The 57,671-nt window shown below is 61.7% G+C and carries 49 protein-coding genes (1 of these 49 running past the window's edge); 38 read left to right on the top strand and 11 right to left on the bottom strand.

What is annotated here, in order from left to right; all coding sequences use genetic code 11:
- The 10 genes in view from ftsL to murB are tightly spaced (at most 22 nt apart) and all read left to right on the top strand, a layout consistent with a single transcriptional unit that may run on beyond the window.
- A protein-coding gene (ftsL, locus tag OLZ32_RS17045) for a cell division protein FtsL (RefSeq protein WP_264399112.1) crosses the window boundary here: on the top strand, window positions 1-299 show its 3' portion. 205 nt of this gene lie to the left of the window's left edge; only the last 299 of its 504 coding nucleotides appear in the window; its start codon lies beyond the left edge, outside the window; its stop codon occupies window positions 297-299.
- Complete coding sequence (locus OLZ32_RS17040; protein WP_264399113.1) at window positions 299-2,059, top strand: peptidoglycan D,D-transpeptidase FtsI family protein; 1,761 nt, start codon at window positions 299-301, stop codon at window positions 2,057-2,059. The genes ftsL and OLZ32_RS17040 overlap by 1 nt, the downstream gene beginning before the upstream one ends.
- 6 nt (window positions 2,060-2,065) lie before the next feature.
- On the top strand, window positions 2,066-3,586 hold the full coding sequence (locus OLZ32_RS17035; RefSeq protein WP_264399114.1) for a UDP-N-acetylmuramoyl-L-alanyl-D-glutamate--2,6-diaminopimelate ligase: 1,521 nt from the start codon (window positions 2,066-2,068) through the stop codon (window positions 3,584-3,586).
- Entirely contained in the window at window positions 3,583-5,016 is a 1,434-nt protein-coding gene (locus OLZ32_RS17030) for a UDP-N-acetylmuramoylalanyl-D-glutamyl-2,6-diaminopimelate--D-alanyl-D-alanine ligase (protein ID WP_264399115.1), read from the top strand. The genes OLZ32_RS17035 and OLZ32_RS17030 overlap by 4 nt, the downstream gene beginning before the upstream one ends.
- Window positions 5,017-5,038: 22 nt before the next feature.
- On the top strand, window positions 5,039-6,139 hold the full coding sequence (gene mraY, locus OLZ32_RS17025) for a phospho-N-acetylmuramoyl-pentapeptide-transferase (RefSeq protein WP_003541415.1): 1,101 nt from the start codon (window positions 5,039-5,041) through the stop codon (window positions 6,137-6,139).
- Window positions 6,140-6,146: 7 nt separating this feature from the next.
- On the top strand, window positions 6,147-7,559 hold the full coding sequence (murD, locus tag OLZ32_RS17020; protein WP_264399116.1) for a UDP-N-acetylmuramoyl-L-alanine--D-glutamate ligase: 1,413 nt from the start codon (window positions 6,147-6,149) through the stop codon (window positions 7,557-7,559).
- A gap of 1 nt (window position 7,560) precedes the next feature.
- Complete coding sequence (gene ftsW, locus OLZ32_RS17015) at window positions 7,561-8,715, top strand: putative lipid II flippase FtsW (protein WP_017988955.1); 1,155 nt, start codon at window positions 7,561-7,563, stop codon at window positions 8,713-8,715.
- A gap of 6 nt (window positions 8,716-8,721) precedes the next feature.
- Window positions 8,722-9,846: an undecaprenyldiphospho-muramoylpentapeptide beta-N-acetylglucosaminyltransferase gene (gene murG, locus OLZ32_RS17010; RefSeq protein WP_264399117.1), complete on the top strand. Its 1,125-nt coding sequence runs from the start codon at window positions 8,722-8,724 to the stop codon at window positions 9,844-9,846.
- Complete coding sequence (gene murC, locus OLZ32_RS17005; RefSeq protein ID WP_003541409.1) at window positions 9,843-11,258, top strand: UDP-N-acetylmuramate--L-alanine ligase; 1,416 nt, start codon at window positions 9,843-9,845, stop codon at window positions 11,256-11,258. Before murG ends, murC begins: the two co-directional genes overlap by 4 nt.
- Window positions 11,255-12,229: a UDP-N-acetylmuramate dehydrogenase gene (murB, locus tag OLZ32_RS17000; protein ID WP_264399118.1), complete on the top strand. Its 975-nt coding sequence runs from the start codon at window positions 11,255-11,257 to the stop codon at window positions 12,227-12,229. Before murC ends, murB begins: the two co-directional genes overlap by 4 nt.
- 4 nt (window positions 12,230-12,233) lie before the next feature.
- Here the strand turns inward: murB and OLZ32_RS16995 are convergent, their stop codons facing one another.
- Entirely contained in the window at window positions 12,234-13,163 is a 930-nt protein-coding gene (locus OLZ32_RS16995; protein ID WP_264399119.1) for a UDP-glucose 4-epimerase family protein, read from the bottom strand.
- Between the two features lie 113 nt (window positions 13,164-13,276).
- The gene (locus OLZ32_RS16990) at window positions 13,277-14,590 is read right to left on the bottom strand and encodes an MFS transporter (RefSeq protein WP_264399120.1); all 1,314 of its coding nucleotides are present in this window, start codon (window positions 14,588-14,590) and stop codon (window positions 13,277-13,279) included.
- Between the two features lie 271 nt (window positions 14,591-14,861).
- Here OLZ32_RS16990 and aqpZ point away from each other — a divergent pair, with 271 nt between their 5' ends.
- The 10 genes from aqpZ to ligA all read left to right on the top strand — a co-directional run bounded on the left by aqpZ (window position 14,862) and on the right by ligA (window position 27,883).
- Entirely contained in the window at window positions 14,862-15,548 is a 687-nt protein-coding gene (gene aqpZ, locus OLZ32_RS16985; protein WP_011652793.1) for an aquaporin Z, read from the top strand.
- A gap of 272 nt (window positions 15,549-15,820) precedes the next feature.
- Entirely contained in the window at window positions 15,821-16,747 is a 927-nt protein-coding gene (locus tag OLZ32_RS16980) for a D-alanine--D-alanine ligase (RefSeq protein ID WP_017988951.1), read from the top strand.
- Window positions 16,735-17,667, top strand: a complete 933-nt coding sequence (locus OLZ32_RS16975) for a cell division protein FtsQ/DivIB (protein ID WP_017988950.1) — start codon at window positions 16,735-16,737, stop codon at window positions 17,665-17,667. The genes OLZ32_RS16980 and OLZ32_RS16975 overlap by 13 nt, the downstream gene beginning before the upstream one ends.
- Complete coding sequence (gene ftsA / locus OLZ32_RS16970; RefSeq protein WP_003561012.1) at window positions 17,664-18,995, top strand: cell division protein FtsA; 1,332 nt, start codon at window positions 17,664-17,666, stop codon at window positions 18,993-18,995. Before OLZ32_RS16975 ends, ftsA begins: the two co-directional genes overlap by 4 nt.
- A 55-nt stretch (window positions 18,996-19,050) precedes the next feature.
- Window positions 19,051-20,769: a cell division protein FtsZ gene (gene ftsZ, locus OLZ32_RS16965; protein WP_017988949.1), complete on the top strand. Its 1,719-nt coding sequence runs from the start codon at window positions 19,051-19,053 to the stop codon at window positions 20,767-20,769.
- A gap of 261 nt (window positions 20,770-21,030) precedes the next feature.
- The gene (gene lpxC / locus OLZ32_RS16960) at window positions 21,031-21,987 is read left to right on the top strand and encodes a UDP-3-O-acyl-N-acetylglucosamine deacetylase (RefSeq protein ID WP_264421862.1); all 957 of its coding nucleotides are present in this window, start codon (window positions 21,031-21,033) and stop codon (window positions 21,985-21,987) included.
- A 259-nt stretch (window positions 21,988-22,246) separates the two neighbouring features.
- Window positions 22,247-23,116 carry an outer membrane protein assembly factor BamD gene (locus OLZ32_RS16955; RefSeq protein WP_017988948.1) on the top strand — a complete coding sequence of 290 codons (870 nt, stop codon included), beginning with the start codon at window positions 22,247-22,249 and terminating at the stop codon, window positions 23,114-23,116.
- Between the two features lie 5 nt (window positions 23,117-23,121).
- Window positions 23,122-24,795, top strand: coding sequence for a DNA repair protein RecN (recN, locus tag OLZ32_RS16950; protein ID WP_168277534.1), 1,674 nt, complete (start codon window positions 23,122-23,124; stop codon window positions 24,793-24,795).
- Between the two features lie 94 nt (window positions 24,796-24,889).
- A complete protein-coding gene (locus tag OLZ32_RS16945) occupies window positions 24,890-25,417 on the top strand; it encodes a DUF6886 family protein (protein ID WP_264399122.1) in 528 nt (175 codons plus the stop codon).
- Between the two features lie 309 nt (window positions 25,418-25,726).
- On the top strand, window positions 25,727-27,883 hold the full coding sequence (ligA, locus tag OLZ32_RS16940) for an NAD-dependent DNA ligase LigA (RefSeq protein WP_264399123.1): 2,157 nt from the start codon (window positions 25,727-25,729) through the stop codon (window positions 27,881-27,883).
- Window positions 27,884-27,913: 30 nt separating this feature from the next.
- Here ligA and OLZ32_RS16935 read toward each other — a convergent pair whose 3' ends face one another.
- The gene (locus OLZ32_RS16935) at window positions 27,914-28,450 is read right to left on the bottom strand and encodes a GNAT family N-acetyltransferase (RefSeq protein ID WP_264399124.1); all 537 of its coding nucleotides are present in this window, start codon (window positions 28,448-28,450) and stop codon (window positions 27,914-27,916) included.
- A 283-nt stretch (window positions 28,451-28,733) separates the two neighbouring features.
- Here OLZ32_RS16935 and OLZ32_RS16930 point away from each other — a divergent pair, with 283 nt between their 5' ends.
- Window positions 28,734-29,324 (top strand): 3'-5' exonuclease, encoded by a 591-nt coding sequence (locus OLZ32_RS16930; RefSeq protein ID WP_264421859.1) that lies wholly within the window; start codon window positions 28,734-28,736, stop codon window positions 29,322-29,324.
- 76 nt (window positions 29,325-29,400) lie between these two features.
- Window positions 29,401-29,895: a CreA family protein gene (locus OLZ32_RS16925; RefSeq protein WP_264399126.1), complete on the top strand. Its 495-nt coding sequence runs from the start codon at window positions 29,401-29,403 to the stop codon at window positions 29,893-29,895.
- A 275-nt stretch (window positions 29,896-30,170) separates the two neighbouring features.
- Here the strand turns inward: OLZ32_RS16925 and OLZ32_RS16920 are convergent, their stop codons facing one another.
- Window positions 30,171-30,641, bottom strand: a complete 471-nt coding sequence (locus OLZ32_RS16920; protein ID WP_003541378.1) for a chemotaxis protein CheW — start codon at window positions 30,639-30,641, stop codon at window positions 30,171-30,173.
- A 319-nt stretch (window positions 30,642-30,960) separates the two neighbouring features.
- On the opposite strand from OLZ32_RS16920, the gene OLZ32_RS16915 reads away from it, so the two are divergent.
- Window positions 30,961-31,563, top strand: coding sequence for an SCO family protein (locus OLZ32_RS16915; RefSeq protein WP_264399127.1), 603 nt, complete (start codon window positions 30,961-30,963; stop codon window positions 31,561-31,563).
- Between the two features lie 68 nt (window positions 31,564-31,631).
- Window positions 31,632-32,510, top strand: coding sequence for a 50S ribosomal protein L11 methyltransferase (locus OLZ32_RS16910; protein WP_264399128.1), 879 nt, complete (start codon window positions 31,632-31,634; stop codon window positions 32,508-32,510).
- A 374-nt stretch (window positions 32,511-32,884) separates the two neighbouring features.
- Here OLZ32_RS16910 and OLZ32_RS16905 read toward each other — a convergent pair whose 3' ends face one another.
- On the bottom strand, window positions 32,885-33,058 hold the full coding sequence (locus OLZ32_RS16905; RefSeq protein WP_003541368.1) for a hypothetical protein: 174 nt from the start codon (window positions 33,056-33,058) through the stop codon (window positions 32,885-32,887).
- A gap of 279 nt (window positions 33,059-33,337) precedes the next feature.
- On the opposite strand from OLZ32_RS16905, the gene OLZ32_RS16900 reads away from it, so the two are divergent.
- Window positions 33,338-35,173 (top strand): aminopeptidase P family protein, encoded by a 1,836-nt coding sequence (locus OLZ32_RS16900; protein WP_264399129.1) that lies wholly within the window; start codon window positions 33,338-33,340, stop codon window positions 35,171-35,173.
- A 69-nt stretch (window positions 35,174-35,242) separates the two neighbouring features.
- Here the strand turns inward: OLZ32_RS16900 and OLZ32_RS16895 are convergent, their stop codons facing one another.
- Together OLZ32_RS16895 and OLZ32_RS16890 are read right to left on the bottom strand one after the other, a co-directional pair.
- Window positions 35,243-35,551 carry an AzlD family protein gene (locus tag OLZ32_RS16895; RefSeq protein ID WP_003541364.1) on the bottom strand — a complete coding sequence of 103 codons (309 nt, stop codon included), beginning with the start codon at window positions 35,549-35,551 and terminating at the stop codon, window positions 35,243-35,245.
- A 3-nt stretch (window positions 35,552-35,554) separates the two neighbouring features.
- A complete protein-coding gene (locus OLZ32_RS16890; protein WP_003541361.1) occupies window positions 35,555-36,286 on the bottom strand; it encodes an AzlC family ABC transporter permease in 732 nt (243 codons plus the stop codon).
- 132 nt (window positions 36,287-36,418) lie between these two features.
- Between OLZ32_RS16890 and OLZ32_RS16885 the strand changes: the two genes are divergently transcribed.
- On the top strand, window positions 36,419-36,673 hold the full coding sequence (locus OLZ32_RS16885; protein ID WP_264399130.1) for a DUF2164 domain-containing protein: 255 nt from the start codon (window positions 36,419-36,421) through the stop codon (window positions 36,671-36,673).
- An 84-nt stretch (window positions 36,674-36,757) separates the two neighbouring features.
- Window positions 36,758-38,350: a hypothetical protein gene (locus OLZ32_RS16880; RefSeq protein WP_264399131.1), complete on the top strand. Its 1,593-nt coding sequence runs from the start codon at window positions 36,758-36,760 to the stop codon at window positions 38,348-38,350.
- Between the two features lie 95 nt (window positions 38,351-38,445).
- Here OLZ32_RS16880 and OLZ32_RS16875 read toward each other — a convergent pair whose 3' ends face one another.
- The 3 genes from OLZ32_RS16875 to OLZ32_RS16865 form a co-directional block, all read right to left on the bottom strand.
- Entirely contained in the window at window positions 38,446-39,111 is a 666-nt protein-coding gene (locus OLZ32_RS16875) for a dihydrofolate reductase family protein (RefSeq protein WP_264421857.1), read from the bottom strand.
- Window positions 39,112-39,206: 95 nt separating this feature from the next.
- Window positions 39,207-39,833 carry a bifunctional nicotinamidase/pyrazinamidase gene (gene pncA, locus OLZ32_RS16870; RefSeq protein ID WP_264421855.1) on the bottom strand — a complete coding sequence of 209 codons (627 nt, stop codon included), beginning with the start codon at window positions 39,831-39,833 and terminating at the stop codon, window positions 39,207-39,209.
- Between the two features lie 332 nt (window positions 39,834-40,165).
- The gene (locus tag OLZ32_RS16865; RefSeq protein WP_264399134.1) at window positions 40,166-40,645 is read right to left on the bottom strand and encodes an EF-hand domain-containing protein; all 480 of its coding nucleotides are present in this window, start codon (window positions 40,643-40,645) and stop codon (window positions 40,166-40,168) included.
- 397 nt (window positions 40,646-41,042) lie between these two features.
- Between OLZ32_RS16865 and OLZ32_RS16860 the strand changes: the two genes are divergently transcribed.
- On the top strand, window positions 41,043-41,390 hold the full coding sequence (locus OLZ32_RS16860; protein WP_017988936.1) for a hypothetical protein: 348 nt from the start codon (window positions 41,043-41,045) through the stop codon (window positions 41,388-41,390).
- Between the two features lie 128 nt (window positions 41,391-41,518).
- On the opposite strand, the gene OLZ32_RS16855 is transcribed toward OLZ32_RS16860, so the two are convergent.
- Window positions 41,519-43,999, bottom strand: coding sequence for an ATP-dependent helicase (locus OLZ32_RS16855; RefSeq protein WP_264399135.1), 2,481 nt, complete (start codon window positions 43,997-43,999; stop codon window positions 41,519-41,521).
- A 248-nt stretch (window positions 44,000-44,247) separates the two neighbouring features.
- Here OLZ32_RS16855 and OLZ32_RS16850 point away from each other — a divergent pair, with 248 nt between their 5' ends.
- The 10 genes from OLZ32_RS16850 to OLZ32_RS16805 form a co-directional block, all read left to right on the top strand.
- Entirely contained in the window at window positions 44,248-44,724 is a 477-nt protein-coding gene (locus OLZ32_RS16850) for a VOC family protein (RefSeq protein WP_003541351.1), read from the top strand.
- 412 nt (window positions 44,725-45,136) lie between these two features.
- Window positions 45,137-47,080: a PrkA family serine protein kinase gene (locus tag OLZ32_RS16845; RefSeq protein WP_264399136.1), complete on the top strand. Its 1,944-nt coding sequence runs from the start codon at window positions 45,137-45,139 to the stop codon at window positions 47,078-47,080.
- A gap of 12 nt (window positions 47,081-47,092) precedes the next feature.
- On the top strand, window positions 47,093-48,367 hold the full coding sequence (locus tag OLZ32_RS16840) for a YeaH/YhbH family protein (protein ID WP_003541349.1): 1,275 nt from the start codon (window positions 47,093-47,095) through the stop codon (window positions 48,365-48,367).
- Complete coding sequence (locus OLZ32_RS16835) at window positions 48,364-49,914, top strand: SpoVR family protein (protein WP_222285953.1); 1,551 nt, start codon at window positions 48,364-48,366, stop codon at window positions 49,912-49,914. Before OLZ32_RS16840 ends, OLZ32_RS16835 begins: the two co-directional genes overlap by 4 nt.
- A gap of 88 nt (window positions 49,915-50,002) precedes the next feature.
- The gene (locus OLZ32_RS16830) at window positions 50,003-50,266 is read left to right on the top strand and encodes an antitoxin (RefSeq protein ID WP_003541345.1); all 264 of its coding nucleotides are present in this window, start codon (window positions 50,003-50,005) and stop codon (window positions 50,264-50,266) included.
- The gene (locus OLZ32_RS16825) at window positions 50,263-50,676 is read left to right on the top strand and encodes a type II toxin-antitoxin system VapC family toxin (RefSeq protein WP_003541344.1); all 414 of its coding nucleotides are present in this window, start codon (window positions 50,263-50,265) and stop codon (window positions 50,674-50,676) included. Before OLZ32_RS16830 ends, OLZ32_RS16825 begins: the two co-directional genes overlap by 4 nt.
- Window positions 50,677-50,855: 179 nt before the next feature.
- Complete coding sequence (locus OLZ32_RS16820; protein ID WP_264399137.1) at window positions 50,856-51,776, top strand: adenylate/guanylate cyclase domain-containing protein; 921 nt, start codon at window positions 50,856-50,858, stop codon at window positions 51,774-51,776.
- Window positions 51,777-52,044: 268 nt separating this feature from the next.
- A complete protein-coding gene (locus OLZ32_RS16815; RefSeq protein ID WP_003541342.1) occupies window positions 52,045-53,253 on the top strand; it encodes an efflux RND transporter periplasmic adaptor subunit in 1,209 nt (402 codons plus the stop codon).
- Window positions 53,250-56,405: an efflux RND transporter permease subunit gene (locus tag OLZ32_RS16810; RefSeq protein ID WP_264399138.1), complete on the top strand. Its 3,156-nt coding sequence runs from the start codon at window positions 53,250-53,252 to the stop codon at window positions 56,403-56,405. Before OLZ32_RS16815 ends, OLZ32_RS16810 begins: the two co-directional genes overlap by 4 nt.
- A gap of 272 nt (window positions 56,406-56,677) precedes the next feature.
- The coding region (locus tag OLZ32_RS16805) for a flagellin N-terminal helical domain-containing protein (protein ID WP_264421853.1) at window positions 56,678-57,671 on the top strand (994 nt) is incomplete at its 3' end.

Genomic DNA, 57,671 nt, shown 5'->3' with positions numbered 1-57,671 from the left:
AGGCCTATAATGAAGAATTGAAGCTGCAGCCGACGGAATCGACGGCGCTCGTGCATGCCAAGGAATTGCCGATGCTGAAATCCGAGGTTCCCGTGCCTGAGGTGACGGAGGCAAAGGTCAGCGCCAAGAGTGCGACCGTGGCCAACGCCAAGAGCGCAACTGTTGCCAGCGCCAAGGGCGCGCCAGACGCCGCCAAGGGCGCGCAAGTCACCGCCAAGGTGCAGCCCATTCCGATACCTGCGCCACGCGGCGAGGCAGAGGATGCAGACCAGATCGAAACCGGATCGGTGGAGGAATAATGTCGTTTCTTTCCCGCATCATGGTTTTGAAGAGCCAGGCGCATTTCTCCGCCGGAGTCTATAACCGGTTCGGCGGTCCTTCCCCCGCCGGCCTGGCGATCGAGGGGTCGCGCAAGAAGAGATCGGGGCAGGCAAAAAGCCGCGTCGGCCTGCTGATCCTTGGCTTCATGGGTGTCTACGCCGTCATCGGCGGCCGTCTCGTCGAATATGCGATGAAGGATCAGGAGGTCGTCTCCAGCATCCTGCCGCCCGACCGGCTGATGGCCTCGCGCCCCGACATTCTCGACCGCAACGGCGAGGTGCTGGCGACCGACATCCGCACCGTCTCGCTGTTTGCCGAACCGAACAAGATCGTCGATGCCGACGAGGCGGTCGAGAAGCTTGCAACGGTGCTGCCCGAGCTCGACGTCAGGGACACTTATAAGAAGCTCTCGGTCAAGACCTCGCATTTCGCCTGGCTGCGCCGGCAACTGACGCCGAAGCAGCAGAGCCAGATCCTGGCGCTCGGCATTCCCGGCATCGGCTTCCGGCCGGAGAAGCGCCGCTTCTATCCGGGCGGGGCGACCGCCGCGCATATCCTCGGTTACGTCAACATCGACAACCGCGGTGTCGCCGGCATGGAGAAATTTATCGACGACCAGGGGCTTGCCGATCTCGCCTCCGTCGGCATGACCAGCGACCAGCCGCTTGAGCCGGTGCGGCTATCGATCGACCTGCGCGTGCAGAACATCGTCCGGGACGCGGTCGTCAATGCCGTCACCAACTTCCAGGCCAAGGGCGCCGGTGCTGCGGTCATCGACGTGCATACCGGGGAAGTGCTGGCGATGGCATCGGCGCCGGATTTCGATCCGAACGATCCGCAGGAAGGCGCCAAGGAGGGTTGGCTCAACCGGATGACCAACGGCACCTTCGAAATGGGCTCGACGTTCAAGACCTTTTCGCTGGCCATGGCGCTCGATAGCGGCAAGGTGAAGATGACCGACAGTTTCGATGCCAGCAAATCGATCTATATCGGCGGCTTCACCATCCACGATTTTCACGGGCAGCGCCGCTGGCTGACCGTTCCCGAGATTTTCCAGTATTCTTCGAATATCGGTACGGCGCGTGTCATCGACATCGTCGGCATCGACGCGCAGAAGGACTATCTGACCAAGTTCGGCCTTTTGACGAAGATGCAGACCGAGCTGCCCGAAGTGAAGATGCCGAGCCAGCCGCGCGTCTGGAAGAAGATCAATTCGATCACGATTTCCTTCGGCCATGGCGTCTCGACGACGGCGCTGCAGACAGGGGTGGCGGCTGCCGCTCTCGTCAACGGCGGCAAGCTGATCGAGCCGACATTCCTGCCGCGCACACGCGAACAGGCCGATGAGATCGCCACGCAGGTCATCAAGAAGACCACCAGCGACGAGATCCGCTATCTCCTCGATTTCAACGGCTACAAGGGATCCGGGCGCGTCGCCCGAGTGCCGGGCTTTTCCGTCGGCAGCAAGACGGGCACGGCCGACAAGGTGGTGAATGGGCGCTATTCGGCAACCCTGAATTTCAATTCCTTCATCGCCGCATTCCCCATGAATGATCCCAGATATGCCGTGATCACTTTCTGCGACGAGCCGAAGAGCGGCGAGAAAGCCTATGGCGGAACGATCTCCGCCGGTACCGCCGGCCCGATCGCCCGCGAGATCATCAGGCGTGCGGCCCCTATTCTCGGCATCGAGCCGAAATTCGGGGAGGGCGGATCGGCCTTGCTGGTGTCTTATTGAGTGTGAATGAATATCGACGCCGATTCGCGAGGGGTGGACCGGCTTCAAGAGAGAAAAGTGCATTCGATGAAATTGCGAGACTTGGCCGGAGATCAGTTCCCGGAACTTGAAGCACAGCTCGAAGGCCCGGCAGGCCTGCTTGATATTTCAGGCCTGTCTTCGGATAGCCGCAAGGTGGCGCCGGGCAATGTCTTCGTCGCGGTCGCCGGCACCAAGGCGGACGGTGCGGGCTTCATCGTGGATGCCGCCGGCCGCGGCGCTGCCGTCGCCATCGCCGCCCAAGCCGTCGATGCTTCGATCCCCGTGCTTGCGGTCAAGGAGCCGCGCCGTTTCCTCTCCATCGCCGCCGCACGCTTCCACGGCAGGCAGCCCGATACCATGGTCGCCGTCACCGGCACGGCCGGCAAAACCTCGGTCGCTTCTTTCACCCGGCAGATCTGGGCATATGCGGGCCACGCGGCCGCGATGATCGGCACGACGGGTGTCGTCTCGCCGACACGCAACGAATATGGCTCACTGACGACGCCCGATCCGGTCTCTCTGCACGCGCTACTGGCGGAACTTGCCGGAGAGGGCGTGACGCATGCCGCCATGGAGGCCTCCAGCCACGGTCTCGACCAGTGCCGGCTTGATGGCGTCAGGCTTGCGGCCGCCGCCTTCACCAATCTCGGCCGCGACCACATGGATTATCATCCGACCGTCGAGGCCTATATGGCCGCCAAGATGCGGCTTTTCGATACGCTGTTGCCGAAGGGATCGCCGGCGGTGATCTTCGCCGACGATCCGTGGTCGGCGCAGGCGATCAAGGCCGCGACCGATGCCGGTCACGACATTCGTACCGTCGGGCGAAAGGGCGATTACCTCTCGTTGAAGCGCGTCGAGCACTTCCGCCACAAGCAGATGGCCGAGATTCATATCGGCGGCGAGATCTTCGAGGTGGACATTCCGCTGGCCGGCGATTTCCAGGTGGCCAACGCGCTGGTCGCAGCAGGGCTTGCCATGTCGACCGGCGTTGAGGCGAAGGTTGCGATGGCCGCGCTCGAAAAGCTCGTCGGCGCGTCCGGCCGTCTCGAACTCGTCGGCCATACGAAAGACGGCGCGCTCGCCTATGTCGACTACGCCCACAAGCCGGATGCGCTGGAAAACGTGCTGGGCTCGGTCAGACCCTTCACCACCGGCCGCGTCATCGTCGTTTTCGGCTGCGGCGGCGACCGTGACCGCGGCAAACGGCCGATCATGGGCGAAATCGCCTGCCGTCTTGCCGACGTCGTTATCGTCACCGACGATAATCCGCGTTCGGAGGAACCGGCCTCGATCCGCGCGGAGATCATGACGGCAGCGAGCTGCGCCGCGGAAATCGCCGATCGCGCCATGGCGATCCGCGAGGCGGTCGGCATGCTGAGATCCGGCGATACGCTGATCGTCGCCGGCAAGGGGCATGAGGAAGGGCAGACGATCGGCGGCGTCACCCTGCCGTTCTCCGATCATGCGGAGGTGCGCAAGGCCTTGGAGGAGTTGAAATCTTGAGCTGGCTCTGGACGACGGAAGACATGATCGCAGTGATGGCGGGGCGCCCTTTCGGCACGCTGCCCGAAGGCATCACCGGCATTTCCATCGACAGCCGCTCGATTACGCCAGGCGAAGCTTTCTTCGCGATCAAGGGCGACCGCGTCGACGGTCACGACTACGCCTCGATGGCGATGGCGAACGGCGCTTCCCTTCTCGTCGTCAGCGAGGCGAGGCTTCCCGCCATGGGCCGCCTGACGGTGCCGATGATCGTCGTGGAAGACGTGCTCGCGGCACTCGGCCGGCTCGGCCTTGCATCGCGCGAGCGTTCGCGGGCTCGGATCATCGCGGTGACGGGGTCTGTGGGAAAGACGACCACCAAGGAAATGCTGCGGCATGTGCTGTCGCCCTCCGGCAAGGTGCACGCCTCCGTCGCCTCCTTCAACAATCATTGGGGCGTGCCGCTGACGCTGGCGCGCATGCCTGAGGATACGGATTATGGCGTCTTCGAAGTCGGGATGAACCACCCCGGCGAGATCCGGCCGCTGGTGGCGATGATCCGTCCCGATGTCGCCATCATCACGACGATCGCGCCGGCGCATCTCGGCAATTTCAAGAACATCAAGGAAATTGCCGCCGCCAAGGCCGAGATCTTCGAGGGGCTCGAACCCGGCGGCCATGTCGTGCTCAACCGCGACAACGACCAGTTCAATTTCCTCGACCGCACGGCGCAGTCGCTCGGCATCGAGCATATTCATTCTTTCGGCCAGCATGCCAAGGCCGAATTCCGGCTCGCAGAATTCAACGGTTCCGACGAGAATTCGACGCTGTGGCTGACGATCGGCGGCGAGACGCTGGAGGTCGCGCTCGGCGCACCGGGCCGCCATATCGCCGAGAATGCGCTCGCAGCGCTCGGCGTCGTCAGGATCGTCGGCGCCGATATGCAGAAGGCGATCGAAGCGCTTGCGACGCTGAGGCCGGAAAAGGGCAGGGGCAAGCGCCACCGGTTTGTCATCGGCGGCGGCAGCTTCACGCTGATCGACGAGAGCTACAATGCCAATCCGGCCTCGATGCGCGCGGCGATCGCGCTGCTGGCAGCCTCGGAGCCGACCGGCCGCGGACGCCGTATCGCCGTGCTCGGCGACATGCTGGAGATGGGCGAGTATGCGCAAAAGGTCCATACCGACCTTGCCGTGCCGTTGCTTGCTGCCGGCATCGAGCATGTCTGGCTCGCAGGAGCGGAGATGGCTGTGCTCAAGGAATCGTTGCCGGAAAGCGTCCATGTCGAATATCGCGAGAACACGAGCGAATTGACGGATTATGTATTGAACTCGGTCGCGCCAGGCGACGTGTTGATGGTGAAATCGTCTCTGGGCATCGGTTTCGGCAAGATCGTCGCCGCGCTCCTTGACAAGTTCCCGCCAGTTGCCGACACGCAACGCGAATTTTGATCGGGTAAACAAGGGGCCCTGAATGCTGATCTGGCTTGTCGAACTGTCGGAATATTTCAAATTTCTGAACCTGTTCAGATATATTACCTTCCGCACGGGGGCTGCTCTCTTCACCTCAGCACTGATCGTCTTCCTGTTCGGGCCGACGATCATCAATTCGCTGCGCATCCGGCAGGGCAAGGGCCAGCCGATCCGCGCCGACGGGCCGCAGACGCATTTCAAGAAGGCCGGCACGCCGACCATGGGCGGGCTGATGATCCTCGCCGGCATCGTCGGCGCGTCGCTGCTCTGGGCCGATCTTTCCAACGTCTATGTGGTCGCCACGCTGCTGGTGACGTTGGGCTTCGGTGCGATCGGCTTCTACGACGACTATCTCAAGGTAACGAAGCAGAGCCACATGGGCTTTTCCGGCAAGGCGCGTCTCGGCATCGAATTCGTCATCGCCGGCATCGCCGTCTATTTCATGATGCGCACCGCCCTTGCCTCGGGGATTGCCGGCTCGACCTTCGGCTCCTCGATCGCCTTTCCCTTCTTCAAGGACTTCATGATCAATATCGGCATCATGTTCGTCGTCTTCGGCGGCTTCGTCATCGTCGGCGCCGGCAATGCCGTCAACCTGACTGACGGTCTCGACGGGCTTGCCATCGTGCCTGTGATGATCGCCGCCGCCTCCTTCGGCGTCATCGCCTATCTCGCCGGCAATGTGGTGTTTGCGAACTATCTGCAGATCAATTTCGTGCCCGGCACTGGCGAGCTCGCCGTCGTGCTTGGCGCCGTCATCGGCGCCGGCCTTGGCTTTCTCTGGTTCAACGCGCCGCCGGCCGCCATCTTCATGGGCGACACGGGGTCGCTGGCACTCGGCGGCACGATCGGCACCGTCGCCGTCGCCACCAAGCACGAGATCGTCATGGCAATCATCGGCGGCCTCTTCGTCATCGAGACGCTGTCGGTCATCATCCAGGTCGGTTTCTTCAAGATGACCGGCCGGCGTGTCTTCCTGATGGCGCCGATCCATCATCACTTCGAGAAGAAGGGCTGGACCGAGAGCCAGGTGGTGATCCGCTTCTGGATCGTCGCCGTCGGCCTTGCGATGCTTGGCCTTTCGACGCTGAAGCTCCGGTGAGGCAGCGATGATCCCGGTCACGACGCTCAAGGACAGGAAGGTCGCGCTCTTCGGGCTCGGCGGCTCCGGCTTTGCCACCGCCCGGGCGCTGGTATCAGGCGGTGCCGAGGTGACCGCCTGGGACGACAATCCGGACAGTGTCGCCAAGGCCGCTGCCGAAGGCATCAGGACGGAAGACCTGCACAACATCGACTGGAGCCAGCAGGCGCTGTTCGTGCTGTCGCCCGGCGTGCCGCTCACCCATCCGAAGCCGCATTGGACCGTCGATCTGGCGCGGGCGGCCGGCGTCGATATCGTCGGTGACGTCGAACTCTTCGTGCGCGAGCGCCGCGCCCATGCGCCGGATTGCCCTTTCATCGCCATAACCGGCACCAACGGCAAGTCGACCACGACGGCGCTGATCGCCCATATCCTGAAATCATCAGGCTACGACACGCAGCTTGGCGGCAATATAGGCACGGCGGTGCTGACGCTCGATCCGCCGAAGGCCGAGCGTTATTACGTCGTCGAATGCTCCTCCTACCAGATCGATCTGGCGCCGACGCTGGACCCATCTGCCGGCATCCTGCTCAACCTGACGCCCGATCATCTCGACCGTCACGGCACCATGCAGCATTATGCGGATATCAAGGAACGGCTGGTCGCCGGCAGCGACGTCGCGATCATCGGCGTCGACGACAGCCATTCGGCGCTGATTGCCGACCGTGTCGAGCGGGCAGGCGTCAAGGTGGTCCGTATTTCGCGCCGCAACGTGCTGGCCGACGGCATCTATGCCGAGGGCACCAAACTCATCCAGGCCGCCTGCGGCGCCATGCTGCCCTTCGCCGATCTCGACGGCATCCAGACGCTGCGCGGCAGCCATAATGCGCAGAACGCCGCCGCAGCCGTTGCCGCCTGCCTCGCGGTCGGGGTTTCCGCCGACGCCATCCGCGCCGGCCTTGCCTCGTTTCCCGGCCTCAAGCACCGCATGCAGCCGGTCGGGCAGCGTGGCCGCGTCGTTTTCGTCAACGATTCCAAAGCGACCAATGCCGACGCCGCAGCACCGGCTCTTTCGAGCTATGACCGCATCTACTGGATCGCCGGCGGCCTGCCGAAGGCTGGCGGGATCACGACGCTTGCTCCCTATTTTCCGCGCATCGCCAAGGCCTATCTGATCGGCGAGGCGGCGGCGGAATTCGCCGCGACGCTCGGCGAGGCCGTGCCTTACGAGATCTCGGGCACGCTGGAGCGCGCCGTCGCGCATGCGGCCGCCGATGCCGAACGCGACGAGAGCGCTGCTTCGGCCGTGATGTTATCCCCGGCTTGCGCAAGCTTCGACCAGTATAAGAACTTCGAAGTCAGGGGCGAAGCCTTCGTCGGCCACGTGGCGGCGCTTGACGGGATTACGATGCTGATCGGTCCGGCAACAGGAGAGAAATGACATGGTAAGCCGCGCGGAACGTGGGCCTCTGGCCGATTGGTTCTGGACCATCGACCGCTTCTTCCTGGCAATGTTCATCTTCCTGATGGGCATCGGATTCATGCTGTCGTTTGCGGCATCTCCTGCGGTCGCCGAACGCATCGGGCTCGAGCCCTTCCACTTCGTCAAGCGCCATGCGGCCTTCATGATCCCTTCGATCGGCGTCATGCTCGGGCTGTCGTTCCTGACGCCACGCCAGGTGCGGCGAACCGCGATCCTGATCCTGATCATCTCGGTCGCCATGATGGTGCTGGTGCTGTTCGTCGGGCAGGAGGTCAAGGGTGGCCGGCGCTGGATCTGGATCGCCGGCCTTTCCATCCAGCCGTCGGAATTCATGAAGCCTGCCTTCGTCGTGGTCTGCGCCTGGCTGTTTGCCGAACATGCGCGCCAGCCGGAGATTCCCGGCAATCTCTTTGCCATCATTCTGTTCGGCATCGTCGCGGCCCTTCTCGTCGCGCAGCCGGACCTCGGCCAGACCATCCTGACCACGGCCGTCTGGGGCGGGATGTTCTTCATGGCCGGCATGCCATGGATCTGGATCATGCTGCTCGGCATCGGCGGCGCCGGCGGCCTGCTCAGCGCCTACTACGTCTTCCCGCACGTCGCCGGCCGAATAGACAAGTTCATGACTGGCGAGGGTGATACGTTCCAGATCGATACCGCGCGCGAGGCGATCATCCGCGGCAGTTGGTTCGGCCAGGGACCGGGCGAAGGCATCGTCAAGCGCATCATCCCGGATGCGCATACCGACTTCATCTTCTCGGTCGCGGCCGAGGAGTTCGGCATCGTCTTCTGCATGGCGCTCGTCGCGCTGTTTACCGTGCTGGTGCTGCGCGGCCTCTCGCATGCCTATCGCGAGCGGAACGATTTCAACCGTTTCGCCGTCGCCGGCCTGGTGCTGCAGATGGGCATCCAGTCGATCATCAATATCGGCGTCAATCTCGAACTGCTGCCGGCGAAGGGCATGACGCTGCCGCTGATTTCCTATGGCGGCTCGTCTATGGTGGCGATCTGCGTCACCGCCGGCTTCATTCTGGCGCTGACGCGCCATCGACCGGAAAAACGCGCGCAGGACCGGAGCCTCTTCCGCGTCCCGCACGGCATGCCGGCGGAGTAGAAGACCATGAGCAAAGGCATCGTGCTGCTTGCCGCCGGAGGGACCGGCGGCCATGTGTTCCCGGCGGAGGCGCTGGCCTTCAAGCTGAAGGAGCGCGGCTATTCGGTGCATCTCGTCACGGACAGCCGGGCCGAGCGTTATGCCGGCAAGTTCCCGGCCGAGGAAATCCATGTCGTGCCGTCGGCGACGATCGGCTCGAAGAACCCGGTTGCGGTCGCCCGCTCGCTATGGACCCTTTGGAGCGGCATGCGGGCGGCAAAGAAGCTGATCCAGCGGCTGCAGCCTGTTATTGTCGTCGGTTTCGGCGGTTATCCCACCGTGCCGCCGCTGCTTGCCGCCACCCGGCTCGGCGTGCCCTCGATGATCCACGAGCAAAATGCGGTGATGGGGCGCGCCAACAAGGCCTTGGCAACCCGCGTGCAAGCCATCGCCGGCGGTTTCCTGCCGGAGGGAGGCGCTGCCTTCCCGGAGAAGACGGTGACGACGGGTAATCCGGTCCGCCCGGCAATCATCGCCGCAGCCGAGGTGCCTTACACGCCGTCGCATCCGGGCGAGGCCTTCAACCTCGTCGTCTTCGGCGGCAGCCAGGGCGCGCAATATTTCTCCAAGACGCTGCCGACGGCGATCAGCCTGCTCGACGACGCGCTTCGCGTGCGCCTGCGCATCACCCAGCAGGTGCGTCCCGAGGATATGGAGATGGTCAGCGGCTGCGTCGCGAGGCTGGAGATGGGAGCCGATATCGCACCCTTCTTCACCGACATGGCCGAGAGGCTGGCGAGGGCGCATCTCGTCATCTGCCGTTCGGGTGCCTCGACGGTTTCGGAAATCTCCGTCATCGGCCGGCCTGCCGTGCTCGTGCCTTACCCGCACGCTCTCGATCATGACCAGGCGGCGAATGCGGCGGCACTTGCTGCGACCGGCGGGGCGAAGGTGATCGCCCAGTCGGAGCTTTCGCCGGAGAAGATCGCGGCGATCCTGACGGCTGTGATGAACGATCCGGAAAAGCTTTCGCACATGGCGGCGGCGGCGAAACTCGCCGGGAAACCCGATGCAGCGAACTTGCTTGCCGACATGGTTGAGGCTATTGCCGCCAGACGGACAATTGCGGAATTCAAGAGGACACGCGCATGAAACTGCCGAAGACGATCGGTCTCGTCCATTTCATCGGCATCGGCGGGATCGGCATGAGCGGTATTGCCGAAGTGCTGCACAATCTCGGCCACAAGGTGCAGGGATCGGACCAGGCCGACAGTGCCAATGTCCAACGCCTGCGCGACAAGGGCATCGAGGTCTTCGTCGGTCACCGGCCTGAAAACCTGGGTGAGGCCGAAGTCGTCGTCGTCTCGACGGCAATCAAGAAGAGCAATCCGGAACTCATCGCCGCGCGCGAAAAGCTGCTGCCGGTGGTGCGCCGCGCCGAGATGCTGGCTGAGCTGATGCGCTTCCGCAATGCGATCGCCATCGGCGGCACCCATGGCAAGACGACGACCACCTCGCTGGTCGCCACATTGCTCGAAGCCGGTGGGCTCGACCCGACCGTCATCAATGGCGGTATCATCAATGCCTACGGCACCAATGCCCGCATGGGCGAGGGCGAGTGGATGGTGGTCGAGGCCGACGAATCGGACGGCACCTTCCTGAAGCTTCCGGCCGATGTCGCGGTCATCACCAATATCGACCCGGAACATCTCGACCATTACGGCAATTTCGACGCCGTGCGCGCCGCCTTCCGGCAGTTCGTCGAGAACGTGCCGTTCTACGGCTTCGGCGTCATGTGCCTTGACCATCCCGAGGTGCAGTCGCTGGTCGGCCGCATCGAGGACCGCAAGATCATCACCTATGGCGAGAACCCGCAGGCCGACGTGCGCTTCAAGAATGTGCGCATCGACGGCACGCGCTCGATCTTCGACGTCGAAATCCGCCGCCGCCGCACCGGCCAGGTGATCGAACTCAAGGGGCTGGTCATGCCGATGCCCGGACGGCATAATATCTCCAACGCGACGGCGGCGATTGCCGTTGCCAACCGGCTCGGCATATCGAGCGCCGATATCGCCAAGGGGCTCGCCTCCTTCGGCGGCGTTAAGCGCCGCTTCACGCTGACCGGAGAGTGGAACGGGGTGCAGATCTTCGACGATTACGGCCACCATCCGGTCGAGATCAAGGCGGTGCTGCGTGCCGCCCGAGAGTCCTGCAAGGGCCGCGTCATCGCCGTCCACCAGCCGCATCGCTTTAGCCGTCTTGCGAGCCTGTTCGAGGAATTCGCCGCCTGCTTCAACGATGCCGACAGCATTTTCCTGGCACCGGTCTATGCGGCGGGCGAGGATCCGATCGAGGGTATCGATTCCGTGTCGCTGGTCTCGCGCATAAAATCCGGCGGCCATCGCGACGCCCGCTTTCTAAGCTCGGCGGAGCTTCTGCCGCAGATGGTCGCGGAGGTTGCAAAGCCTGGCGATTTCGTGGTTCTGTTGGGGGCTGGGAGCATCACATCCTGGGCGGCGGCGCTGCCCAAGCAACTGGAAGGCCTATCGGGAAAGTCCGTATGAAACAGGTGAATGGGGAAAAGCTTCTCGCGTCTCTCGGAGACGGTGTAAAGGATATCCGCGGCCGTATCACGCCGGATGCTCCGATGGACCGTGTCACCTGGTTCAGGGCCGGTGGCCTGGCTGAGCTGATGTTCCAGCCGCATGACATCGACGATCTCGTCGCCTTCCTGAAGATATTGCCGGAAGAGGTGCCGCTGACGGTGGTCGGCGTCGGCTCCAACATCCTGGTGCGCGACGGCGGCATTCCCGGCGTCGTGCTGCGCCTGTCGGCCAAGGGGTTCGGCTTCGTCGAGCTTGCCGGCGAAAACCGGATTCTCGCCGGCGCCATCTGCCCTGATAAACATGTGGCGGCGATGGCGATGGACAACGGCATCGGCGGCTTCCATTTCTTCTACGGCATTCCGGGCGGCATCGGCGGCGCGGCGCGCATGAATGCCGGCGCCAACGGTGTGGAGACGCGGGAGCGGCTGATCGAGGTCCATGCGGTGGACCGTAAGGGCGACAAGCATGTGCTTTCCAATGCCGAGATGGGCTATTCCTATCGCCATTCGACCGCATCCACCGATCTGATCTTCACCTCCGTGCTATTCGAGGGCTATCCGGAAGAGCGCGCCCAGATCCGCGCCGAGATGGACGCCGTGCGCAACCATCGCGAGACGGTGCAGCCGGTACGCGAAAAGACCGGCGGCTCGACCTTCAAGAACCCGGCCGGCCATTCGGCCTGGAAACTGATCGACGAGGCAGGCTGCCGCGGCCTCGTCATCGGCGGAGCGCAAATGTCGTCGCTTCACTGCAACTTCATGATCAACATGGGTCAGGCGACCGGCTACGAGCTCGAATATCTCGGCGAACAGGTGCGTCGTGAGGTCTTCGAAAAAGACGGCATCAAGCTCGAATGGGAAATCAAACGCCTCGGCGTCTTCATGCCCGGCCGCGAAGTGCGTCCGTTCCACGGTGTGACGAGCGAATAACGGTTTACGTTACCGCAAGCTTCAGGCCTTCGCGCGGCGTGACGAGGGGCGACCAGCCAAGCACGTCGCGGGCATGGGATATATCGACCTGCAGGGAACCGCAAAGACGCTGGTAGACGGCGTCCTTTCCGGCGACTCTCGCGCCCATCTGCAGCAGCGCGGGGGGGAAGGGGAGCAGCATCGGTTTGACACCCAACCCTGCGGCAATCCCTTCGATAAGCCCGGGAGTCGAAAGATCTTCTCCATCGCCTGCGAGAAAGGTCTGGCCGGCAGCACCCGGATGCTTCATCCCGACGATGATCAGATCGACGAGATTTGGGAGCGCGACCAGTGTCCGGCGGTTCTTCAGCGACGCGAAGGGGAGCGGTATCTTCTTCCGGACAAGTCCGACCAGCAGGGCGAAGTTGCCCCGCGCACCGGGTCCATAAACGAGCGGCGGGCGAATGACCACGACTTCCATGCCTGTTCGGGCGGCGATTTCATGCAGCCCGATTTCGGTTTCCAGCTTCGAAATGCCGTAGGGATCGATCGGCATTGGCGTATCGTCGTGCCGGAAGGGCCGATCGTTCTCCTCGCCATTGGCCTTGATGCTGCTGATGAAGACGAACCTTTTTACGCCCGCGCGGGCGGCCTGTTCGGCGAGGTTCAACGTGGCGGCGGTGTTGATCCAGCGAAATTCCGCAAGCGGATCAGCTGCGCGGTCGTTCATGATGTGAACACGAGCGGCGAGATGGACGATGACATCGATACCCTCGAGAACTACCGCCCAATCGGTTTCGCTTGTTATCTCGATGGGGAAATGCCGCACAGATGTCGGGAAGCTGGCGGCTGCAGATCGCGTCGTCACCGCAAGCTCGCATATCCGCTCTCCATACAGTCTTTCGACGAGAGGCCCACCGACAAAGCCGGCTGCGCCGGTAATGAGGCTTCGCATGATCTGTTCCCGTTTTGCCGCGAGTGTTCGGGTTAACCGGAACTGCTCACGGCATCAATAAAAAAGCCGCGACGTTGGCAGTCGCGGCTTGTTGTTCATTTGCTGATCGAGGTTCAGACTTCCTCGCGGCCCGACAGCCGGATGCAGACGAGCGAGATCACGGCCGAGGCGGCGAGGTAGTAGCCGACATAGTCCAGACTATAATGGGTGGCGAGCCAGGTGGCGATATAAGGGGCGAGCGAAGCCCCGAAGATGCCGCCGAGGTTGAAGGTCATCGAGGCGCCGGTATAGCGCACCGTGGTCGGAAAGGGGGCGGCCAGGGCAGCGCCGATCGGACCATAGGTGAAGCCCATCAAGGCGAGGCCGATGATCGAGCACAGGAAAGCGCCTGTGAGACCGCTGGTCAACAGCGTCGCGTAGAAGAAGCCGAAGATGGCGATGGCAATCGTCGTCAGCGTCAGGATGATGCGGCGCGAATAGAGATCGGAGAGCCAGCCGGAGAGCGGGATCGTCAGGCCGAAGAAGACGACGCCGACAAGCTGGACGACCAGGAACTGCTCGCGGGAGTAACCGAGCCCACCCTTTTCCAGAGGTGTCGTACCCCAGGAGAGCGTGAAGACCGTCATCAGGTAGAACAGCACGAAGGTCGCGACGGCGATGAAGGTGCCGAGGATCAGGCTGCGCAGATGGTTGCGGAAGACGACCTCGATCGGCACGGCGACGCGCTCGTGCTTTTCGACGGCTTTGCGGAATTCCGGCGTCTCGGCAATCTTCAGGCGGACATAGAGGCCGACGGCGACGAGGGCGAGGCTGGCGATGAAGGGAATGCGCCATCCGTAGTCGAGGAAATCCTCGTTGCTCATCGTTTCCGCCAGGATGAGGAAGAAGCCGGAGGAGAGGATGAAGCCGATCGGCGCGCCGAGCTGCGGGAACATCGCGTACCAGCTGCGCTTGCCGGGAGGAGCGTTTTCGGTGGCAAGCAGAACGGCGCCACCCCATTCGCCACCGAGGCCAAGGCCCTGGCCGAAGCGGCAAAGTGCCAGCAACAAGGGTGCTGCGATGCCGATCGCATCATAGCCGGGCAGCATGCCGATCAGCACGGTCGATAGCCCCATCGTCATCAGCGCGGCGACGAGCGTCGCCTTGCGGCCGATTCGGTCGCCGAAATGACCGAAAATCACGGCGCCGATGGGGCGGGCGAAGAAGGCGATCGAGAAAGTGACCAGCGACTGCAGCGTTGCGGCGTTCGTATCGCTTGCCGGGAAGAAGAGGTGTGGGAAGACGAGGACGGCTGCCGTTGCGTAGACGTAGAAGTCGAAGAATTCGATGGTGGTGCCGACAAGGCTGGCGATAAGGACGCGAGCCGGAGAATTGACTTGCGTGCTGTTCGAGGCAGGAGTCGGCGATGCGGAGATCGCGTCAGTCATTTTCATTCCAATCCAGTATTTTCTAGGGAGCGCCTTGGGAGGCTGGCGGGTCTTAACGCAATTTCAGATCTGAGAAAATGTCAAAACATGCAGTGGATACAGGGGACGCGGCCCGCATGCGTGACCGGCTCGCGTCTCCGGGCGTCATTACAAATCCTTGGGTTTTCCTTCCTTGCGTGAGGCTTGCCACGGCGGCGTCCGCGCGCTTGACCGGAATCGAATTGTAACGGATTCATTGCTTACCCTCTGGTTGAGGGCGGAGGAAATATCCATGCAAAAGAGTCTTGTTGCCGAATTTCTCGGCACGTTCTGGCTGGTCTTCGGCGGATGCGGCAGTGCCGTGCTGGCCGCGGCCTATCCCGAGCTTGGGATCGGTTTTGTCGGAGTGGCCTTTGCGTTCGGTCTGACGGTGCTCACCATGGCTTATGCCGTGGGCGGCATTTCGGGCGGTCATTTCAATCCCGCGGTCTCGCTCGGCCTTACGGTCGCCGGACGGTTTCCGGCGGGGCGCCTCGTTCCCTATATCGTCGTGCAGGTTGTCGGCGCCATCGCCGCGGCGGCGCTGCTTTATCTCATCGCCAGCGGCAAGGCGGGTTTCGAACTCGGGGGCTTTGCCGCCAACGGATATGGCGATCATTCTCCCGGCGGTTATTCACTGCTTTCGGCGCTGCTGATCGAAGTGCTGCTGACCATGTTCTTCCTGATCATCATCCTGGGATCGACCAGCAGCCGGGTGCCTGCGGGCTTCGCGCCGCTTGCGATCGGCCTCGGGCTGACGCTGATCCATCTCGTTTCTATCCCTGTGACGAATACCTCGGTCAATCCGGCGCGTTCCACCGGCCAAGCGCTTTTCGTCGGCGGCTGGGCGCTGCAGCAGCTCTGGCTGTTCTGGATTGCGCCGCTTGCGGGTGGGGCGCTCGGCGGGCTCGTCTGGAAATTCCTCGACGACGCCGACTGACTGCACGATGCAGAGCTATCCCATTGAACCCGCGCGGTTTTTCCGTGCGGGTTTTTCTGTTTTCGTGGGTCGGCGGCGTCTTCGATCTGGCAATCCCGAAGAAGAGAAGGTTAAAAATCAAGGGCGCGGCAATACGAAGTTAACGAAAGTAAACACTTCATTAACCATAATGATGCTCTAATGCACCCAGGTCGGACAAAGGCCCGAAACGGCGCAGACAGCTTCGCGCAAGCGTCGATTTCGAAAATGAAAGTTATTTTTTGGGGGTGTTGATGAGTCGCAAGCATGTCGCTGTCCTGATGGGCGGATTTTCCTCGGAAAGGCCCGTCAGCCTTTCCTCGGGAAAGGCTTGCGCAGAAGCTCTCGAGGCGGAGGGCTTCGACGTGACGCGCATCGACGTGGCGCGCGACGTTTCCGAGAAACTTGCCGCGCTGAAACCCGATGTCGTCTTCAATGCGCTTCACGGCCCGTTCGGCGAGGACGGCACCATTCAGGGCATCCTCGAATATCTCGAAATCCCCTATACGCATTCGGGCGTTCTTGCCTCGGCGCTGGCGATGGACAAGGACAAGGCGAAGCTCGTTGCCGGCGCCGCCGGCATTCCGGTCGCCGAATCGCAGGTGGTCAACCGTTTCGCCTTTCCCTCGACGCATCCGATGAAGCCGCCTTATGTGGTGAAGCCCGTCCGCGAAGGGTCGAGCTTCGGCGTCGTCATCGTCACGGAAGATCAGGCGCATCCGCCGCAGATCGTCAGTTCGCCCGAGTGGCGTTACGGCGAGGAGGTGATCGTCGAGCGCTATGTTTACGGTCGCGAACTCACCTGCGGCGTCATGGGTGAAACTCCGCTCGGTGTCACGGAAGTGGTGCCGCAGGGACACAATTTCTATGATTACGACTCCAAGTATGCGGCGGGCGGTTCAAAACACGTCATCCCCGCGAAAATTTCACCGAATATTTACCAAAAAATACAAACATTGTCCCTAAGGGCGCATCAGGCAATCGGTTGTCGCGGCGTCAGTCGGTCCGACTTTCGTTACGACGATCGTTTCTCCGAAGACGGCGAAATCATCTGGCTGGAGGTCAATACCCAGCCTGGCATGACTCCAACCTCGCTCGTGCCCGAAATGGCCGGTCATGCCGGCTATTCATTTGGTCAGTTTCTCCGGTGGATGGTGGAGGACGCGTCTTGTTTGCGTTGACAGTCAAGAGGATAGGGCGCCCCAGCCATCATGCCGTGCTTCCGATCATGGAAGCCGAAGAGCGGTTCGTGCTGCCGCGTCCGCTGCGCCGGGTCACGCGCTTCCTGATCAGCCTCTGCAGCGGCCGCATCTACATTCCTGTTCATACGGGCACGGTCTCGGCGCTCGCTTTCTTGGGCGCGACGGGGCTTTACGGCATGTCGCTCGGCGGCCACACGGAAGCCGTCGCGCAGGCGACGACGACGGCCGCGGGTTTTGCGATCGAGGACGTCAAGGTCTCCGGCAATTCGGAGACCTCCGAAATCGAGATCCTGCAGTTAATCGGCCTTGATGGCACGACCTCGCTGGTCGCGCTCGACGTCGATGCCGCCCGCCGGAAGATCGCGCATCTTCCCTGGGTCGAGAATGTCGAGGTCCGCAAGATTTATCCGAAGACGATCGAGGTGAAGCTCAAGGAGCGCCAGGCCTATGCGATCTGGCAGCACGGGCAGGAGCTTTCCCTGATCGAGAAGAACGGCAGCGTCATTGCGCCGCTGCGCGACAACAAGTTTTCGGCGCTGCCGCTCGTCGTCGGCCGCGATGCCGAAACGGCGGCGGCTTCGCTCGATGAAGCCTTCTCGAAGTGGCCCAACGTGAAGGCTCGCGTGAAGGCCTATGTCTGGATATCCGGCCGTCGCTGGGACCTGCACATGGATAACGGCGTCGTCGTCAAGCTGCCGGAAGACGGTATCGACCAGGCACTGGCGACGCTTTCGAAGTTCGACAAGGAGCATCAGCTCCTGGAGCGGGACATTGCCGCAGTCGATCTCAGGCTGGCCGACAGAACCGCGATCCAGCTGACGCCGGAGGCGGCGATCCGCAGGCAGACGGCAGTGACGGAGCGTACGAAGGAATTGAAGAAGGCGGGGCAGAATATATGAGCTTGTTCGGTTCATCCCATTTCGGATTGCCGCGCCTGAAGCCGCTTTCGTCGAAGCGGTCACATGTCGTTTCCGTGCTCGACATCGGTTCGACCAAGGTCGTCTGCATGATCGGCCGGCTGACGCCGCGCGAGGAAAGCCAGATCCTGCCGGGCCGCACGCACAATATCGAGATCATCGGCATCGGCCACCAGCGTTCCCGCGGCATCAAGACCGGCGTCATCGCCGATCTCGACGCGCTGGAAGGCGTCATCCGTCTCGCCGTCGACGCGGCCGAGCGCATGGCGGGGCTGACCGTCGAAAGCCTGATCGTCAACCTGACGGCCGGCCGTCTCGGCAGCGACATCTACACGGCGACAATCGATCTCGGCGGCCAGGAAGTCGAGCTCAACGATCTGAAGAAGGTGCTGTCGGCCGCTTGTCAGCAGTCGCTGCGCCAGGACCGTTCGGTGCTGCATTCGCTGGCGACCGGCTTCTCGCTCGACGGCGAGCGCGGCATCCGCGATCCGCTGGCGATGTATGGCGATGCGCTCGGCGTCGACATGCATGTCGTCACGGCGGAGCGCTCGGCGCTGAAGAACCTCGAGCTTAGCGTCAACCGCGCGCATCTGTCGGTCGAGGGCATCGTTGCGACGCCCTATGCATCGGGCCTTGCGGCTCTCGTCGACGACGAGGTCGAGCTCGGCTGCGCGGCGATCGACATGGGCGGCGGCACGACGACGATCTCGGTGTTTGCCGAAGGCAAGCTCGTTCATACGGATGCCGTCGGCCTCGGTGGCCATCACGTCACCACCGATCTGGCGCGCGGCCTTTCGACCCGCATCGAGGATGCGGAGCGTCTGAAGGTCGTGCATGCCTCGGCGCTTTCGAATTCCTCCGACGAGCGCGAGCTGATCTCGATCCCGCCGATCGGCGAGGACGATCGCGACCAGCCGTCGCAGGTGCCGCGGGCGCTGGTTTCGCGCATCGTATCGGCCCGTATCGAGGAGACGATGGAACTGATCCGCGACCGTATCCAGCGCTCCGGCTTCAGCCCGATCGTCGGCAAGCGCGTCGTGCTGACCGGCGGGGCGAGCCAGCTGACCGGCCTTGCCGACGTAGCGCGACGCATCCTTGCCCGCAACGTCCGCATTGGCCGTCCGATGGGCGTCTCGGGGCTGCCGACGGCGGCCAAGGGCCCGGCCTTTTCGACGGCCGTCGGCCTGATGATCTATCCGCAGGTCGCGGACATGGAGACACATGCGTCACAGAGCGGTCTGCTCATGTCGCTTGGGGGAAATAACAGCCGCATAGCCCGCATGGGCCAGTGGCTGAAGGAAAGCTTCTGAAATTGCGTAATTGGCCGGCGTGGCGATGCGGCCGGAGAGAGAAGGAACAGGTACAATGACCATCAAGCTGCAAAAGCCTGACATCACAGAGCTGAAGCCGCGCATCACCGTGTTCGGCGTTGGCGGCGGTGGCGGCAATGCCGTCAACAACATGATTACCGCCGGCCTCCAGGGCGTCGACTTCGTCGTCGCCAACACGGATGCGCAGGCGCTGACGATGACGAAGGCCGAGCGCATCATCCAGCTCGGCGTCAACGTCACCGAAGGCCTCGGTGCCGGCTCGCAGCCGGAAGTCGGCCGCGCGGCCGCCGAGGAGTGCATCGACGAGATCGTCGATCACCTGAACGGCACGCATATGTGCTTCGTCACCGCCGGCATGGGCGGCGGCACCGGCACAGGTGCTGCCCCGGTTGTCGCACAGGCGGCCCGCAACAAGGGCATCCTGACGGTCGGCGTCGTCACCAAGCCGTTCCATTTCGAAGGCGGGCGCCGCATGCGCCTGGCCGAGATGGGCATCCAGGAACTGCAGAAGTCTGTCGATACGCTGATCGTCATTCCGAACCAGAACCTCTTCCGCATTGCCAACGACAAGACGACCTTCGCCGATGCCTTCGCCATGGCTGACCAGGTTCTCTATTCGGGCGTTGCCTGCATTACCGACTTGATGGTCAAGGAAGGCCTCATCAACCTCGACTTCGCCGACGTCCGCTCGGTGATGCGCGAGATGGGCCGCGCGATGATGGGCACCGGCGAAGCTTCCGGCTCCGGCCGCGCGCTGCAGGCTGCAGAGGCTGCGATCGCCAACCCGCTGCTCGACGAAACCTCGATGAAGGGCGCCCAGGGCCTGCTGATCTCCATCACCGGCGGTCGCGACCTCACCCTCTTCGAAGTCGACGAAGCCGCGACCCGCATCCGCGAGGAAGTCGATCCTGACGCCAACATCATCCTCGGCGCCACCTTCGACGAATCGCTCGAAGGCATCATTCGCGTCTCGGTCGTCGCAACCGGCATCGACCGGGCGATGAACGAAGCCGCCGAACGGAACCTCCAGCCGGCAGCAAGGCCGGTTATCCGTCCCTCCGCGGCTGTTGCTCCGGCAGCGGCCGCAGTTCAGCCTGCCCCCGTGATGCAGGCACCGAAGGCCATGGATCCGATCGCGCAGACCATCCGCGAAGCCGAGATGGAACGCGAGCTCGAAATTCCGGCCCCGCGTGCTGCCGCACCGTTGCAGCAGCAGGCGCCACAGCAGGAAACCTTCCGTCCGCAGAGCAAGATCTTCGCGCCTGCACCGGAAGCTCCGGCAATGCGTCCGGCACCGGTACAGCAGCAGGCTCCGGCGCCCGCCATGAGCCAGCCCGTCATCAGCCAGCCGGTCCAGCAGCAGCCGATCCGTCAGGAGCCGGTCATCCGTCAGGCGCCCGAACCGATGCGCATGCCGAAGGTCGAGGATTTCCCGCCGGTCGTTCAGGCCGAACTCGATCACCGTGCGCAGCCGGCTTCCGCGCATGCGGCGGAAGAGCGCGGTCCGATGGGTCTGCTCAAGCGAATCACCAATTCGCTTGGCCGCCGCGACGACGACGCCGTTGCCACCGATATGACCGCAGCACCGCCGGCCGCTTCGCAGCAGCGCCGTCCGCTGTCGCCGGAGGCAAGCCTCTACGCACCGCGTCGCGGCAACCTCGACGACCAGGGTCGCGCGGTTCCGCAGGCCCGGATGATGCAGGAAGACGACCAGCTGGAAATCCCGGCATTCCTGCGTCGCCAGTCAAACTGAGGCCGTGCTTCGGCACCTCTCATGCCCGGGATCAAGGTCCCGGGCATTGCTGTTTTTTCGCCCGTGATTCGCAAATGATTTCAATCGCGTGACTTCGTAACAAAGCGAAAGAAACAGTGATTTGGATTGGAGCGCCGGCGCACGTAAGTATGGTGCAACGAAACTGCCCCAGGAGACCTTTTGACAGGCTCCGGCTGCAGAATAAACGATGACCGCGCCGATCGGACAGACCGCTGGTGCGGAAGAATAAAGGCAGAATTTATGGCAATTGGCTTGCTGGGTTTTCAAACGACGGTATCGCGTCCCGTGACGCTTTCGGGCATCGGGGTCCATTCGGGCGCTGACGTTTCGATCACCCTGAACCCGGCCGAATCGGGCACCGGCGTCGTTTTTCAGCGCCTGCATGACAATCGCGACATCACCGAACTCAAGGCCGTTTCCTCGCAGGTCGGCAATACCGACCTCTGCACCGTACTCGGCTTCTCGCCCGCCCATTCGGTCGCGACGATCGAGCATGTCATGGCCGCTATCTATGCGCTCGGCCTCGACAATGTGGTGATCGAAGTGCAGGGCTCCGAAATGCCGATCATGGACGGCAGCTCGCTGCCCTTCGTCGAGGCGATCGAGCAGGTTGGTCTCGTCTCGCTTGGCGTCAAGCGCCGCTATATCCGTATCACCAGGCCGGTGCGAATCGAGCATGGCGGCTCCTGGAGCGAATTCCGCCCCTATGACGGCACGCGCTTCGAAGTCGAGATCGATTTCGATTGCCCGCTGATCGGCCGGCAGAAGTGGGCTGGCGATATGACCGCCGCCGTCTTCAAGGCCGAGCTTTCCCGCGCCCGCACCTTCGGCTTCATGCGCGATGTCGAACGTCTCTGGGCGTCGGGCCACGCGCTCGGCTCTTCACTCGAAAATTCCGTCGTCATTTCGGACGACAACACGGTCATCAACGTCGAAGGACTGCGTTACGCCAAGGACGAATTCGTCCGCCACAAGACGCTCGATGCCGTCGGCGATCTGTCGCTTGCCGGCGCCCAGTTCATCGGCTGCTACCGTTCCTATCGCGGCGGTCACAAGATGAACGCCAATGCGCTGAAGGCGCTGCTCGCCGATTCCTCCGCCTACGAGGTGGTCGAGACGTCGACGCCGCGCCAGCGCGTCGCTGCCCGCGAACTGATCGCTGTCAGCGCTTCGGAATTCGCTCCCTGGTCGGCATGACCTCCAGCATATTCTCAAGACCAGGCCGCCTCTTTCCCGGAGGCGGTTTTTTTATGTCCGGCCGCGTATGCGGCGATAACCGATGCTCTGGCTGCCACAGATCCGGAAGAAGATGAAAAGCCCGGTCATTTCTGCGGTCGTTGCCACAAAAATGCGTTAATGCCTTATCATTGCGTTGCTCTTGATGCACATTTGTGGCTAGAAACGCCAGCGAGGCGTGGCTGCCGTGGAGCGAGCGGCGGCAGTGGGGTTCTTTCGAATGGGTTATGCAGGATCTGAAGGTATGATGAAGACAGCGCGTGCTTTGTTGGCATCGCTTCTGGTGCTCAGCGCAGGCGCCTTGATCTCCGGTTGCCAGTCGGACCCCGATATCGACATCACCAAGCTCGGCCTCGAAACCGATCCGCCCGACGTGCTCTACACGCAAGGCCTTGCCAATATGAAGGCCGGCAACATGGCGGAAGCGGGGCGCAAGTTCGACGCGATCGACCGCGAGAACCCGTTCTCCGAATGGGCGCGCAAGGCGCTTGTGATGAGCACTTTCGTCAAATACCGCCAAGGCCGCCTGGACGATGCGCTTGCTTCCGGCAACCGCTACATGTCGCAATATCCGAAGTCCCAGGATGCCGCCTATGTGCAGTATATCATCGGACTCACCTATTCCAAGCAGATCGTCGACGTGACGCAGGACCAGCGCGCCTCGGCCAAGACGATCGAGGCGATGCAGGCCGTCATCGACAACTATCCGAACTCCGAATATGTCGACGACGCACAGGCCAAGATCCGCTTTGCACGCGACCAGCTCGCCGGCAAGGAAATGCAGATCGGCCGCTACTACATGGAGCGGAAGGAATATCTGGCCGCGATCTCGCGCTTCCGCATCGTCGTCGAGAAATATCCGAACACGAACCAGATCGAAGAGGCCTTGGCGCGTCTCGTCGAAGCTTATTACTCCATGGGCATCGTCGACGAGGCGCAGACGGCCGCTGCTGTTCTCGGTCACAATTATCCCGACAGCCAGTGGTATGCTGATTCCTACAAGCTGCTGCAGAGCGGCGGTGCCGAGCCGCGTGAAAACAAGGGTTCGTGGATCGCCGCAGCGGGCAAGAAACTTCTTCTCGGTTCCTGAGGCCAATGCTGATCCAGCTTTCGATCCGCGATATCGTCCTGATCGAGCGGCTGGATCTTGCCTTCGAGACCGGCCTCTCCGTGCTGACGGGCGAGACCGGGGCGGGTAAATCCATCTTGCTCGACAGCCTGTCGCTGGCGCTCGGCGGGCGCGGCGATGGCGGCTTGGTGCGTCATGGCGAGGACAAGGGCCAGGTGACGGCGGTGTTCGACGTCGGCATGGAACACGGCGCCCGCACCCTCCTGCGTGAAAACGGCATCGACGACGAGGGCGACCTGATCTTCCGCCGCCAGCAATCGGCGGACGGACGCACCAAGGCCTATGTCAACGACCAGCCGGTCAGCGTGCAACTGATGCGCCAGGCCGGTCAGATGCTGGTCGAAATCCACGGACAGCACGACGACCGCGCCCTTGTCGACACCAATGCCCACCGCACTCTGCTCGATGCCTTCGCCGGCCTCACCGACGAGGTTTCGGAGGTCTCCCGGCTCTATCGCCTGTGGCGCGACAGCGAGCGGACGCTGAAGAAGCACCGCGAGAAGGTGGAAAGTGCGGCGCGCGAAGCCGACTATCTGCGCTCTTCGGTCGAGGAACTCGAGAAGCTCTCGCCGCAGGACGGCGAGGAGGAAGAACTCGCCGATCGCCGGCAGAAGATGATGAAAGCCGAGCGAATCGCTGGCGATATTGCCGAGGCGTCCGAATTCCTGAACGGCAATGCCTCGCCGGTGCCCCATATCGCCTCGCTGGTGCGCCGGCTGGAGCGCAAGAGCCATGAGGCGCCAGGACTGCTCGAAGACACAGTGACGCTGCTCGATGCCGCGCTGGACCAGCTTTCCAACGCGCAGATGGAAGTCGAGGCGGCACTGCGCAAGACCGAATACGACCCCAGGGAGCTGGAGCGGGTGGAGGAGCGGCTTTTCGCGCTCAGGGCCGCCTCGCGCAAATATTCCGTGCCTGTCACCGAGCTGCCGGCGCTTGCCGTCCGCATGATCGCCGATCTTGCCGATCTCGACGCGGGCGAGGAGCGGCTTGCGCGGCTTGATGCCGAGGTTGGCCTGGCTCGGGAAAATTACGATGCGGCGGCGCGCTCGCTGTCCGACAAGCGCCATCATGCCGGCACGGCACTGGCTGGGGCCGTCATGGCCGAGCTGCCGGCGCTGAAACTCGAACGCGCCCGTTTCATGGTCGAGATCACCACGGATGCGGGCGAGGCGCTGGCCGAAGGCATCGACGTCGTCGAGTTCCATGTCCAGACCAATCCGGGCACGCGGCCAGGCTCGATCATGAAGGTCGCCTCGGGCGGCGAACTCTCGCGTTTCCTGCTGGCGCTGAAAGTGGCGCTCGCCGATCGCGGATCGGCCCCGACGCTCGTCTTCGACGAAATCGATACCGGCGTCGGCGGCGCGGTGGCCGATGCGATCGGTCAGCGGCTGAAGCGGCTGTCGGAGCGGGTGCAGGTGCTGTCGGTCACGCATGCGCCGCAAGTCGCGGCGCGGGCGGCGACGCATCTCTTGATTTCCAAGGGGCCGTCGGCCGACGGTTCGGAAAAGATTGCCACGCGCGTCGCGACGATGGCGCAGAAGGACCGCACCGAGGAGATCGCCCGTATGCTGGCCGGAGCTTCGGTCACCGAAGAGGCGAGGGCGGCAGCGAAGCGGCTGCTAGCCGGCAACGGCTAATTTCCGATGCTCTTTCCGCTTAGGCAGGTGGGATGACAATCACCCCGCGGCGCGATATCCGCTGAAGCTTCCCGATCGGCGGCGAGCCCAAGCCATGCGACTTTTCCATTTCAGCGACGATGCCGGTATCGCGGCGTTCGAGCCACGCCCGGTTCGCATCCCGTCTGCCCGTGCGCCCGGCCGGGAATGGCTGAACGGTCCGCTCGTCTGGGCAATCGATGCCGATCATGATTTCATGTATCTCTTTCCGCGCGATTGTCCCCGCATCCTCCTCTGGGCGACAGCCGATACGCCGGAGGCCGAACGACGACACTGGCTCGGCGACTGGCGCGCCGTCGCCTACGTCGAGCGCCGTTGGCTGGAACGGCTCGAAGCGGAGACGATTCATCGTTACGAGATGCCAGCCGAGGGCTTCGAGGATCTGGGTGATGCTGGCATGTGGGTGGCCCGAAAGAGAGTGGTGCCGATAGAGCATGCCGCCATGTCACAGCTCGACCGGGAGTTTGCCCCGCGCAAGGTGGATCTCAGGGTGGTGGACACGCTGACGCCGCTGAAAGGGCTCTGGGGCACGAGCCTGCATGTCAGTGGTATCCGGCTGCGCAATGCGAACGATTGGGAATAGCCGGATAGGGCGGTGACAAGGATTCCACGGCATGAAAGTCGGCGCGAAAGCTCACCTCAATCTCCCTCATCCCTGTGCTCGTCACAGGGATCCAGCGCGCCCAAGTCCTTGGGCGCGGGAGATTCTTCTTCCCTGAAAGAGAGTGTCATTCACGGCGCAGAGGCGCCGTGGCTGGATTCCTGTGACAGGCACAGGAATGAGGGAGGAGAGCTGAGCGGGCCGATCATCCCGATGGCGGATACGCGGCCTCTCTTTTCATCCGGAAATTTTGCTCTAAAAAACAATGCAGATTCTCTGGAGTGATGTTCCATGTCCACCGAAAGTTCCGCCGTCGATACGTTGACGATCGAAGAGGCTGCCGCCGAGCTCGAACGGCTGGCAAAGGAGATCGCACATCACGATGCGCTCTATCACGGCAAGGACCGGCCGGAGATTTCGGATGCCGATTACGACGCGCTGAAGCGCCGCAACGATGCGCTGGAAGTGCGCTTTCCCGAGTTGATCCGCGAAGACAGCCCATCGCGGCATGTCGGTGCGGCGCCCTCCGTCACTTTTTCGCCTGTCGTCCACGCGCGGCCGATGTTGTCGCTCGACAACACCTTCTCGCAGGAGGACGTGCAGGATTTTGTCGCCGGCGTCTATCGTTTCCTCGGCCGGCTGCCGGACCAGTCGATCGCCTTTACCGCCGAGCCGAAGATCGACGGTCTCTCGATGTCGATCCGTTATGAAAACGGCAGGCTGGTGACCGCTGCAACGCGTGGCGACGGCACGACGGGGGAGAATGTCACTGCCAACATCCGGACCATCGCCGAGATCCCCAACGAGCTGCCGAAAGGCGTGCCCGCTGTCGTCGAGATCCGCGGTGAGGTCTACATGGCCAAGAGCGACTTCCTGGCGCTGAACCGGCAGATGGAGGCGGAGGGCAAGCAGACCTATGTCAATCCGCGTAATACGGCCGCCGGATCGCTGCGCCAGCTCGACGCCAAGGTGACGGCAAGCCGCAAGCTGAAATTCTTCGCTTATGCCTGGGGCGAGATGTCGGAGATGCCCGCCGATACACAGTTCGGTATGGTGCAGACCTTCAAGGACTGGGGTTTTCCGGTCAATCCGCTGATGAAACGGTTGAACTCGGTCGCCGACATCCTGGCGCATTATGACGAGATCGGGCTTGAGCGTCCGGATCTCGACTACGACATCGACGGCGTCGTCTACAAGGTCGACAGTCTGGAGCTGCAGGCCCGTCTCGGCTTCCGCTCGCGTTCGCCGCGCTGGGCGACGGCGCACAAGTTTCCTGCCGAACAGGCTTTCACGATCGTCGAGAATATCGACATCCAGGTTGGCCGCACTGGCGCCTTGACCCCTGTGGCGCGTTTGACGCCGATCACCGTCGGCGGCGTTGTCGTCACCAATGCGACGCTGCACAACGCGGATTACATCCAGGGCATCGGCAATAGCGGCGAACGCATCCGCGACGACGAGCACGATATCCGCATTGGTGATACCGTCATCGTGCAGCGCGCAGGCGACGTCATTCCGCAGGTACTCGACGTGGTCATGGAGAAACGCCCGGCCGAGGCCAGTCCCTATGAATTTCCGAAGACCTGCCCGGTCTGCGGTTCGCATGCCGTGCGTGAAAGACATGAGAAGACCGGCAAGCTCGATTCGGTCACCCGCTGCACCGGCGGCTTCATTTGCAGGGCGCAGGCGACGGAGCATCTGAAGCATTTCGTTTCGCGCAACGCCTTCGATATCGAGGGCCTCGGTTCGAAGCAGATCGACTTCTTCTTCGAAAACGAGGACGCGTCGCTGCAGATCCGCACTGCGCCCGATATCTTCACGCTGGAGGAACGGCAGCGGGATTCATTGACCAAGCTCGAGAATATTGACGGCTTCGGCAAGGTCAGCGTCGGCAAGCTCTATGGCGCGATCAACGAGCGGCGCAGCATTGCGCTCCATCGCTTTATCTACGCGCTCGGCATCCGTCATGTCGGCGAGACCACCGCGAAGCTGCTGGCGCGCTCCTATGGCACCTACGAGGCATTCGAGATGGCGATGCGGGAGGCCGAGGCGCTTTCTGGCGACGCCTGGAACGATCTCAACGCCATCGAAGGTATCGGCGAGGTCGTGGCGCGGGCCATCGTCGAATTCTACAAGGAACCACGCAATGTCGAGGTGATCACCCGACTGCTTGAGGAGGTGACGCCCGAGGAGGCCGAACAACCGAAGACGGCAGGCAGCCCGGTTGCCGGTAAGACCGTGGTTTTCACCGGCTCGCTGGAAAAGTTTACCCGCGACGAGGCAAAGGCGAGGGCGGAAAGCCTCGGCGCCAAGGTGGCGGGATCGGTCTCGAAGAAGACCGACATCGTCGTCGCCGGCCCAGGCGCCGGCTCCAAGCTCGACAAGGCGCGCGAACTCGGTGTGCAGACGATGGACGAGGACGAATGGCTGGCACTGATCAGCGGGTGAGGGCTGACGGCAAGCCGCCAGCCCGTTTTCTCATAACCTGAGCCGCGCCATCGTATAGGCGTCGACATACTCCCCTGATCGAAAGCCGAAGGCCTTCAGCAGGCCTTCCCGTTCGAAACCGAATTTCCGGTAGAGGCCGATGGCGACATCGTTGTCGGTGTAGACGGTTAGTTCCAGCCGTTTGATATCGAGCCAGTCGTCGGCAGCGTCGACCATCGCGCCGAGCAGGATCCGTCCGAAGCCGCGGCCAGTGAAATCGTCATGCACACCCATGCCGATACTGGCGACGTGCTGCCTACGGTCGGAGAGGCGGTTGAGGCCACCATTGCCGACGATCTTGCCATTTTGGGTGACGACGAGGTTGAGCGCGCCCGGCGAGGGATTTTCCATGTGCTTGCGAACCTCCTCGACCCGCTGGTAGGGCGGCCGCAAGGTGCCGGCCCGGTAGCCCGGCAGATTTATGAGATCGGTGATCTCCTCCGCATCGGACAGGCGGACGGCGCGCACGAAGACGCCATCTGGCAGGCGCGCTCGCTCGCGAGGTTCATTCTCTTCGTTTTCGGACATTCATGCTCTCCATCGATGTCGGGAGGAGAGCCGGTTTCCGAAAACCCTGCTCGCCTCGGCAGGGTTTCGGGATGATGATCGGATCGCTGCTATCGCGCCATCGCTCCCGCGTACCCTTCAAGGGTCGTGGTGTGATGGATAAGCGCTGCCATGGTCACGGAACCGATCATGGCAACAAGTTTCGATATGCGGGTTAAAAAGTCAATCGGGCGTCGCGTCGAATTTGCGCGGCCGGAAGCGGGGCGGTATTCCTGTTCCTGAAGAAACGATTCGGGTTGCTGCATTGAAGACCATCGCAATTGACTTCGAGACGGCGAACGAACAGCGCGGCAGCGCCTGTTCCGTCGGCCTTGCCTGGATCGAGGAGGGCAGGGTGACGCGCGTCGAGGAACGGCTGATCCGGCCGCGGGAGATGCGCTTTTCCGGGATGAACATCGCAATCCACGGCATCCGGCCGGAGCATGTCGAGGACGCGCCCGAGTTTCCCGAGGTGATGGACGAGTTCGAGGAGGATTTTCGCGGCGCGACGATGATCGCGCACAATGCCGCCTTCGATTTCAGCGTCTGGCGGGCGAGCCTCGATCTCTACCGGCAATCCTATCCGGAGCTTACCTATCTCTGCAGCCTGAAGATGGCGCAGCGGATCTGGCCGCATTTCCTCTCGCACCGGCTGAACCTGATTGCCGAGCATCTCGGTCTGCGTTTCGTGCACCACAACGCCGCCGAAGATGCCGCGGTCTGCGCGGCGGCCGCCATCGAGATGGCGAAGGCGGTCAAGGCCAGTGCCGTCCACGCGATACCAGCGCTGATCGGCATGAAACCCGGTCGGCTGACGGCGCGGGCCTACGAGCCCTGCACCTGCCGGAAAGGCTGATCCTTCAGCGAGCACCCATTTCTTGCAAAGCATGGGTACATGCTTATCTAGAATGCGGATTATTCAGGGAGCCGCCATGTCCAGACTGCGCAATCTTCTCCTCGCCGCCTTCTCTTTCGCCGCCCTTTCCGCAGGTGCTGCCTTGGCCGAAGTCGTCGGCAAGGTCGGGGTCGACTGGATCGGCAACGACATCATCGTCGAGGCGGTCTCCGACCCCGAGGTCAAGGGCGTTACCTGCCACGTCACCTATTTCGACCGCAGCCTGATCGACCGGTTCAAGAACGGCAACTGGTTCGAGGATCCGTCCAACAATTCCATTGCCTGCCGGCAGACGGGGCCGATCGAGATCGGCAATATCGACCTGTCCAAGGATGGCAGCGAGGTGTTCCGCCAGGGAATGTCGCTGATCTGGAAGACACTGGTCGTCAACCGTATCTACGACAAGACCAACGACACGCTGATCTATCTCGCCCATTCGCGCGAACTGACCGACGGTTCGGCGAAGATGTCGATCTCGACCATTCCGCTCTACGGGCAGAGCGTGACCTGGAAGAATGGGAAGCCGCAATAAGTCTGGGAGGTTCCGGGGGCTCTCGCGCTTGCGATGAAAGACCCCGCCCCAACCCCTCCCCACAAGGGGGAGGGGCTTAACTTGCCGCACCCGCTTTCCAGATTTTCGACGTTTCGGGAGGAGCGAGTCGGGGCCTGAGCATGGTCCCTCCCCTTTGTGGGGAGGGGTTGGGGAGGGTTTTTCGCAAAGTCTGATCCCATGCCCGTTTTACCTCCACCCCAAAATCAAAAAGGTCCGGACGAGCCGGGCCTTCGAATTCCAGATATGAGTATTCCTCAGGCGGCCTGTGTCAGTTCGTCGGCAATGACCGTGTCGAGGTTCAGGAAGCAGACCATGGTCTTTTCGAGCGCGACGATCCCGCGGCAGAAGGCGCGCTGGGCTTCCGGGATGATTTCCGGCGGCGGCTGCAGGTCCTCGCTCTTGATGGTCATCATGTCGGAAACCTGCTCGACCAGCAGGCCGACCAGCTTGCCGGCGATGTCGGTGACGATGATCGCCGAGCGCTCGGAGGGCTCGGTCATCTTCATGCCGAGGCGGCAGGCCATGTCGATAACGGGGATCACCGCACCGCGCAGGTTGATGAGACCCAAGACGTAGGGCGGGGTGTGCGGCATCGGCGTCACCGGAGCCCAGCCGCGGATTTCGCGGATGGCCATGATGTCGATGCAGAATTCCTGATCGCCGAGGTGGAACGAAACGATTTCGAGATAAGCGCCCGACTGCTTGATGGCGTTATTGTTGTTCATGGTCAGAATTCTTCCCAGTTGTCCCCAGCGGGAGAGGCGATGTAGAACCGCCGTTAAATATAGATGTGACGGCTTAAGTCTTTCCTAACGATATGTATTTTCGAATTGGCCGTCGCTCTGGATGTAAGCTATTCAAACACATGCATTTTTGATCCGTGCAGATTCCTGAGGGCGGATTTCGTTGCCGTGGCAGTTTCTACCGGTGAGACAATTCAACACGGGTTCGAAAACATTTTCTTGAATTGCGCGCCTCCGGTCGAGGCTATAATCACGCCAGCAGGGGCGGGCGGCACATCCGCCTGGATCGAGGATCATGCTAATGAAGACATTCCGCATCGCCGTCTGGGTCGGTGTCCTGATACTTGCCGGGTTTCTTGGCGCGTACACGCTCTACCTGACGAAGTCGAAGAATGTGGTGGCGGAAGCGCCTTTCGGGGTGCCCTTCACCCTGGTCTCTCAGAGCGGGCAGCCGATCACCGAGCAGGCGCTGCGCGGCAAGCCGACGGCGCTGTTCTTCGGCTTCACCCATTGCCCGGAAGTCTGCCCGACGACGCTTTTCGAGCTGAACGGCTGGATGGAGAAGGTCGATCCGAAGGGCGATAAGCTGCAGGCCTATTTCGTGACCGTCGATCCGGAGCGCGACACTCCCGAGATCATGAACGAATACGTCTCCAATGTTTCCAAGCGCATCACCGGCATTTCAGGCGCGCCTGACAAGATCGCCGAGGTCGTCAAGGGTTTCCGCGTCTACGCCAAGAAAGTGCCGGTCGACGAGAAGGATCCGAAAGGCGACTATACGATGGACCACACCGCCTCGGTCTTCCTGCTCGATTCGGCCGGGCGGTTTGCCGGAACGATCGCCTATGGCGAAAACCCGGACACGGCGGTAAAGAAGCTGGAGAATCTCGTCAGCAAGGGGTGACAGCTTCAGCGTGATAGGGCGTTGGCTCGACCGGCGGCGGGCAATGGAAATGGGAAAGACCGCCTATCGTGAGTGAAATCCGCCTTTACGTGACGACGACCGAAGCCAAGGCCGAGGAGATCCTCGACCTTCTGAGCGAGGTCTTCGGTGAAGAAGACTTTGCCATCGGCACCACCGAGATCGATGAGAAGAAGGATATCTGGGAAGCCTCGATCTATATGATGGCCGAGGACGAGGCTGAGGTGCAACCCCGCGTCGAGGACGCATTGAAGGCTTCTTTCCCCGATGCCCGGCTGGAGCGGGAAGTCATCCCCGAGATCGACTGGGTAGTGAAATCGCTGGAGGGGCTGAAGCCCGTCCGGGCGGGCCGTTTCCTGGTACATGGCTCGCATGACCGCGACAAAATCCGCCCCGGCGACATCGCCATCGAGATCGATGCCGGCCAGGCCTTCGGCACAGGCCATCACGGCACGACGGCCGGCTGCCTCGAGGTGATCGATAGCGTGGTGCGCTCGCGCCCGGTCCGCAACGCGCTCGATCTCGGCACCGGCAGCGGCGTACTGGCGATTGCGGTGCGCAAGCTCAGGAACATACCGGTGCTGGCGACCGACATCGATCCGATCGCGACGAAGGTGGCGGCCGAGAACGTGCGCCGCAACGGCATCGCCTCGGGCATCGTTACCAGGACCGCGCCGGGCTTTCATTCGACGGCCTTTTCCGAGCATGGCCCCTTCGATCTCATCATCGCCAACATTCTCGCCCGGCCGCTGATCCGCATGGCGCCGAAGCTTGCGACGCATCTTGCGCCTGGCGGATCGGTCATTCTCTCCGGCATCCTTGCCGGGCAGCGCTGGAAGGTGATTGCCGCCTATAGTGGCGCGAGGCTTCGCCACGTCAGAACCATCTGGCGCAACGGCTGGGTGACTATCCATCTCGATCGGCCTTGATGGGGGCGAGAGTTGGGGAGGCGAATGCGGTGTCCTCTTCTCCCCAGCGGGGAGAAGTGCCGGAGCGATAGCGAGGCGATGAGGGGGTGAGCGGCGAAGTCGCGAATGCGCTGAGCGCAGCGAATGGTGTGCCGTGTGGCCCCCTTGCATCCGACCCTTCGGGCCACCTTCTCCCCGCTGGGGAGAAGAGGGAGCAAGCCGATAGCGTACCTCCCGTGCCTTCCCAAAGAAGAAAAAAGGCGGTGCCGATGGCACCGCCTTGGACCGGTCTATCCGGTCAATGCCCGCGAGCTCAAGGGGAGGAGCGCTCAAGCGGGCTCCACTGCATTCCAATAGGCCGGTCCGGGAGGGAGGAGACGGACTGGCTTTCAGGCTTAGAACGCGTAGCTGGGGGCACCCTTGTGGCGCGTGGCCCGCTGGCCGGCGCCGAGCAGCTTGAGGCTGTCCTCGTTCTGCGGGCGGCGGGCGCCGATCACGTGACGCACGGTCTGGCGTTCGCCAGCCTGCACCGGGCTGCTATATGCGAAGCGCGAGAGAGAGGCGGTCATTTCAAGAATTCCTTTGTTTACAGGTTCATCGCGAACCGTTCGATGACGCCTATATAGCTATTCTGAAATGCGGAGGCAGAGGGTTTTGGTCATGGGAGCCATGCGGCCAATGCATAAAGCGTGCCAAATTAACTTTTGGCGTCACAGTTCCGTCAAAATGTTGAGCGGCCCCAGGGGTTTCGACTCGTTTTGTCGCTTTTTCTCCCCATCGATTGAAATTTCGCTAACATGGCCGGCATCCCATTAACCGGATTCGTCTCAATCATTCGGGTTTCCAGCATGTTCCAGTCTTTCGAGGTTACCTCCACGCCGCAATTCGGCAGGGATCGTGTATCGGCGCTGCGCGCTAGTTTCGATTCGCTCGGCATCGACGCCTTTGTCGTGCCGCGTGCCGATGAATTCAACGGCGAATATGTTCCCGCATGTTCGGAGCGCTTGGCATGGCTGACGGGCTTTACCGGCTCGGCCGGAATTGCGCTGATCATGCGCACGCAGGCGATCGTCTTCGTCGACGGACGCTATGTGACGCAACTTGCCGAACAGGTCGACGGTTCGGTCTTTTCGGGTGGCGATCTCGTCAACGAGCCGCCGCATGTCTGGCTGGCCGCAAACGGCGGCAAGGGCCTGCGGCTCGGCATCGACCCCTGGCTGCATGCCGGGGCCGAGGTGCGCCGTCTGGAAAGGGCGCTGTCGGAGATCGGCGGCACGCTGGTCTTCCTGCCGCACAATCCGCTCGACAGGCTTTGGGCCGACCGGCCGGCCGAGCCGCTTGGCGCGGTCAGCATCCAGAATGTCGTCCAGGCCGGCGTGCTGGCGCGAGAGAAGATCGCGACGATCGCAGCCGATCTCTCGAAGAAGAACCTTGCAGCGGTGCTGATCGCCGATCCCTCTTCGGTCGCCTGGACCTTCAATATCCGTGGCGCCGACGTGCCGCACACGCCGCATCCGCTGGCGCGCGCCATCATCCATGCCGACGGCCGGGCCGAACTCTTCCTGGACAAGCGCAAGACCGGCATCGAGCCGGAGGCCTATCTCGGGCAGATCTGCACGCAGCTGCCGCCCTCGGCGCTGGAGGAGAGGCTTGCCGCCGTCTCGAGAGACGGCGGCCGGGTGCTGATCGACCCTGATATCGCCGCCTATGCGCTGGCGGCGATCATCCGTAAGGCGGGCGGCGAAGTGGTGGAGGGCGCTGATCCCGCCAAGCTGCCGCGCGCGGTGAAGAACGACGTCGAGATCAACGGCTCGGCCGCCGCGCATCTGCAGGACGGGGCGGCGATGGTGGAATTCCTCTATTGGCTGTCGCAGACGAAGCCCGGCACGGTCACCGAGATCGCTGCTGCCGAGCATCTCGAAGCGGCGCGCGCCCGCGTCGGCCAGAGCATGCAGAACCCGCTGAAGGACATTTCCTTCGACACGATTTCGGGCGCCGGCGAACATGCGGCGATCATGCATTACCGCGTGACAACCGAGACCAACCGGATGATCGAGGCCGGCGAACTCTTCCTGATCGATTCGGGCGCGCAATATATCAACGGCACGACCGACATCACCCGCACCGTCGGCATCGGCACTGTTTCGGAAGAGCATCGGCGCTTCTTCACGCTGGTGCTGAAGGGGATGATAGAGATCAGCACGGCGCGTTTCCCGAAGGGCACGCGTGGCTGCGACCTCGATCCGCTGGCGCGCATCGCGCTGTGGCGGGCCGGCGCCGATTTCGCTCACGGCACAGGCCATGGCGTCGGCTCCTATCTCTCGGTGCATGAGGGGCCGCAGCGTATCTCCAGGCTTTCGACGCAGGAACTGCTGCCCGGCATGATCCTTTCGAACGAGCCTGGCTATTACCGGCCCGGCAGCTTCGGCATCCGCATCGAGAACCTGATCTATGTACGCGGCGCCGAAGAGATCGAGGGCGGCGATGCGCCGATGCTCGGATTCGAGACGCTGACTTTCTGCCCCATCGACCGCAGCCTCGTCATTCCTGAGCTTCTGACCCATGACGAGCTGCACTGGCTCAACGACTATCATCGCCGCACATGCGAGGCGCTGATGCCGCTCATCCACGATCACGATGTCAGGGCGTGGCTCGAAAACGCGACGCTGCCGCTGGAATATTGAGAAAACGGCATTGCAGCGTCGGCGACGCTGTAATGCCTTGAATTTCTGTGCCGGCTTTCGGGCCGGTGCTCAGGCGCCGATCGTGTGGCGCCAGCTCATCACGACGATCCAGGCGGCGACCAGCATCCATGTATGGCTGAAGCGCAGGCCGATGAAGAGAGCGACGATCAACGCCAGCTTCGATTCCCAGCCGCCGATGAAGAAGGCGGGCGCGACCAGCGTCGTCAGCACGGCGGCCGGCACGGCATTCAGCGCCGCCTCCATGCGCGGGGGAATACTCTTCATTCGGGTGATGAGGATATAGCCGCCGATGCGGGTGGCGAAGGTGGCGGCGGCTGCGGCGAGGATGACGAGCGCCATGTGAAGATCGAATTCCATGGCTCAGACCTCGTGCACTTCGGATTGAAGGGCATCGGCTTCAAGATCAGGCTCTTCCGGCGGCAAAGGCAGCACGGCGGCTAGCACAATGCCTGCGGCGGCACCGAGGCTGACATGCCAGGGCGAGCCGACGTAACGGTAGGCGAACACGGAAGCCACCGCGCTAACGAGCGCCACGGGCAGGAAATTGTCTCGCTTGCGGAAGCCGAGGACGATGCCGAGGAAATAAGCCGGCAGCAGGATGTCGAGGCCGATGGCCTTAGGATCGCCGATGAAGCCGCCGAGCATGCCGCCGGCGACGCTGATCAGCACCCAGGGAATGTAGATGATGATGGCAAAGCCGAAATACCAAGCGAAGGTGAGTTGCCGGCCGGTCTCGGCGCGCTTCACCGCTTCGGCGAATTGCGGATCGACGAGCAGGAAGAAGGTGAAGAATTTCTGCACCGGCGTGAAATGGCCGATGTAGCGCGCCAGCGCCGCCGAATAGAGCACGTGGCGGAAATTGACGGCGAGGATCGACAGCACGATCAGCCAGGCATGGACATTGTGACCGAAGAGTTCGATGCCGACCATCTGGCTGGCACCGGCATAAACGGTGGCGCTCATGAAGGCGGCTTCGGAGAGCGACATGCCGTTTTCGACCGCAAGCGCTCCGAACAGGGCGCCAAAGGGCGCCGATGCCAGCGCAACGGCGGAGCCGCCCCGCAAACCTTCAACAAAGTCGGCGCGATTCATGGGATCTTTCCTGTTGGAATTCAGGTTTCCCCTTATGGTCTACGGCTTGCAACGGCAATTGAATTTCATTGATTGACCAATCGATTTCGCTGAACCATCAAACTCCTGATCGCATTCGGTAAAGAGGCAACCATGAAGAAGATCGAATTTTCGAAGGAAGAAAAGGCTGAGATCGTTTCGCGCATCCGCGCTTATTTCGACCGGGAACTCGACCCCATCGGCGCTTTGTCGGCTGAATTCCTGCTTGACTTCTTCATCGAGGAGATCGGCCCGTACGTCTACAATCGAGGGCTGAAAGATGCCCAAGCCGCCCTGTTGAAGCGAATGGAAGACATGGCCGAAGATATCCATCTGCTTGAGAGGGAGGAAAAAATTCTAGCGCCTTAGAATCGAACCAGAGCCTTCACTTAACGCCAAATTATTTCTGCACCGATATGGTCGTGACGCTTTCGTTCACCGGGTGCGTGTTATTTGGCCGTGATTGTCTCTGCTATCGATGAACCTCGATCCGCCAAGCTCGGCAAGGCGTTGATCTTTATGGTCTGGCTTGTGCTGGCGTCTGCGCTTTGCTGGTCCGAAACGGTCTGGCGTGACGAGGTTCGTGCTTTGTCACTCGCCCTCCAGGGGGATAATTTCATCGATATGCTTCGCCAGATGCATGGCGAGGGTCATCCTGCTCTCTGGTATATTCTGTTGCGCGCCGCCTATGTCGTGGTCGGCTCACCGGTCGTCCTGAAGGTCGTCGCCCTGACGATTGCGGCGGCGGCGGCCTATCTTCTTGTTTTCGGACTGAAACTGCCGCTTTCCATCATGCTGCTGTCGCTGTTCAGCAGCTTTTCGATTTTCGACTACGCCGCGATGTCGCGAAATTACGGCATCAGCATGCTGGTGATTTTCCTTATCGTCCTGAGTTGGGAGAAGGGAACACGAAACGGGCTATTGCTCGGCCTGTTGTTTGCGTTGCTGGCAAATACCAACGTCCATTCGGTCGTCCTGGTCGGCGGCTTTCTCGCCTATTGGTTTTTCGATTTAATTCTGGCGCGGCCAAGGCCTGCCCTGACGGAATATCGGGGCTTTGCGACAGCCGCTGCCATTGCCGCGGTTGGAATTATTCTATGTTTCGTAACGGTCTATCCGACCTTCAATGATACGGGGCAGAACGATCTCAGCGGCAAGAATTTCGCTTTGCTTGCCCTCGGTGCACTTGCCGCGCCCAGTTCCCATTTTATGGCATTCTATCCCGACCGGATCCTTGAATTGGTCTTGGCATATCCGTTGGCCTCCCGGATTTTCGCAGCGTTGATGTCCGTGCTCATCTACGCCAGCCTGTTGGCGCTGGCGAACCGGCGGCCGGCGATGATCGCAGCCGGATTGGTTCTCTTAGGGCTTTCGCTGCTTTTTACGCTTGTCTATCCCGGCGGATACAGACATCAGGCGCTCTGGCTGGTTTTCATGATCGCGATCACCGCTTTGACCAGGCATACTCAGCGCGAGGGGACGGGCGCTGCCGGCATCGAGGCTGCTGGCGGGATCGTAAGGTTCGGGCGCCTGTGCTTCCTGATATTGCTGGCGCTACAGGTCGTGTCCGGTATCGAAAAGATCAATCAGGCCTTCATAGCCGAAATACCCCTGAGCCGAAGCAAGGATTTCGGGGCGTTCATGCAATCGCGCCCTGATCTCAAGGACGCGGTCATCATGGCGGATCCCGACTATCTCGTGGAAGCCTTGCCCTATTACGTCTCCAATCGCACCTATCTTCTGCGGGAGGAGCGGTTCGGCGCCATCGTGCGATATACCCGGAACGCGCGGCTTTCGCTCAGCCTTGCCGATATTCTGCAAACGGCACACCGATTGCAGCGGAGTGAGCATGTGCCTGTCGTCATCCTTCTTTCGCAGCGGCTCGATCAGATTGCTGCGCCCGTCACCCTGCGTGAAAGCTATGTTTGGCGGTTGTCTCTGACGCCGGAAGACATTTCTGCTTTCCAGAGCGCGACAAGCCTCGTCAAGCGCTTCGGCCCGGTTGGCGGAAGCGATGAGACGTTCGACGCCTACGTATTGAAATAAGACGCCGGTCAGCAGCCTATTTGCGCAATACGTCAGCGCTGTCGCGGCTGGCATCCTCGATGAAGTGCGGTGCCTGAGGAACGCGCCGGCGCGTCTCAGCCCTCGCGCTTCATCCGTTCTCTGCGTGCGATTTCGGCTTGCGAAGGCTCGGGCATTCCGAAGCTGCCGGTTTCGACCTCGCCGGCGCGCTCGTAGACGCTCATGATGACGCCGGTCGTCGATACCGAGTTGGTCGTGAGCTTCAGCGCCTCCGGCCTGGCGCCCTTGCCGAACAAGCGCTTCCCGGGGCCGAGGATGAGCGGGAATGTCAGGAGCCGGAGTTCATCGATCAGGTCGTGCGCCAGCAGGGTTTGCAGCAAGCCACTGCTGCCCTGCGTCAGGAGGTCGGGACCGTCTTGCTGCTTCAAGCGGGCGATTTCGGCGGCGACATCGCCGCGCAGCGCAAAGGAATTTTCCCAGGCGAGCGGCTCGTTCGAGGTGGTTGCGACATATTTGGTTGCGGCATTGAAGGCTTTTCCGATGGGATCGTCTTTGCCGACGAAGGGCCAGTGCGCCGCGAAGATCTCGTAGGTTTTACGGCCGAGCAGCAGCGCGAAGGGGTCGGTAAAAATCCCGTCCATGAAACCGCCCATCGGCTCGTCCCAGTAATTAACGGTCCAGCCGCCAAGAGTGAAGCCGCCGGTCGGATCCTCCTGCGGCGCGCCCGGCGCCTGCATGACGCCATCCAAGCTCACGAAGGCTGCGGTAACAAGCTTTCTCATCTCTCAACTCCCGTGATTGGTGTGTTCAGAGCCAAGGACGGATGGACGTGTGCCGATCCGACATCCGCCACATTGTCTTTTATCGCTGATCTCACTCAGCCGGCCAGGACCTTGGCGCTGTCGATGATCGCGATGCCATGCGTCCGCATCTCCTCGATGGCGGCGGCGACGCCTTCGGGCGTGATGCCGCGGCTTGCATCCTCGACGAAGCGCACGCGAACGTCAGGTATCATCTCCAGCGCGTCGAGCGCGGAGAACTTGACGCAATAGTCGGTCGCCAGCCCGCAGACGTCGAGGTCGGTGACGCCCTGATCCTCGAGGAAATCGGAGAGGCCGGTCGAGGCATCGCGGGCATTGTCGCGGAAGGCCGAATAGCTGTCGATATCAGGATCCTCGCCCTTCTGCTGGATCAGGTCGATCTCTTCGGATTTGAGCTCGGGATGCAGTTCGGCATCGAGCGTACCCTGAATGCAGTGGTCGGGCCACATCATCTGCGGCTTGCCTGACAGTTCCCCCATCTCGAAGGGGGCGGCACCGGGATGGGCGGAGGCGAAGCTGCCGTGGCCCGGCGGATGCCAGTCCTGCGAGGCGACAATCAGATCGTATTTGCCGCTGTCGATCAGTCTGTTTGCGACGGGAACCACCTTGTCGCCCTCCGGCACCGGCAGATTGCCGCCCGGACAGAAGCCGTTTTGAATGTCGACGAGCAGCAGCGCTTTCATCAAGGCCAATCCCTTCGCTTTATTCCAGTGTAAGACGCCAAGCACACTGAATGGATCAACTAGTGGATTTCCAGGCGCGGACGCGCAAGTGTTAATTCTGGTACTAGCGGTAGTAAGTCGTCGAAACAGAATGCTCTAATGCAATCATTGCGATAGTTGGCGGCGGTTCTCGTGTCGAAATGGAACGGAGGGGAAGGCGTGTGCATGATTTCCGGATCGCAGACAAGGCCCACGACGTTGGCAAGTGCCGGCAAATCGATCTGCCTGCGTAGGATGCTTTGTGCGGCATCGATGGATCGAGGCTCCCCCGGCAGAGCCCGGATCTCGGCCAGCTAGACCGCCGCCACGTCTTCGGCTGCGGAATCACCTGCTGCGGCGGAAGCGCCGTAGGTATTGCGGTAGGCTTGAAGGGCCGTCTGCATGTCGCTCAGCACTTTGGTGAGCAGCGGATCGCTATCACCTGACGTCTTGATGCTGTTCGGATCGGCGGCGAGGAATTCGGACTCGGTCAACTTGCCGTCGCCATCCGTATCCATCGCGGCGAAGACGTCCTTGGAAGCGTCGTCGCTCTGATCGTCGCTGCCGTCGGTCTTCTGCATCGACAGCATCAGCGACAGGATGTCGGCGGTGATCTTCTTGACGATGTCGGTGCTGCTGTCGTCGCTGTCGGTCGACGCCGTGGCCGATGTCGAGGACTGCGAGGCGGCGGCCAACTCGTCCGCCGATATGACGCCGTCGCCATTCTTGTCGAGGCTGGAAAGCGGAGACTGATATTGAGTTAATGTGCTGCCGAGAGACGAAACACTGGTCACTTGAACCTCCTTCGAAAAGTTCGTCGTGAAACCCTCCTTTCATGGGTGGGCAGCCTCTGGGCTAAGCTGATTTGCGCAAGGCGTCAAAGCGACGTTTTGACAGGGCAGAAGTGCGATTGACGGCGCGGGGCGACGCACGTTAACCTTGCGGTTACCAAAGTTGTTTCATTGGAATTATTGGCTTTTTTAGCGATTTCTTCGCCTGGGCGCGATTAAATTCATGCCCGTCTTTGCCTGAAATTGCCGTAATGCAGCGTGCGGAGGAGCCATGGGCGGGAGTGCCCGGGTTTGCGTGGCTGCGACATTTCGTCTGCTCTCTATGAGGGCGACGTCAGGCTGAGCTTGCTCCGGATCATGATTTCTGCCTTTCTTACCCTCAGCAGCGGGAAGCGAAGTCATGTCCGAGTCCGATCCAGACGAAAAGATCGATGCGACGTTTCGCAACGGGTCGCTGACAGCGGCCGGGATCATCCTCGGTTTCTCGCTCAATTTCATCAGCGTCTGGGTCTCCAACCCCAATGACTGGAGCCGCATCGATATTCTGCCGATGCTGTTCCTGACCGTGGGCATCGCCGTCCAGGTGAAAGTCTTTGCCGATTTGCTGGCGCGGGACTCCCTGTTTGCCACCAAATATGACCGATCTCGCCGGCTCTTTCTGATCGGATTGGGAATCGTCGCCGCGGGCATCGGCATCGCGCTCGTCAACGATATTCTCGGGCTCGGAAGAATGCGGATGCTCGGGTGAGCGTTTTCGCGTCGTGCTGACTTGGATCGGTTCAGCTTTTCATGGGAGCGCAGAACCGCTCCAGTCTTTTGTTTTACGCAATTCCGGGCGGAAAACCGCTTCACACTTTTCCTGGAATTGCTCTGAGGTCACACGCGCTCGACGAACCCGTCCAGCACGCGCTTCTGTCCGGCCCGGTCGAACTCGATTGTCAGCTTGTTGCCTTCGATGCCAGTGATGTTGCCGTTGCCGAATTTCAGGTGGAACACGCGATCGCCGAGGGTGAATCTCGATGGTTCCGACGAGGTCGATTTCGCCACCAGTTCGCCTTCGATCGTGCGCCCCTTCGGGCCGCTTTCGCCATAGCCGATGCGTTCGACGGCGTGGCCGGAGCGGGTGCCCCAATTGTCGCGTGTAGCGTCGGTCTTGTTGGCCTGGGCGCGTTTCCAGCCGGGAGTGGAATAGGAGTTGGCGAAGGGTTCGGCCTTGTCGAAGCGGGACTGACCGTAGCCGCCGCGGCCATACCCGCCGTAGCTCTGTTCCATTTCGGCGACCTCGACATGGGTTTCCGGCAGTTCATCGAGGAAACGTGAGGGCAGGGTCGATTGCCAGAGGCCATGGATGCGGCGGTTGGAGACGAACCAGATGTGGCAGCGGTGCTTGGCGCGGGTGATGCCGACATAGGCGAGGCGGCGTTCCTCCTCCAGGCCGGCGCGGCCGCTCTCATCCAGCGAGCGCTGGTGCGGGAAGAGGCCTTCCTCCCAGCCGGGCAGGAAGACGGTGTCGAATTCCAGGCCCTTGGCCGAGTGCAGCGTCATGATCGAGACGGCGTCGAGGTTCTCGTTGGTCTCGGCATCCATGACCAGGGAGACGTGTTCGAGGAAGCCGCGCATCGACTCGAAGCTTTCCATCGAGCGGATGAGTTCCTTGAGGTTTTCGAGGCGGCCGGGGGCTTCGGCGTTCTTGTCGTTCTTCCACATGTCGGTATAGCCGGACTCTTCGAGGATCTGCTCGGCAAGTTCGGTATGCGGCGTGTTTTCAAGCAGTTCCTGCCATCGGCGGAAAGATTGAATCACATCGAAGAGCGCCTTTCGCGCCTTCGGCTTCAGCTCGTCCGTCTCGATGATGTCGGCGGCTGCCGCAAGCATCGGGATATCGCGGGCACGCGCATAGTCGTGCAGCGCGCGCACTGTCGTATCGCCGAGGCCGCGCTTCGGGGTGTTGACGATGCGCTCGAAAGCGAGGTCGTCGGCCGGCTGCGCCACGAGGCGGAAATAGGCCATGGCATCGCGGATCTCGAGGCGCTCGTAGAAGCGCGGGCCGCCGATGACGCGATAGTTGAGGCCGAGGGTGACGAAGCGGTCTTCGAATTCGCGCATCTGGAAGGAGGCGCGCACGAGGATCGCCATGTCGTTCAAGAGATGCTTGCCGCGCTGGAGCTGCTCGATCTCCTCGCCGATGGCCCGGGCTTCCTCCTCCGAATCCCAGGAAGCGTGGACCTGCACCTTGGCGTCGTCGGGATCGGAGCGGTCGGTGAACAGCGTCTTGCCGAGGCGGCCCTCATTATGGGCGATCAGATGGGCGGCGGCCCCGAGGATATGTTCGGTCGAGCGGTAGTTGCGCTCGAGCTTGATGACCTTGGCACCGGGGAAATCCTTTTCGAAGCGCAGGATATTGTCGACCTCCGCGCCGCGCCAGCCATAGATCGACTGATCGTCGTCGCCGACGCAGCAGACGTTCTGTGGCTCGCCCTTGGGGCGTTGGGCGAGAAGCCTGAGCCACATATATTGAGCAGTGTTGGTGTCCTGGTACTCGTCGACGAGGATATAGCGGAAGCGACCGTGATATTCCTTCAAGAGATCCGGGTTCTTGCGGAAGATCGCGATCGGATGCATCAGCAGGTCGCCGAAATCGCAGGCGTTCAGCGTCGTCAGGCGCGCCTGATAGGCGAAATAGAGATCGCGGCCGCGGCCATTGGCAAAGGCGCGGGCGTCGCCCTCGGGGATATCGGCAGGGCCGAGACCCTTGTTCTTCCAGGTGTCGATCATCCCGGCGAACTGCTTGGCCGGCCAGCGCTTGTCGTCGAGGCCTTCGGCCTGGATGATCTGCTTGATCAGACGAACGACGTCGTCGGTATCGAGAATGGTGAAATCGGAGCGCAGGCCGACGAGCTCGCCGTGGCGGCGCAGAAGTTTGACGCCGATCGAGTGGAAGGTGCCGAGCCAGGGCATGCCTTCGACGGCGCCGCCGACGAGCAAGGCGATGCGCTCCTTCATCTCGCGGGCAGCCTTGTTGGTGAAGGTGACGGCGAGGATCTGCGAGGGGAAGGCGCGGCCGGTGTTGAGGATATGCGCAATGCGGGTCGTCAGCACGCGGGTCTTGCCGGTGCCGGCGCCGGCGAGCACGAGGACGGGGCCTTCCAGCGTTTCGACGGCTTCGGTCTGCTCGGGGTTAAGCCCGGCGAGATAATCCGGCCGCTTGCCGCCGTCGCGAGCCGCCATGGCGCGGGCGGCGATGCCGCCACCGGCGGCGGGCGCCCTTTCGGCGGGTGCGGCAGGTGGCTGCGGCTTGCGCGCCATCTCGCCCGGCTCTTCGTCGAAGAAGGGCATATCGTCGAAACTATTGCTCATGGCGCGTAATGTAGTGATTCGGGAAGGAAAGACCAGAAAAGATGTTCTGCTTTCATTCCCGAGCCGACGCTATTCCAAGCGGTATGTTGCGGGCGGCAAGGCCGCCGCCGAGCGCGGCTGTGGTCGCCATGCGGGGCAAGCGGGGCAAAAAAATCGGATCGTGGCGTGTCGGAACCGGCGCCGGTGGGGCGTCCTTGGGTCATCGGACAGCAGTCCGGATCAACCCCCGTCAACAAGGAGGCCGTTTCATGCCGAAGGTCGTTTCAAATCTCTGGTTCGCCGAGGAAGCGCGCGAAGCCGTCGAATTCTATGTGTCTGTCATCCCGGACTCCAGGATCGGCCGTACGACCATATTGCCGGCGGAAACGCCGAGCGGGCCTCCCGGCAGCGTCGAGCTGATCGAGTTCACGCTCGCCGACCAGGCCTTCCTGGCCATGAAGGCCGGCCCGCTCGATAGCTTCAACCATTCTTTCTCGATCGCGATTCTCCTGGAAAGCCAAGCCGAGATCGATTGGATATGGGAGGCATTTCTCGCCAATGGCGGCACGCCGGAGGCCTGCGGCTGGCTGAAGGACCGCTGGGGCCTTTCCTGGCAGATCGTGCCGCGCATGCTGTCGGAGATGATCGCCGACAGCGACCGCGAGCGGGCCAGGCGCGTAACCGAAGTGATGCTCGGCATGGTCAAGATCGATGTCGCCGCGCTGGAGAAGGCATTCAACAGCTGAGTCGCGCCGGTAGGCGGATGAGTCGCGATAAGGGGCGAATCGTCGCGACGCGTCCGTTTCAATCATGTCTGAAGCGGATCGGCACACGCTGTCCTGCATCGACTTTGCGCAGATTGGCCGCCAATCGTCGATTTTTCCAGTGCTCGAATCACGGGCGGCATTGCACACCCTTTTCATCTTTCTGTCACGTCGCGAAATGTGCTGATATCGCAATAGCCCTTTTCTCAACTATAATAAGAAACAGTTTCGTGGAGTAAAAAAATAACCGGTGCATGCACGTTTTTGTGCATTGCCAGAAACAGCCGGTGAGCGTGGAATATACCTGCGAAACTATTGATTCTTAGGAATGTCGTGGCCATCTCCTTTGGTATGACGACCTAGAGCCTGTGGCATTAACCTTGATGGAGGGCCCATGCTGAGCGAATCCGTATTTGATGCGTTCACCCGCAGCTATGATGCGCGTCGCGAGACCGATATGTCGATCTCGGAGTATCTCGATCTTTGCAAAAAGGAACCGCTTGCCTACGCCAATGCGACCGAGCGGTTGCTCGCCGCGATAGGCGAGCCGCAGATGGTCGATACCGCCAGGGACGCGCGCCTCGGCCGGATCTTCATGAACCGGACCATCCGGATCTATCCGGCCTTTGCTGGCTTCCACGGCATGGAAGAGACAATCGAACGCATCGTTTCCTTCTTCCGGCACGCAGCGCAGGGGCTCGAGGAGCGCAAGCAAATCCTCTATCTGCTCGGCCCGGTCGGCGGCGGCAAATCATCGCTGGCGGAGCGGCTGAAACTGCTGATGGAGGTTTATCCGATCTACGTGCTGAAGGCCGGTGACGAGATCAGCCCGGTTTTCGAAAGTCCGCTCAACCTCTTCGACCCGGACACGATGGGATCGCTCCTGCAGGAGCAATACGGCATTCCGCTGCGGCGCCTGAGCGGATTGATGAGCCCGTGGTGCCTGAAGCGGCTCGACGATTTCGGAGGCGATATTTCCCGCTTCCGCGTCGTCAGAGTACAGCCTTCGCGGTTGCGCCAGATCGCCATCGCCAAGACCGAGCCTGGAGACGAGAACAATCAGGATATCTCGTCCTTGGTCGGCAAGGTCGATATACGCAAGCTGGAGACCTATTCCCAGAACGATCCCGATGCCTACAGCTATTCGGGCGGCCTCAACCGCGCCAATCAGGGCGTGCTCGAATTCGTCGAGATGTTCAAGGCGCCGATCAAGATGCTGCATCCGCTGCTGACGGCGACGCAGGAAGGGAACTATATCGGCTCCGAGAATATCGGCGCCATACCCTTCTCCGGCATCGTCCTTGCGCATTCGAACGAGGCGGAATGGCAGACCTTCAAGGCCAACAAGAACAACGAAGCGTTCATTGACCGTATCTGCGTGATCAAGGTGCCCTATTGCCTGCGCGTGACGGAAGAGCAGAAGATCTACGAGAAGCTGATCGAGGGATCAGAACTCGCCGATGCGCCATGCGCTCCGGCAACGCTCGAAATGCTGGCCCGCTTCTCCGTGCTTTCACGCCTGCGCAAGCATGAGAATTCGACATACTTCTCGAAGATGCGTACCTATGACGGCGAAAGCCTGAAGGAGACGGATCCGCGCGCCCGCAGTGTCCAGGAATACCGGGATGCCGCCGGCATCGACGAGGGCATGGACGGCATATCGACCCGCTTCGCCTTCAAGGTGCTCGCCTCCACTTTCAATCACGACACCACGGATATAGGCGCCGATCCCGTTCATCTGATGTATGTGCTGGAGCAGTCGATCCGCCGCGAGCAGTTTTCCGACGATGTCGAGAAGCGATATCTGGAATTCATCAAGGCCGATCTTGCGCCGCGTTACGCAGAGTTCATTGGAAATGAAATCCAGAAGGCCTATCTTGAGTCCTATGCGGATTACGGACAGAATCTGTTCGACCGCTATGTGGATTATGCCGATGCCTGGATCGAAGACGTGGACTTCAAGGATCCCGATACCGGCCAGCTTCTCGATCGCGAGCTCCTCAACCAGGAACTGACGAAAATCGAAAAGCCGGCGGGAATCGCCAATCCGAAGGATTTCCGCAACGAAATCGTCAAGTTCTGCTTGAGATCGCGGGCAGCCAACGGCGGAAAGAATCCGTCATGGACGAGCTACGAGAAAATCCGGGAAGTCATCGAAAAGCGAATGTTCTCGCAGGTCGAAGATCTTTTGCCGGTCATTTCCTTCGGATCGAAGAAGGATTCCGAAACGGAAAAGAAGCACAGCGAATTCGTCTCGCGCATGGCCGCGCGGGGTTACACGGAGAGGCAGGTTCGGCGCCTCGTCGAATGGTACATGCGCGTCAAACAGGCAAGTTAATGTGGAGCCAATATGCACATTGTCGACCGTCGGCTAAATCCGCGCGGTAAAAGTCTGGAAAATCGGCAACGGTTTCTTCGGCGCATGAAAGGCGCCGTGCAGCAGGCGGTAAAGCGTTCTCTGCAAAACCGGAACATTCGCGATGTGCTCGACGGCGGGGAAATCAGCCTGCCGATCGATGGAATGGCCGAGCCGAACTTGAGAAGGGGCGACGGCGGCATCCGCGACCATATCCTGCCTGGAAACAGGGCCTTCGTCGAAGGCGACATTCTTCCGCGCCCGCCGGGGAGCAGGGGCGGAAAACCCAAGGATGCGGGTGAGGGCGACGGCGAGGACGGCTTCCGCTTCGTGCTGACGCGCGAGGAATTCCTCGATGTGTTCCTGGACGATCTGGAACTGCCCGACCTTGCCAAGCGGCGCCTGGCCGAAACCGAGGAGGAAACTCCGTTCCGTGCCGGTTATTCCGTGTCGGGATCGCCGTCCAACATCGCCGTCGGTCGCACGACCAGGCTCGCGATGATGCGCCGTGTCGCGCTTCACCGTCCCCGCCGCGAAGAAATCGAAGCCCTGCAGCGGCAGATCGAGGAGTGCGAGGACGACGAGAGCCGGCTGGCGCTTGAGGCAAAACTCAAATCCCTGACGGAAAAAAGCCGGCGCATTCCCTATATCGATCCCCTGGACGTGCGGTATCGCCGCTTCGAAAACGAGCCGAAGCCTGTGGCGAAGGCCGTGATGTTTTGCTTGATGGACGTCTCCGGTTCCATGTCGGAACACATGAAGGATCTGGCGAAGCGGTTCTATCTGCTGCTCTACCTTTTCCTGTCGAAGCGCTACAAGAAAGTGGAGATCGTCTTCATCCGTCACACAGACAAGGCGGAGGAAGTCGACGAGGAAACCTTCTTCTATGGCCCGGCAACGGGCGGCACGCTGGTTTCCAGTGCGCTAGCGGCAATGCGGGCGATCATCGCGGCGCGTTTCGATCCGGCGGAATGGAATATCTATGGCGCCCAGGCCTCTGACGGCGACAACGCCCATTCGGACGGGAACTTGAGCGGACAGCTGCTGCGCGAGATTTTGCCACTGTGCCAGTATTTCGCTTACATCGAGGTGGGCGAAGAAGGCGGTGACTCCTCGGTATCCCGCTCGCCGCTTTGGATGCTCTATGACGGGATCCGTTCCGAGCTGCAGCCGCTTTCGATGCGCAAGGTCTGCCGGCGAAACGAAATATTCCCTGTTTTCCACGATCTCTTCCAGAAACGTGACGCACAGTCGAAGGTGACGCCATGACCATGACGATGAGGCCACGAGAGCGGCTATTATTCGAGGGGGCCGACTGGGATTTTGCAACGCTCCAGCGCATCCACGACGCCTGCGAGGAGATCGCGCTCGGCGAACTCGGCCTCGACGTCTATCCGAACCAGATCGAAGTCATCACCTCGGAGCAGATGCTCGATGCCTATTCCTCGACCGGCATGCCGCTCTTCTACCGCCATTGGTCCTTCGGTAAACACTTTGCGCATCACGAAACCTTCTACCGCCGCGGGATGCGCGACCTCGCCTATGAGATCGTCATCAACAGCTCTCCCTGCATCTCCTACCTGATGGAGGAAAACACGGCGACGATGCAGACGCTCGTCACCGCGCATGCGGCCTTCGGCCACAACCATTTCTTCAAGAACAACTATCTCTTCAAGCTCTGGACCGATGCGGAGGGCATCCTCGATTACCTCGATTTCGCCAAGGGCTATATCACCCGCTGTGAGGAACGTTACGGCGAGACGGCTGTCGAGCGCACGCTCGACGCAGCCCATGCGCTGATGTCGCACGGGGTGCATCGATACGCGGGCAAGACCACGATCGATCTTCGCCAGGAGGAAAAGCGGCAGCAGGAGCGCCGCGCCCACGAGGAGCAGATGTTCAACGATCTGTGGCGCACGGTTCCCGTCGGTAAGGCCCGAAAGGCGGGTGACATCGGCTTGGAAAAGCGCCGCGCCGCCCTCGGGCTTCCGCAGGACAACATTCTTTATTTTCTTGAAAAGTCGGCACCGCGGCTGCAGCCGTGGCAGCGCGAGATCCTTCGCATCGTCCGCCACGTCGCACAATATTTCCATCCCCAGCGGCAGACCAAGGTGATGAACGAGGGAACCGCCACCTTTGTCCACTACCAGATCATGACCCGCCTTCACGAGCGGGGGCAGATCAGCGACGGAAACTTCCTCGAATTCCTGAAGTCGCACGCCAACGTCGTGTTCCAGCCGAGCTATGACGACCGGCGGTTCTCGGGCTTCAATCCCTATGCGCTTGGCTTTGCGATGATGCAGGACATCGAGAGGATCGTCACGACGCCGACGGAAGAGGACCGCGCATGGTTTCCCGATATCGCCGGACGAGGCGATGCGATGGCGGTCCTGCGCGACATCTGGGCCAATTACCGGGACGAGAGCTTCATCAGCCAGTTCCTGAGCCCGAACCTGATCCGGCAGTTGCGGTTGTTCCATCTCTACGACGATCCGGAACAGACCGAGGGGGTACTGGTTTCGGCGATTCATAATGAGCGCGGATACCTGCGCATCCGCCGCCAGCTCTCCCGCGAATACGATATCGGCTGGACCGATCCGGCAATCGATATCGTCGATGTCGACCTCGCCGGCGACCGCCGGCTGTTGCTGCAGCACATCGTCATGAATGGCTGCTATCTTCAGGACAATGACACGAAACTCGTCCTGCAGCATCTCGCCGATCTCTGGGGCTATGACGTGTTGCTTCAGGAAATCGACAGTTCCAGCACGGTGGCAAGAGAACACGCGGCGAGCCCGCGCAAGATCGTTCAGTGATCCAGCTCTTTTCTTGAGGTGCCGGGCTTCTTGTTCACCGCTGGCTATCGGTATATATCATGATAGCTATCGCAATGCGGAGGCCATCATGGCAACGAGAACAGCCAAGATTTTTACGACCGGCCGCAGCCAGGCAGTCAGGCTCCCTGCGGAGTTCCGCTTCGAGGAGAGCGAGGTGTTCGTCCGTCGTGATCCGAAGACCGGCGATGTCATTCTGTCACGCAAGCCGGATTCGTGGGATGGTCTCTTTGAACTTTATGGCAAGGATCAGGTTCCGGACGATTTCCTGGGGCCAGTCGACCGCCGCCAGCCTTCGCATGATCGTGATCCATTCGAGGGCTGGAAGGAATGACGGCCTGGATGCTCGATACCAATATGGTGAGCCATGTCATCAAGGGCGATCGGCCGGAGATCATCGAAAGGTTGGCCACGCTTCCGATGGAAGACATCGTCATCTCATCGATCACCGAAGGGGAGCTGTTCTACGGTCTTGCCAAGCGAGGCTATCCGAAGGTGCTGTCGGAACGGATCCGCCAATTCCTGCTCCGGGTCGATGTTCTCCCTTGGGATCACGATGTTACGCGAACTTATGGCGACCTGCGCGCTGCCTGTGAAGCCAAAGGGGTGACTCTGGCGCCCCTCGATATGATGATTGCCGCTCATGCCGTTGCTACTGCCGCAACCCTCGTCACGCGCGACAAGGCTTTTGCTCGCGTTTCGGAGCCTTTGAAGGTCGACGACTGGGCGAATGAAGGAAGCTGAATCGTCCACGCCGCCTCTCATGCCCGGAAAAGGCGGGTCGACGATCAGCAATTATCGGTGGTAACGAACACAAAGGCTTAGTAACTTACCGCCGCTGCAATAGCCCATAATCTCCAATCGACCAGTTTCAGCCTTTGCAGCGACCTTTCCCGGGGCGGATAGCGCGGAGACGAGAGACCATGAGTGAAACGCGGCGCAAGCTGACGACGATCTTCTGTGCTGACGTGCAGGACTATACGCGGCTGATGGGGGCTGACGAGGAGGGGACGCTTGCAAGCTTGAAGCGCTGTCGGGAGGCGATGGGGCGCCTGATCGAAAGCCATGGTGGCCGCGTCATCAATACCTGGGGCGACGGGCTGATCGCCGATTTCCCGAGCGTGGTCGAGGCGGTGCGCGCGGCCGTCGACACCCAAAACGAACTCGCGGGTTTCAACGCCCGCCGCCCGGCCGACGGTCGCATGCTCTTCCGCATCGGCATCAATCTCGGCGACGTGATCGTCGAGGGCGACGACATCTATGGCGACGGCGTCAATATTGCGGCGCGGCTCCAGACCTCGGCTGCGGCAGGCGGTATCGTGATATCGAGCACCGTCTATGACCAGGTCCGCAACAAGGTGGCTGTTGGTTTCGAGTTTCTCGGACCGCTGATGGTGAAGAATGTCGATGAAGGCGTGCCGAGCTACGCGGTGAAGATCGGCGATGCCAGGGACGAGACGCCACCTGCAGAACGATCCGGCCCCGCGCGGCCGCAGCCGGCGCCGGTTATGGCGGCCGCTAAGGCCGAGACAACCCCAGCACCGGGCGGACGCAGGCTGTATGGCGTGCTCGGCATCATCGCCGCCGTCCTGATCGGTATCAACCTCCTGTCGTGGCAGGGCGTTTTCTGGGCGCGTTTTCCGGTGCTCGCGCTTGCCGTCGTCGCGGCGCTCGCCTGGAACCGCGACCAGACCCGGTTCAACCGCAAGATCACCTTGCTGGCGATCCTGGCACTCGGCCTTGCCGGCATCAACCTCTTCACCTGGACGGGGCAGTTCTGGGCGGTGTGGCCGATACTGGGGATTGCGGCTGTGATGGGTGTGCGGTGGTCGATGCGCCGATAGACATCCAACCCGCATCTTCAGGGATTTTGTACGGTATCTTGCCCGACAATCGGCGGGATCAAAGACACGGGCCAGTGTTCATTCAAGCAAAAGTGAGCGGCCGGGTTATTTCCATTCTTTGCTGATATTACAAATCGGTAATGCCGGCTGCTTATGCTTGCCGGTAAGCTGTAAACGCGCGATATTGTCGCATCAGACGGGAATCTCGATCCCGCAGCGCCTCTTTCGACCGACCCTGGTCCAACCTCGAGTCCCTCCGGAGACGTGAATGGCCTTTTGGAAGCAGTTTGTACTGTCGCTGATCGTCATTATTGCCGGCTTTGCCGCGTGGGTTTTCTTCGTGCCCGGCGCTGGTGATACGATGCGCGATGCAGGCATTCCAGACAGCATCGTTTCCAAGATCGCGCCGAAGGCCGAGGAGACTGCCGGTGCCGACGCTCCGGCCCGGGCGCAAGGCCAGCAGCGTGGCGAGGGGCAGGGACAGGGGAACCGCCGTAATGGCGGCGGGCGCAACAACACCATTCTTGTCGCGACGCAGGCGGTCGTCCAGGGTATCGTCAACGACCGGCTGAACGCCATCGGCACGGGTGATGCGATCCGTTCGGTCGCGGTCACGCCGCAGGCATCGGGCACGATCCGCGAAATCCTCATCAAGTCGGGCGACAGGGTGAAGGCCGGCCAGGTGCTCGCCAAGCTCGACAGCGAGGAGCAGGTGATCGCCCGCGGCCAGGCTGATGTGGCGGTCAAGGCCGCCGTCGAGAAGTCCAATCTCTATCACAACATCAAGTCCAGCGTGTCACGCATGGACGTGTTCGATTCGGAGATCGCCGAGCAGGGCGCGCGGCTGCAGCTGCAGGCCGCCGAGCTCAATCTCGCCCGGCGCAACATCACCGCGCCGATCGACGGCATCGTCGGCATCGTGCCGGTCAATATCGGCGACAACGTCACGACGAGCATCCCGATCGTCACGCTCGATGACCGTTCGGAAATCCTCGTCGACTACTGGGTGCCGGAGCGCTTCGCCAATACGGTGTCGGTCGGCCAGCCGGTCGAGGCGATGTCTGTGGCAAGGCCGGGGCAGGTGTTTTCAGGCGTGGTCGAAGCCGTCGACAACCGCATCGACGCGGCAAGCCGCACGCTGCGTCTGCGCGCCCGGATCGACAACGGTTCCGATGAGCTGCGTGCCGGCATGTCCTTCAGTGTCAGCATGAAATTTCCTGGCGACAAATATCCGGCTGTCGACCCGGTCTCAGTGCAGTGGGATTCGCAGGGCTCCTTCGTCTGGCAGGTCAACGACGACAAGTCGCATAAGGTGCGGGTCAGCATCGTGCAGCGCAACCCGGATTTCGTGCTCGTCAAAGCCGATCTCAAGGACGGCGACGTGATCGTGACACAGGGCCTGCAGCGCGTGCGCGAGGGTGGGGCGGTGCGCGTGAGCGCCGATGTCGCCGCGACTGCGGAGGTCGCCACCCAATGAACGTGACCGAGATTCATCAGGACAGGGCGTCAGGCAAGCAGAGCTTCACCGCACTTTTCGTTCGCCGGCCGATCCTGGCTCTGGTGTTCAACACGCTGATGGTCGTTGCCGGCCTTGCCGCCTATGTCGGCGTCGAGGTGCGCGAACTGCCCGATGTCGACCGTCCCGTCGTTACCGTGCGCACCACCTTCGACGGCGCATCGCCGCAGACGATCGACCAGGAACTGACCAAGGTGATCGAGGGGGCGGTCGCGCGCGTCAGCGGCCTCAAATCGATTTCGTCGACCTCGTCCTTCGGCCAGAGCCGGGTGACGCTGGAATTCTCGGATGCGATCGATCTCTCGGTCGCCGCCAATGACGTGCGCGACGCGATCGGCCGCATTACCCAGAACCTGCCGGATGAGGCGGATGCACCGCAGATCGTCAAGGCGGATTCGGATTCCTCGGCGATCATGCGCCTTGCCGTTACCTCCACCAATCTCAACATGGACGATCTGACACAGCTCGTCGAAAACGAGGTGATCGATCGCCTCGCCTCCGTCGACGGCGTTGCCGACGTCGAGGAATATGGCGACCAGGAGAAGGTCTTCCGCGTCGATGTCGACCAGGGGGCTCTTGCCAGCCGCGGGCTGACCATCGGCGACCTGACGAAGGCGCTCGACAATGCCGCACTCGATGTACCGGCCGGCTCGCTGAAGAGCAATACGCAGGATATCGTGGTGCGCGCCACCGCCAACCTGCAGACGCCGGCGGATTTTTCCAACGTCATCCTGCAGGATCGCGTCAGGCTCGGCGACGTCGCGACGGTGATGCTTGGACCACGCGACGGCGAAACGGCGCTGCGCTCCAACGGCAAACCGGGCATCGGCCTCGGCATCATCCGCCAGGCGCAATCGAATACGCTGAACATCTCGACCGGCATCAAGGCGGCCGTCGATCAGATGTCGAAGACGCTGCCCGAGGGCACGACGATCGCCGTCACCAGCGACGATGCCGTCTTCATCCAAGGTGCGATCCACGAAGTGGTGCTGGCGCTGGTGCTTGCCGCCGTCATCGTCACCGCCGTCATCTACCTCTTCCTGCGCGACTGGCGGGCGACGCTGATCCCGGCTGTCAGCATGCCGGTGGCGCTGATCGGCACGCTGGCGGCGATCTACATGGTCGGCTTCTCGATCAACATCCTGACGCTGCTGGCGATCGTGCTGGCGACCGGCCTCGTCGTTGACGATGCGATCGTGGTGCTCGAAAATATCGTACGCCGGCGCTCCGAAGGCATGGGGCCGCGCGCTGCTGCCGTGCTCGGAACGCGCGAGGTGTTCTTCGCCGTCATCGCCACGACGGCGACGCTGGCCGCGGTGTTCATTCCGCTCTCCTTCCTGCCGGGACAGGTCGGTGGCCTCTTCCGCGAATTCGGCTTCGTGCTCGCCTTCTCGGTCGGGCTGTCGTCGATCGTGGCGCTGACGCTGTGTCCGATGCTCGCCTCGCGCATGCTGACCAAACCGATGCTCGAAGATCACGGCATGCTCGGCCGCTTCGGCGGGGCGCTCGCCGATCTCTACAAATGGGCGCTGCACGGCTGTCTCAACGCGCCCTTCATCGTCATCCTGTTCTCGGTGATCTTTGCCGGCGCGGCACTCGTCGCTTTCTCGACGGTGAAGAGCGAGCTGACGCCCGAAGAGGACCGGTCGCTGGTGATGATGCGGCTGACGACGCCGCAGGGATCGAGCCTCGAATATACCCGCGACAAGATGCAACTCGTCGAAGAATATCTGCAGCCGCTGGTCGACAGCGGCGACATCCGCAATATCTTCTCGATCTCCGGGCAGGGCGGTTCGCTGAACAGCGGCTTCATGGTGCTGACGCTCGCCCCCTGGGGAGAGCGTGACAGGACGCAGACGGAAATCGTCGGCGATATCAACCAGGTAGCCGCCAGGGTGCCGGCCCTGCGCGGCAATGCTATTTCCTCGAACAGCCTTCGCATCCGCGGCGCCGGCAGTGGTCTGCAGATGGCGCTGATCGGCAATGATCACGAGGCGCTGACGGCGGCGGCCGCCAAGCTGGTTCAGTCGCTCGAGGCCACCGGCCAGTATGATACGCCGCGCCTGACCAACGAGCCCAGCCAGGCGCAGGTATCGGTGGCGATCGATCGCGAGCGCGCCTCGGATCTCGGCATCGACATAACCGGGCTCTCGACGGCAATCCAATCGCTGCTCGAAGGGCGATCGGTGGTCGACGTCTTCGTCGACGGCGAATCCTATCCCGTGCTTCTGACCTCGACGACGCGGCCGATCGACGATCCGACCGATCTTGAGAACGTGTTCCTGAAGACCGGCGACGGCAAGATCGTACCGATGTCGGTCATCGCCACGATGAAGGAAGGTTCGGTCGCGCCGCAGCTCAACCGCGAGCAGCAGCTCGCCTCCGTCGCGATCACCGCCGGCCTCAGGAACGGCATGTCGCTCGGCGATGCCGTCACCCAAGTGACTGCGCTCGCCGAGCCGCTGCTGCCGCCAGGCTCCCGCCTGTTGCCGCTCGCCGAGGCGGCGACGCTCGAGGAGAATTCGAGCGGCATGGCGCTGACCTTCGGCTTCGCCATTGTCATCATCTTCCTGGTGCTGGCCGCGCAGTTCGAAAGCGTGCTGTCCTCACTGATCATCATGTCGACGGTGCCGCTTGGTCTTGCCTGCGCCGTCTTCGCACTTGTTATCACCGGCTCCAGCCTCAACATCTACAGCCAGATCGGCCTGGTGCTGCTCGTCGGCGTCATGGCGAAGAACGGTATCCTGATCGTCGAATTCGCCAATCAGCTGCGCGACCGGGGCGAGGACGTGCGGTCCTCTATCGAGAAGGCCTGTGCGCTGCGCCTTCGTCCTGTGATGATGACGATGATCGCCACCATCCTCGGCGGCGTGCCGTTGGTCTTTGCCCATGGCGCCGGCGCCGAAGCACGCATTGCGCTCGGCTGGGTGATCGTCGGCGGTCTCGGTTTCGCGACGCTGGTGACGCTGTTCATCACGCCGGTTGCCTATCTGCTGCTTGCCCGCTTCGCCAAGCCGCACGCCCACGAGGAAGCGCGCCTGCACGAAGAGATGTCGGTCGCCACACGGCCGCGCGCCGCACCCGATGACGAGCAGTTGCAGGCCGCCGAATAAGGTTTTCATCCAATTTTGAAAACGCCGCCGAATCTCCTCCTGCGGCGTTTCTTATGGTGTATGATACCTTGTGAAATAAGATAAATTACTTCTGAAGTTTAGTCGTTTGTTAAGCATCAACGGCAATGATTGTGACCAGTAACCGACTGGTCTTCTTCGTTTCTTGAAGGCTGCGATGCGCTGGAGTTTCAGCGACCCCGGACATGAATGTCCGTGCGGCACGGTTCATTTTTAGTTCAGTTTGCGTCTGTTGTGTTTTGGAGTTTAGTCCCGTGAGTATTTATCAGCGCGTCTCCGTGGATGCGGCGCTTTATGTGCTGCGCGATATCAATCGGAACATGACGGTCACGCAAAACCACATCACGACGGGTATGCGTGTCGAAAAAGCCAGCGACAACGCCGTCTATTGGTCGATCGCCACCACCGCGCGGACCGACAACAAAGCGGTTTCGGCGATCCAGGATGCGCTTGGCATGGCCGCAGCGACGATGGGAACGGCCTATACCGGCGTTCAGAGCGTCATCGACGTCGTCTCCGAAATCAAGGCAAAGCTGGTTGCCGCTACCGAAGACGGCATCGACAAGAACAAGATCAACGAAGAGATCAAACAGCTGCAGGAGCAACTGCGCAGCGTTTCGGAATCGGCGACCTTCAACAGCGACAACTGGGTGGTCCTCACCAACGATGCGACGCCGACGCAGCCGCGCCAGATCCCGGCCTCGTTCATCCGCAACGCCGACGGCACGATCTCGATCGGCATGCTGAGCTACCATATCGACAATACGCCGGTGGGAGCGACGACCTCCAAGGACGCGCGCTACCTGATCGACGACCGTGCCACTGGTTCCGGCGAATACGGGGTGCTGACATCGGCCTATTTCGCCACCGAACTCGGTGCTGCGCAAAATTACGTGCTGATGACGAGCAAGAACGGCACCACCACCGGGCAGGTGGTGATCTCGGTGACATCAAGCACGACGCAGGGCCAGATCGGCCAGATGATCAGCGTTGTCGATGCCGCGCTGACGCAGCTGACGACGGTCGGTTCGGCCTTTGGTGCGCTGGAAAAGCGCATCAACCTGCAGAACGACTTCGCCACGAAACTGCACGACAACATCACTGCCGGCATCGGCCGGCTTGTCGATGCCGACATGGAGGAGGAGTCGAGCAGGCTGCGGGCGTTACAGACGCAGCAGCAGCTCGGCCTGCAGTCGCTCAACATCGCCAACGCCACCTACGACACCGTGCGGCAGTTGTTCCAGAATT

Origin of the sequence: Rhizobium acaciae (genome assembly GCF_025941625.1) — a bacterium.
In the GTDB taxonomy this organism is placed as follows: domain Bacteria; phylum Pseudomonadota; class Alphaproteobacteria; order Rhizobiales; family Rhizobiaceae; genus Rhizobium; species Rhizobium acaciae.
Note: the sequence above shows the minus strand (reverse complement) of the source record. Positions and strands in the feature narration are given on the sequence as shown.

Coding starts and splice junctions, on each gene's coding strand:
- OLZ32_RS17040 (WP_264399113.1), top strand. CDS start 299: ATGTCGTTTCTTTCCCGCATCATGGTTTTGAAGAGCCAGGCGCATTTC.
- OLZ32_RS17035 (WP_264399114.1), top strand. CDS start 2,066: ATGAATATCGACGCCGATTCGCGAGGGGTGGACCGGCTTCAAGAGAGA.
- mraY (WP_003541415.1), top strand. CDS start 5,039: ATGCTGATCTGGCTTGTCGAACTGTCGGAATATTTCAAATTTCTGAAC.
- murD (WP_264399116.1), top strand. CDS start 6,147: ATGATCCCGGTCACGACGCTCAAGGACAGGAAGGTCGCGCTCTTCGGG.
- ftsW (WP_017988955.1), top strand. CDS start 7,561: ATGGTAAGCCGCGCGGAACGTGGGCCTCTGGCCGATTGGTTCTGGACC.
- murG (WP_264399117.1), top strand. CDS start 8,722: ATGAGCAAAGGCATCGTGCTGCTTGCCGCCGGAGGGACCGGCGGCCAT.
- murC (WP_003541409.1), top strand. CDS start 9,843: ATGAAACTGCCGAAGACGATCGGTCTCGTCCATTTCATCGGCATCGGC.
- murB (WP_264399118.1), top strand. CDS start 11,255: ATGAAACAGGTGAATGGGGAAAAGCTTCTCGCGTCTCTCGGAGACGGT.
- OLZ32_RS16995 (WP_264399119.1), bottom strand. CDS start 13,163: ATGCGAAGCCTCATTACCGGCGCAGCCGGCTTTGTCGGTGGGCCTCTC.
- OLZ32_RS16990 (WP_264399120.1), bottom strand. CDS start 14,590: ATGACTGACGCGATCTCCGCATCGCCGACTCCTGCCTCGAACAGCACG.
- aqpZ (WP_011652793.1), top strand. CDS start 14,862: ATGCAAAAGAGTCTTGTTGCCGAATTTCTCGGCACGTTCTGGCTGGTC.
- OLZ32_RS16980 (WP_017988951.1), top strand. CDS start 15,821: ATGAGTCGCAAGCATGTCGCTGTCCTGATGGGCGGATTTTCCTCGGAA.
- ftsA (WP_003561012.1), top strand. CDS start 17,664: ATGAGCTTGTTCGGTTCATCCCATTTCGGATTGCCGCGCCTGAAGCCG.
- ftsZ (WP_017988949.1), top strand. CDS start 19,051: ATGACCATCAAGCTGCAAAAGCCTGACATCACAGAGCTGAAGCCGCGC.
- lpxC (WP_264421862.1), top strand. CDS start 21,031: ATGGCAATTGGCTTGCTGGGTTTTCAAACGACGGTATCGCGTCCCGTG.
- OLZ32_RS16955 (WP_017988948.1), top strand. CDS start 22,247: ATGGGTTATGCAGGATCTGAAGGTATGATGAAGACAGCGCGTGCTTTG.
- recN (WP_168277534.1), top strand. CDS start 23,122: ATGCTGATCCAGCTTTCGATCCGCGATATCGTCCTGATCGAGCGGCTG.
- OLZ32_RS16945 (WP_264399122.1), top strand. CDS start 24,890: ATGCGACTTTTCCATTTCAGCGACGATGCCGGTATCGCGGCGTTCGAG.
- ligA (WP_264399123.1), top strand. CDS start 25,727: ATGTCCACCGAAAGTTCCGCCGTCGATACGTTGACGATCGAAGAGGCT.
- OLZ32_RS16935 (WP_264399124.1), bottom strand. CDS start 28,450: ATGTCCGAAAACGAAGAGAATGAACCTCGCGAGCGAGCGCGCCTGCCA.
- OLZ32_RS16925 (WP_264399126.1), top strand. CDS start 29,401: ATGTCCAGACTGCGCAATCTTCTCCTCGCCGCCTTCTCTTTCGCCGCC.
- OLZ32_RS16920 (WP_003541378.1), bottom strand. CDS start 30,641: ATGAACAACAATAACGCCATCAAGCAGTCGGGCGCTTATCTCGAAATC.
- OLZ32_RS16915 (WP_264399127.1), top strand. CDS start 30,961: ATGAAGACATTCCGCATCGCCGTCTGGGTCGGTGTCCTGATACTTGCC.
- OLZ32_RS16905 (WP_003541368.1), bottom strand. CDS start 33,058: ATGACCGCCTCTCTCTCGCGCTTCGCATATAGCAGCCCGGTGCAGGCT.
- OLZ32_RS16900 (WP_264399129.1), top strand. CDS start 33,338: ATGTTCCAGTCTTTCGAGGTTACCTCCACGCCGCAATTCGGCAGGGAT.
- OLZ32_RS16895 (WP_003541364.1), bottom strand. CDS start 35,551: ATGGAATTCGATCTTCACATGGCGCTCGTCATCCTCGCCGCAGCCGCC.
- OLZ32_RS16890 (WP_003541361.1), bottom strand. CDS start 36,286: ATGAATCGCGCCGACTTTGTTGAAGGTTTGCGGGGCGGCTCCGCCGTT.
- OLZ32_RS16885 (WP_264399130.1), top strand. CDS start 36,419: ATGAAGAAGATCGAATTTTCGAAGGAAGAAAAGGCTGAGATCGTTTCG.
- OLZ32_RS16875 (WP_264421857.1), bottom strand. CDS start 39,111: ATGAGAAAGCTTGTTACCGCAGCCTTCGTGAGCTTGGATGGCGTCATG.
- pncA (WP_264421855.1), bottom strand. CDS start 39,833: ATGAAAGCGCTGCTGCTCGTCGACATTCAAAACGGCTTCTGTCCGGGC.
- OLZ32_RS16860 (WP_017988936.1), top strand. CDS start 41,043: ATGTCCGAGTCCGATCCAGACGAAAAGATCGATGCGACGTTTCGCAAC.
- OLZ32_RS16855 (WP_264399135.1), bottom strand. CDS start 43,999: ATGAGCAATAGTTTCGACGATATGCCCTTCTTCGACGAAGAGCCGGGC.
- OLZ32_RS16850 (WP_003541351.1), top strand. CDS start 44,248: ATGCCGAAGGTCGTTTCAAATCTCTGGTTCGCCGAGGAAGCGCGCGAA.
- OLZ32_RS16845 (WP_264399136.1), top strand. CDS start 45,137: ATGCTGAGCGAATCCGTATTTGATGCGTTCACCCGCAGCTATGATGCG.
- OLZ32_RS16840 (WP_003541349.1), top strand. CDS start 47,093: ATGCACATTGTCGACCGTCGGCTAAATCCGCGCGGTAAAAGTCTGGAA.
- OLZ32_RS16835 (WP_222285953.1), top strand. CDS start 48,364: ATGACCATGACGATGAGGCCACGAGAGCGGCTATTATTCGAGGGGGCC.
- OLZ32_RS16830 (WP_003541345.1), top strand. CDS start 50,003: ATGGCAACGAGAACAGCCAAGATTTTTACGACCGGCCGCAGCCAGGCA.
- OLZ32_RS16825 (WP_003541344.1), top strand. CDS start 50,263: ATGACGGCCTGGATGCTCGATACCAATATGGTGAGCCATGTCATCAAG.
- OLZ32_RS16820 (WP_264399137.1), top strand. CDS start 50,856: ATGAGTGAAACGCGGCGCAAGCTGACGACGATCTTCTGTGCTGACGTG.
- OLZ32_RS16815 (WP_003541342.1), top strand. CDS start 52,045: ATGGCCTTTTGGAAGCAGTTTGTACTGTCGCTGATCGTCATTATTGCC.
- OLZ32_RS16810 (WP_264399138.1), top strand. CDS start 53,250: ATGAACGTGACCGAGATTCATCAGGACAGGGCGTCAGGCAAGCAGAGC.